The organism is Acinetobacter psychrotolerans (genome assembly GCF_048552595.1).
Lineage (GTDB): Bacteria > Pseudomonadota > Gammaproteobacteria > Pseudomonadales > Moraxellaceae > Acinetobacter.
Window position 1 is genome coordinate 1 of sequence record NZ_JBIMDK010000006.1, and the last position, 57,671, is coordinate 57,671.

Annotated in this window: 65 protein-coding genes, 1 tRNA gene and 1 pseudogene (1 of these 67 running past the window's edge); 39 read left to right on the plus strand and 28 right to left on the minus strand. The window is 36.1% G+C overall.

Annotation, left to right across the window (positions count from 1 at the left end):
- The first annotated feature begins 1,107 nt into the window (after positions 1–1,107).
- Positions 1,108–1,509: an Imm44 family immunity protein gene (locus tag ACG94X_RS07045; protein WP_419383035.1), complete on the plus strand. Its 402-nt coding sequence runs from the start codon at positions 1,108–1,110 to the stop codon at positions 1,507–1,509.
- Between the two features lie 309 nt (positions 1,510–1,818).
- Positions 1,819–2,016 carry a hypothetical protein gene (locus tag ACG94X_RS07050; RefSeq protein ID WP_419383036.1) on the plus strand — a complete coding sequence of 66 codons (198 nt, stop codon included), beginning with the start codon at positions 1,819–1,821 and terminating at the stop codon, positions 2,014–2,016.
- 202 nt (positions 2,017–2,218) lie between these two features.
- On the opposite strand, the gene arsH is transcribed toward ACG94X_RS07050, so the two are convergent.
- The 3 genes from arsH to ACG94X_RS07065 all read right to left on the minus strand — a co-directional run bounded on the left by arsH (position 2,219) and on the right by ACG94X_RS07065 (position 4,357).
- Positions 2,219–2,923: an arsenical resistance protein ArsH gene (arsH, locus tag ACG94X_RS07055; protein ID WP_419383037.1), complete on the minus strand. Its 705-nt coding sequence runs from the start codon at positions 2,921–2,923 to the stop codon at positions 2,219–2,221.
- A 3-nt stretch (positions 2,924–2,926) separates the two neighbouring features.
- Positions 2,927–3,967: an ACR3 family arsenite efflux transporter gene (arsB, locus tag ACG94X_RS07060; RefSeq protein ID WP_419383038.1), complete on the minus strand. Its 1,041-nt coding sequence runs from the start codon at positions 3,965–3,967 to the stop codon at positions 2,927–2,929.
- Between the two features lie 66 nt (positions 3,968–4,033).
- Entirely contained in the window at positions 4,034–4,357 is a 324-nt protein-coding gene (locus ACG94X_RS07065; protein ID WP_419383039.1) for a metalloregulator ArsR/SmtB family transcription factor, read from the minus strand.
- An 85-nt stretch (positions 4,358–4,442) separates the two neighbouring features.
- Here ACG94X_RS07065 and arsC point away from each other — a divergent pair, with 85 nt between their 5' ends.
- Positions 4,443–4,871 carry an arsenate reductase (glutaredoxin) gene (gene arsC / locus ACG94X_RS07070; protein WP_419383040.1) on the plus strand — a complete coding sequence of 143 codons (429 nt, stop codon included), beginning with the start codon at positions 4,443–4,445 and terminating at the stop codon, positions 4,869–4,871.
- A gap of 56 nt (positions 4,872–4,927) precedes the next feature.
- On the opposite strand, the pseudogene ACG94X_RS07075 reads toward arsC, so the two are convergent.
- The 5 genes and pseudogenes from ACG94X_RS07075 to ACG94X_RS07095 form a co-directional block, all read right to left on the minus strand.
- Positions 4,928–5,277, minus strand: a pseudogene (locus ACG94X_RS07075) (lysozyme); the annotation flags it as partial.
- A gap of 306 nt (positions 5,278–5,583) precedes the next feature.
- On the minus strand, positions 5,584–5,994 hold the full coding sequence (locus tag ACG94X_RS07080) for a hypothetical protein (protein WP_419383041.1): 411 nt from the start codon (positions 5,992–5,994) through the stop codon (positions 5,584–5,586).
- Between the two features lie 963 nt (positions 5,995–6,957).
- A complete protein-coding gene (locus ACG94X_RS07085) occupies positions 6,958–7,179 on the minus strand; it encodes a hypothetical protein (protein WP_419383042.1) in 222 nt (73 codons plus the stop codon).
- Positions 7,176–7,991 (minus strand): Rha family transcriptional regulator, encoded by an 816-nt coding sequence (locus ACG94X_RS07090; protein WP_419383043.1) that lies wholly within the window; start codon positions 7,989–7,991, stop codon positions 7,176–7,178. The genes ACG94X_RS07085 and ACG94X_RS07090 overlap by 4 nt, the downstream gene beginning before the upstream one ends.
- A complete protein-coding gene (locus ACG94X_RS07095) occupies positions 7,988–8,119 on the minus strand; it encodes a hypothetical protein (RefSeq protein WP_419383044.1) in 132 nt (43 codons plus the stop codon). Before ACG94X_RS07095 ends, ACG94X_RS07090 begins: the two co-directional genes overlap by 4 nt.
- 284 nt (positions 8,120–8,403) lie before the next feature.
- Between ACG94X_RS07095 and ACG94X_RS07100 the strand changes: the two genes are divergently transcribed.
- Complete coding sequence (locus ACG94X_RS07100; protein ID WP_419383045.1) at positions 8,404–9,300, plus strand: hypothetical protein; 897 nt, start codon at positions 8,404–8,406, stop codon at positions 9,298–9,300.
- A 145-nt stretch (positions 9,301–9,445) separates the two neighbouring features.
- Positions 9,446–10,837 carry a KAP family P-loop NTPase fold protein gene (locus tag ACG94X_RS07105; RefSeq protein ID WP_419383046.1) on the plus strand — a complete coding sequence of 464 codons (1,392 nt, stop codon included), beginning with the start codon at positions 9,446–9,448 and terminating at the stop codon, positions 10,835–10,837.
- 31 nt (positions 10,838–10,868) lie between these two features.
- Here ACG94X_RS07105 and ACG94X_RS07110 read toward each other — a convergent pair whose 3' ends face one another.
- From ACG94X_RS07110 to ACG94X_RS07120, 3 genes are all read right to left on the minus strand, one after another.
- On the minus strand, positions 10,869–12,416 hold the full coding sequence (locus ACG94X_RS07110; RefSeq protein ID WP_419383047.1) for a putative phage abortive infection protein: 1,548 nt from the start codon (positions 12,414–12,416) through the stop codon (positions 10,869–10,871).
- A 116-nt stretch (positions 12,417–12,532) separates the two neighbouring features.
- Positions 12,533–13,519, minus strand: a complete 987-nt coding sequence (locus tag ACG94X_RS07115) for a phage portal protein (RefSeq protein ID WP_419383048.1) — start codon at positions 13,517–13,519, stop codon at positions 12,533–12,535.
- The gene (locus ACG94X_RS07120) at positions 13,520–15,304 is read right to left on the minus strand and encodes a terminase large subunit domain-containing protein (protein WP_419383049.1); all 1,785 of its coding nucleotides are present in this window, start codon (positions 15,302–15,304) and stop codon (positions 13,520–13,522) included.
- Positions 15,305–15,457: 153 nt separating this feature from the next.
- On the opposite strand from ACG94X_RS07120, the gene ACG94X_RS07125 reads away from it, so the two are divergent.
- The 25 genes from ACG94X_RS07125 (at position 15,458) to ACG94X_RS07245 (ending at position 34,858) form a co-directional block, all read left to right on the plus strand.
- Complete coding sequence (locus ACG94X_RS07125) at positions 15,458–16,279, plus strand: GPO family capsid scaffolding protein (protein ID WP_419383050.1); 822 nt, start codon at positions 15,458–15,460, stop codon at positions 16,277–16,279.
- Between the two features lie 4 nt (positions 16,280–16,283).
- Entirely contained in the window at positions 16,284–17,297 is a 1,014-nt protein-coding gene (locus ACG94X_RS07130; protein ID WP_419383051.1) for a phage major capsid protein, P2 family, read from the plus strand.
- An 8-nt stretch (positions 17,298–17,305) separates the two neighbouring features.
- Positions 17,306–18,067, plus strand: coding sequence for a phage terminase small subunit (gene gpM, locus ACG94X_RS07135; RefSeq protein WP_419383052.1), 762 nt, complete (start codon positions 17,306–17,308; stop codon positions 18,065–18,067).
- A 99-nt stretch (positions 18,068–18,166) separates the two neighbouring features.
- Positions 18,167–18,631, plus strand: coding sequence for a head completion/stabilization protein (locus ACG94X_RS07140; protein WP_419383053.1), 465 nt, complete (start codon positions 18,167–18,169; stop codon positions 18,629–18,631).
- Complete coding sequence (locus ACG94X_RS07145; RefSeq protein WP_419383054.1) at positions 18,632–18,841, plus strand: tail protein X; 210 nt, start codon at positions 18,632–18,634, stop codon at positions 18,839–18,841.
- 5 nt (positions 18,842–18,846) lie between these two features.
- A complete protein-coding gene (locus ACG94X_RS07150) occupies positions 18,847–19,206 on the plus strand; it encodes a putative holin (RefSeq protein WP_419383055.1) in 360 nt (119 codons plus the stop codon).
- On the plus strand, positions 19,203–19,475 hold the full coding sequence (locus tag ACG94X_RS07155; RefSeq protein WP_419383056.1) for a phage holin family protein: 273 nt from the start codon (positions 19,203–19,205) through the stop codon (positions 19,473–19,475). The genes ACG94X_RS07150 and ACG94X_RS07155 overlap by 4 nt, the downstream gene beginning before the upstream one ends.
- Positions 19,472–20,323 (plus strand): N-acetylmuramidase domain-containing protein, encoded by an 852-nt coding sequence (locus tag ACG94X_RS07160; RefSeq protein ID WP_419383057.1) that lies wholly within the window; start codon positions 19,472–19,474, stop codon positions 20,321–20,323. Before ACG94X_RS07155 ends, ACG94X_RS07160 begins: the two co-directional genes overlap by 4 nt.
- Positions 20,320–20,844, plus strand: a complete 525-nt coding sequence (locus ACG94X_RS07165; protein WP_419383058.1) for a phage tail protein — start codon at positions 20,320–20,322, stop codon at positions 20,842–20,844. The genes ACG94X_RS07160 and ACG94X_RS07165 overlap by 4 nt, the downstream gene beginning before the upstream one ends.
- Entirely contained in the window at positions 20,841–21,290 is a 450-nt protein-coding gene (locus tag ACG94X_RS07170; protein WP_419383059.1) for a phage virion morphogenesis protein, read from the plus strand. Before ACG94X_RS07165 ends, ACG94X_RS07170 begins: the two co-directional genes overlap by 4 nt.
- Before the next feature lie 93 nt (positions 21,291–21,383).
- On the plus strand, positions 21,384–22,016 hold the full coding sequence (locus tag ACG94X_RS07175) for a phage baseplate assembly protein V (RefSeq protein ID WP_419383060.1): 633 nt from the start codon (positions 21,384–21,386) through the stop codon (positions 22,014–22,016).
- Positions 22,013–22,363, plus strand: coding sequence for a GPW/gp25 family protein (locus ACG94X_RS07180; RefSeq protein WP_419383061.1), 351 nt, complete (start codon positions 22,013–22,015; stop codon positions 22,361–22,363). Before ACG94X_RS07175 ends, ACG94X_RS07180 begins: the two co-directional genes overlap by 4 nt.
- The gene (locus tag ACG94X_RS07185; RefSeq protein ID WP_419383062.1) at positions 22,360–23,265 is read left to right on the plus strand and encodes a baseplate J/gp47 family protein; all 906 of its coding nucleotides are present in this window, start codon (positions 22,360–22,362) and stop codon (positions 23,263–23,265) included. The genes ACG94X_RS07180 and ACG94X_RS07185 overlap by 4 nt, the downstream gene beginning before the upstream one ends.
- On the plus strand, positions 23,262–23,792 hold the full coding sequence (locus ACG94X_RS07190) for a phage tail protein I (RefSeq protein ID WP_419383063.1): 531 nt from the start codon (positions 23,262–23,264) through the stop codon (positions 23,790–23,792). The genes ACG94X_RS07185 and ACG94X_RS07190 overlap by 4 nt, the downstream gene beginning before the upstream one ends.
- A gap of 5 nt (positions 23,793–23,797) precedes the next feature.
- A complete protein-coding gene (locus ACG94X_RS07195; protein WP_419383064.1) occupies positions 23,798–26,962 on the plus strand; it encodes a phage tail-collar fiber domain-containing protein in 3,165 nt (1,054 codons plus the stop codon).
- Positions 26,962–27,366, plus strand: coding sequence for a hypothetical protein (locus ACG94X_RS07200; RefSeq protein ID WP_419383065.1), 405 nt, complete (start codon positions 26,962–26,964; stop codon positions 27,364–27,366). The genes ACG94X_RS07195 and ACG94X_RS07200 overlap by 1 nt, the downstream gene beginning before the upstream one ends.
- Positions 27,367–27,474: 108 nt before the next feature.
- Positions 27,475–28,647, plus strand: a complete 1,173-nt coding sequence (locus ACG94X_RS07205) for a phage tail sheath protein (RefSeq protein ID WP_419383066.1) — start codon at positions 27,475–27,477, stop codon at positions 28,645–28,647.
- 11 nt (positions 28,648–28,658) lie between these two features.
- Positions 28,659–29,174, plus strand: coding sequence for a phage major tail tube protein (locus ACG94X_RS07210; RefSeq protein ID WP_419383067.1), 516 nt, complete (start codon positions 28,659–28,661; stop codon positions 29,172–29,174).
- Between the two features lie 73 nt (positions 29,175–29,247).
- Entirely contained in the window at positions 29,248–29,583 is a 336-nt protein-coding gene (locus tag ACG94X_RS07215) for a phage tail assembly protein (protein ID WP_419383068.1), read from the plus strand.
- Positions 29,584–29,591: 8 nt separating this feature from the next.
- Positions 29,592–29,699 (plus strand): GpE family phage tail protein, encoded by a 108-nt coding sequence (locus ACG94X_RS07220; RefSeq protein WP_419383069.1) that lies wholly within the window; start codon positions 29,592–29,594, stop codon positions 29,697–29,699.
- Positions 29,700–29,702: 3 nt separating this feature from the next.
- Positions 29,703–32,510, plus strand: a complete 2,808-nt coding sequence (locus ACG94X_RS07225) for a phage tail tape measure protein (RefSeq protein ID WP_419383070.1) — start codon at positions 29,703–29,705, stop codon at positions 32,508–32,510.
- A gap of 6 nt (positions 32,511–32,516) precedes the next feature.
- Positions 32,517–32,957, plus strand: a complete 441-nt coding sequence (locus ACG94X_RS07230; RefSeq protein ID WP_419383071.1) for a phage tail protein — start codon at positions 32,517–32,519, stop codon at positions 32,955–32,957.
- The gene (locus ACG94X_RS07235; protein ID WP_419383072.1) at positions 32,957–34,315 is read left to right on the plus strand and encodes a contractile injection system protein, VgrG/Pvc8 family; all 1,359 of its coding nucleotides are present in this window, start codon (positions 32,957–32,959) and stop codon (positions 34,313–34,315) included. Before ACG94X_RS07230 ends, ACG94X_RS07235 begins: the two co-directional genes overlap by 1 nt.
- A 116-nt stretch (positions 34,316–34,431) precedes the next feature.
- Complete coding sequence (locus tag ACG94X_RS07240; RefSeq protein WP_419383073.1) at positions 34,432–34,665, plus strand: ogr/Delta-like zinc finger family protein; 234 nt, start codon at positions 34,432–34,434, stop codon at positions 34,663–34,665.
- Entirely contained in the window at positions 34,658–34,858 is a 201-nt protein-coding gene (locus ACG94X_RS07245; RefSeq protein WP_419383074.1) for a TraR/DksA C4-type zinc finger protein, read from the plus strand. The genes ACG94X_RS07240 and ACG94X_RS07245 overlap by 8 nt, the downstream gene beginning before the upstream one ends.
- A 277-nt stretch (positions 34,859–35,135) precedes the next feature.
- On the opposite strand, the gene ACG94X_RS07250 is transcribed toward ACG94X_RS07245, so the two are convergent.
- The 4 genes from ACG94X_RS07250 to ACG94X_RS07265 form a co-directional block, all read right to left on the minus strand.
- Positions 35,136–35,360, minus strand: a complete 225-nt coding sequence (locus ACG94X_RS07250; protein WP_419383075.1) for a hypothetical protein — start codon at positions 35,358–35,360, stop codon at positions 35,136–35,138.
- The gene (locus tag ACG94X_RS07255) at positions 35,360–36,238 is read right to left on the minus strand and encodes a BRCT domain-containing protein (protein ID WP_419383076.1); all 879 of its coding nucleotides are present in this window, start codon (positions 36,236–36,238) and stop codon (positions 35,360–35,362) included. Before ACG94X_RS07255 ends, ACG94X_RS07250 begins: the two co-directional genes overlap by 1 nt.
- A 94-nt stretch (positions 36,239–36,332) precedes the next feature.
- Positions 36,333–37,040 carry a hypothetical protein gene (locus tag ACG94X_RS07260; protein WP_419383077.1) on the minus strand — a complete coding sequence of 236 codons (708 nt, stop codon included), beginning with the start codon at positions 37,038–37,040 and terminating at the stop codon, positions 36,333–36,335.
- A 3-nt stretch (positions 37,041–37,043) separates the two neighbouring features.
- A complete protein-coding gene (locus ACG94X_RS07265; RefSeq protein ID WP_419383078.1) occupies positions 37,044–37,964 on the minus strand; it encodes a hypothetical protein in 921 nt (306 codons plus the stop codon).
- 314 nt (positions 37,965–38,278) lie between these two features.
- On the opposite strand from ACG94X_RS07265, the gene ACG94X_RS07270 reads away from it, so the two are divergent.
- From ACG94X_RS07270 to ACG94X_RS07280, 3 genes are all read left to right on the plus strand, one after another.
- Positions 38,279–38,485, plus strand: a complete 207-nt coding sequence (locus ACG94X_RS07270; protein WP_419383079.1) for a hypothetical protein — start codon at positions 38,279–38,281, stop codon at positions 38,483–38,485.
- Positions 38,482–39,309 carry a Rha family transcriptional regulator gene (locus tag ACG94X_RS07275; protein ID WP_419383080.1) on the plus strand — a complete coding sequence of 276 codons (828 nt, stop codon included), beginning with the start codon at positions 38,482–38,484 and terminating at the stop codon, positions 39,307–39,309. Before ACG94X_RS07270 ends, ACG94X_RS07275 begins: the two co-directional genes overlap by 4 nt.
- A gap of 146 nt (positions 39,310–39,455) precedes the next feature.
- Entirely contained in the window at positions 39,456–39,665 is a 210-nt protein-coding gene (locus ACG94X_RS07280) for a hypothetical protein (RefSeq protein ID WP_419383081.1), read from the plus strand.
- An 18-nt stretch (positions 39,666–39,683) separates the two neighbouring features.
- Here ACG94X_RS07280 and ACG94X_RS07285 read toward each other — a convergent pair whose 3' ends face one another.
- Both ACG94X_RS07285 and ACG94X_RS07290 read right to left on the minus strand, forming a co-directional pair.
- Positions 39,684–40,553 (minus strand): hypothetical protein, encoded by an 870-nt coding sequence (locus ACG94X_RS07285; protein ID WP_419383082.1) that lies wholly within the window; start codon positions 40,551–40,553, stop codon positions 39,684–39,686.
- A gap of 24 nt (positions 40,554–40,577) precedes the next feature.
- Complete coding sequence (locus ACG94X_RS07290; RefSeq protein WP_419383083.1) at positions 40,578–40,919, minus strand: helix-turn-helix domain-containing protein; 342 nt, start codon at positions 40,917–40,919, stop codon at positions 40,578–40,580.
- Between the two features lie 92 nt (positions 40,920–41,011).
- On the opposite strand from ACG94X_RS07290, the gene ACG94X_RS07295 reads away from it, so the two are divergent.
- The 3 genes from ACG94X_RS07295 to ACG94X_RS07305 all read left to right on the plus strand — a co-directional run bounded on the left by ACG94X_RS07295 (position 41,012) and on the right by ACG94X_RS07305 (position 44,387).
- On the plus strand, positions 41,012–41,203 hold the full coding sequence (locus ACG94X_RS07295; RefSeq protein ID WP_086203247.1) for a hypothetical protein: 192 nt from the start codon (positions 41,012–41,014) through the stop codon (positions 41,201–41,203).
- A gap of 79 nt (positions 41,204–41,282) precedes the next feature.
- Positions 41,283–44,042, plus strand: a complete 2,760-nt coding sequence (locus tag ACG94X_RS07300; RefSeq protein ID WP_419383084.1) for a toprim domain-containing protein — start codon at positions 41,283–41,285, stop codon at positions 44,040–44,042.
- A 63-nt stretch (positions 44,043–44,105) separates the two neighbouring features.
- The gene (locus tag ACG94X_RS07305) at positions 44,106–44,387 is read left to right on the plus strand and encodes a DNA-binding protein (protein WP_419383085.1); all 282 of its coding nucleotides are present in this window, start codon (positions 44,106–44,108) and stop codon (positions 44,385–44,387) included.
- A gap of 28 nt (positions 44,388–44,415) precedes the next feature.
- On the opposite strand, the gene ACG94X_RS07310 is transcribed toward ACG94X_RS07305, so the two are convergent.
- Positions 44,416–45,435: a tyrosine-type recombinase/integrase gene (locus tag ACG94X_RS07310; protein ID WP_419383086.1), complete on the minus strand. Its 1,020-nt coding sequence runs from the start codon at positions 45,433–45,435 to the stop codon at positions 44,416–44,418.
- Positions 45,436–45,911: 476 nt separating this feature from the next.
- Between ACG94X_RS07310 and ACG94X_RS07315 the strand changes: the two genes are divergently transcribed.
- Positions 45,912–46,505 (plus strand): hypothetical protein, encoded by a 594-nt coding sequence (locus ACG94X_RS07315; protein WP_419383087.1) that lies wholly within the window; start codon positions 45,912–45,914, stop codon positions 46,503–46,505.
- 109 nt (positions 46,506–46,614) lie between these two features.
- Here the strand turns inward: ACG94X_RS07315 and ACG94X_RS07320 are convergent, their stop codons facing one another.
- From ACG94X_RS07320 to efp, 10 genes are all read right to left on the minus strand, one after another.
- On the minus strand, positions 46,615–46,809 hold the full coding sequence (locus tag ACG94X_RS07320) for a hypothetical protein (RefSeq protein ID WP_419383088.1): 195 nt from the start codon (positions 46,807–46,809) through the stop codon (positions 46,615–46,617).
- Between the two features lie 298 nt (positions 46,810–47,107).
- Positions 47,108–47,347 carry a hypothetical protein gene (locus tag ACG94X_RS07325; protein WP_419383089.1) on the minus strand — a complete coding sequence of 80 codons (240 nt, stop codon included), beginning with the start codon at positions 47,345–47,347 and terminating at the stop codon, positions 47,108–47,110.
- 192 nt (positions 47,348–47,539) lie between these two features.
- Positions 47,540–48,178: a site-specific integrase gene (locus ACG94X_RS07330; RefSeq protein ID WP_419383090.1), complete on the minus strand. Its 639-nt coding sequence runs from the start codon at positions 48,176–48,178 to the stop codon at positions 47,540–47,542.
- Positions 48,179–48,279: 101 nt separating this feature from the next.
- A tRNA-Val gene (locus ACG94X_RS07335) sits at positions 48,280–48,356 on the minus strand.
- A gap of 53 nt (positions 48,357–48,409) precedes the next feature.
- The gene (locus ACG94X_RS07340) at positions 48,410–50,404 is read right to left on the minus strand and encodes a transglutaminase TgpA family protein (protein WP_419383091.1); all 1,995 of its coding nucleotides are present in this window, start codon (positions 50,402–50,404) and stop codon (positions 48,410–48,412) included.
- A 9-nt stretch (positions 50,405–50,413) separates the two neighbouring features.
- Positions 50,414–51,397, minus strand: coding sequence for a DUF58 domain-containing protein (locus tag ACG94X_RS07345; RefSeq protein ID WP_419383092.1), 984 nt, complete (start codon positions 51,395–51,397; stop codon positions 50,414–50,416).
- A 28-nt stretch (positions 51,398–51,425) separates the two neighbouring features.
- Entirely contained in the window at positions 51,426–52,385 is a 960-nt protein-coding gene (locus ACG94X_RS07350; RefSeq protein WP_419383093.1) for an AAA family ATPase, read from the minus strand.
- Between the two features lie 343 nt (positions 52,386–52,728).
- Positions 52,729–53,031 carry a YbdD/YjiX family protein gene (locus tag ACG94X_RS07355; RefSeq protein ID WP_419383094.1) on the minus strand — a complete coding sequence of 101 codons (303 nt, stop codon included), beginning with the start codon at positions 53,029–53,031 and terminating at the stop codon, positions 52,729–52,731.
- 26 nt (positions 53,032–53,057) lie between these two features.
- Positions 53,058–55,160: a carbon starvation CstA family protein gene (locus ACG94X_RS07360; RefSeq protein ID WP_419383095.1), complete on the minus strand. Its 2,103-nt coding sequence runs from the start codon at positions 55,158–55,160 to the stop codon at positions 53,058–53,060.
- A gap of 369 nt (positions 55,161–55,529) precedes the next feature.
- A complete protein-coding gene (efp, locus tag ACG94X_RS07365; protein WP_419383096.1) occupies positions 55,530–56,099 on the minus strand; it encodes an elongation factor P in 570 nt (189 codons plus the stop codon).
- 362 nt (positions 56,100–56,461) lie between these two features.
- Between efp and epmB the strand changes: the two genes are divergently transcribed.
- Complete coding sequence (epmB, locus tag ACG94X_RS07370) at positions 56,462–57,475, plus strand: EF-P beta-lysylation protein EpmB (RefSeq protein WP_419383205.1); 1,014 nt, start codon at positions 56,462–56,464, stop codon at positions 57,473–57,475.
- Between the two features lie 14 nt (positions 57,476–57,489).
- A protein-coding gene (locus ACG94X_RS07375; protein ID WP_419383097.1) for a cyclic-di-GMP receptor FimW-related protein crosses the window boundary here: on the plus strand, positions 57,490–57,671 show its start. It continues 1,573 nt past the right edge of the window; 182 of the gene's 1,755 nt are visible here — the first part of the coding sequence; it begins with the start codon at positions 57,490–57,492; its stop codon lies beyond the right edge, outside the window.

A 57,671-nucleotide genomic window follows, 5' to 3' on the forward strand; every position in this document is an offset into this window, starting at 1 on the left:
AAGCGTTAGATTGGCTTACACCATTAGAGAAATTTGCTCAGCTTGTTGATTATCATAAGACTTTTCAAACTGTCGCACCTCATGTTTGAATTCGCCTTAAAAAAATTCCATACATTATATTCTATAGAACTAAAATAAGTGTAAGTAAAGCTCCCTAAATGATGGCTTTGCTTTTTAATTCCCACTACTTATTTCCTTTCATAGAGTATTTATAAATTATTGAATGCCATTAAGTATTCTGTAGGACCATAAAATTCTTACAATACTCTTTTCTAACATTATCAGTATTCATAAGACGATAACTAAACTTTTCATATTTAATTCGATGTAGATAATCATTATTGTTTTGCTGCACATTGCGTAACAATAATAAGCTATAAAATTCTTGATTTCTTAATTGTGCAAATATACTTTCAATCATGATTATCTCCTAAGAATAAATTTAGCTTCAGTCTAAATGATGTCTATACATCAGATCTTCTTCAACAAAAAAGACATCATCCGTTCCAATAAGTGCCCATTGATATGTTCCAACGATTCGGCTTAGCTTTTGATTGAACGAATTATATACATTAACTAGGTTATATAACTCATCATATTCCCCTTTATATTGAATCATAGGAAATAGATGAAATTCTTCATACATTTTATGTACTGTTACTTTCCTCATGCTCATTTTATACCTCCTAAAGATATTAAAGGTTTTATGCCCATTTAATTGAAACTAGTGTCTTCCGTCTTATCTAAGCCTTATTAATTTATACAAATCCACATAATCATTATCCTTTATGCAATTAGCATTAACAATATGATTAGCATGTGCCTTTATTAAAACTATAGATATAATTAATATGTATCAACATATATTTAAGATATTAAACATATGTTGATTAACATAAAAGTTATAAAATAGTTAACCCGCATAGCCATTTTAACGTCTATTCGGATTAATAGATGGAAATCCCCCCATAAAGGGCTTTCTTGATGTTTCCTATTAGGTGTGTTCTCTTAACTCTACAAAAACTAAATAAGTGAAATAGCTAAAATTAGCTTTAAAATAGGGTTAAACTCAAAATCATTACACTCCAATAAATTAGTTCAATAATTATGTTTAAATTTCATTTAATATCAGATACGTTTTTTAGTTCTGGCATATTAGAAGCAAAACAAAGAATTACTAATAATCAATTACATAAGATAATTGAGTCCGAAAATTATGGAGATGATTTAAATGGGATCGTAATTTGTCTAATGTGCTGTGATTCAGATATTATTTTTAAGCGGAGATTACGTTTTTCAAAGAAAGAAAAAGTTTTATATATGGATATTATCTTAAATCATGATCAATTTAGTGTGATGTCACATGAACAACGAATTTCAGAGATTTGTAAAATTCTTTTAGAAAAAATCCCCCTTATTTTTAAAAAATATAAATTTAATAACTTTAATTCATCTAAGCTTATGAAAAATTTAGAAGACTGGTTTTTAAATAATAATTTTATAAAATAATAAAAATTATATTTTTAAGACATAGATGCCGCACAGTATTAGATTAATGCACTTCATAAGTTATCACACCTTTAACATAATAGGCGTTATGCCCCTAAGGTGGTTTTAATTTCTTGAATTCTTGTGCAATAAAGCCCATGATCGTTGTCTTGATTTGATGATGTCTATTTCGTAAATGGGGAATAGATAATTGTGAAATTTTGAGTGTAATCGAAATTATTTATTGAATTTTAAATAGATCAAAAAATATTTAAATCCCCTCTATTCTTTCGGAAGCTCTTGTTCTTTATTTTTCTATGGAGTTATATAATGAACTATATGGATTTAAACATAAAAGCTGGCGACTTAAGACTCCAATTGAATCTAATTAGAGCTAAAATCAAAGGACTTGAAGAACAACCCGGAACACACGAACTTCTAATGAATATTGCTATTCTAGAAAATGAAAAAAATAGTATGATCAGGGATTTGATGTTGATTTCAAGTGACCTTGAAAAGTCTAAATAACCGCTTTCTTTGACAGAATGAAAATTTGATACAAGCTGTAAAGAATATTTAGACGAAGCTTGGCATAGCCGCAAAATGTGAATACCCACAAAGAAACCATGATAGTGCGCTGAATCTTATCATGCTTTCATATAAAATATTGATGATTAAGAGGAGATATCAAGTATTTCGCATAAGCTGTATCATGTTAATTTTAGAGAAACTAAATAGTATTTTGATTTACACGTTTCAACAGCTCTTCTGCACTTTCAACTCGCTCAGAATAACGATCAGTTAAATAACCAGACTGGCCTCTGGTTAAGAGTGTAAATTTATAGAGTTCCTCCATTACATCCACAATTCTCGTGTAATAAGAAGATGGTTTCATACGTCCATCTTCTTCAAATTCTAGAAATGCTTTGGGAATAGAAGATTGGTTTGGAATGGTGATCATGCGCATCCAACGACCTAAAATACGCATCTGGTTTAAGCTATTAAATGACTGCGAGCCACCACTGACCTGCATCAAAGCCAAAGTCTTTCCCTGTGTTGTGCGAATCGCACCACCTGCCAATGGAATCCAGTCAATTTGCGATTTAAAAATAGAACTCATCGAACCATGACGTTCAGGTGAACACCACACCATGCCTTCCGACCAAGCTAATAAGTCATGCAACTCTTTAACTTTAGGATGTTCAGTATCTGCATCTTCAGGCAAAGGTAGTCCCTTTGGATGGAAGATTTTTACTTCAGCACCAAAATATTCCAAAATACGTCCTGCTTCCATCACTGCAAGTCTGCTGTATGAGCGTTCTCGGTTTGAACCATAAAGCAGTAAAATACGCGGTGCATGATCAAGCCCTTTGGCTTGAACTTTGTCTAAAGTCGGTTGTTCAAGAAGCTTCAAATCTACATTTGGGAGAGTCATAGTTTATACCTCTTTAAAAACTTTTTTCCTAAGCCAGAGTGAAACACTCACTAGGGCAATTAACACAGGCACTTCAACCAATGGTCCAATCACTGTCGTAAAAGCCACAGGCGATGCCAATCCAAAGGTTGCAATGGCAACTGCTAAAGCCAATTCAAAATTGTTACCTGCCGCAGTAAAAGAGATTGCAGCAGTTTTTGGATAATCATTCCCCATCCACTTACTCATAAAGAAGCTAATGAAGAACATCACTACAAAGTAAATAGTCAAAGGAATGGCGATTCTAAGCACATCTAAAGGTAGGCTGATGACTTCACCACCTTTAAGGCTAAACATGGCAACAATGGTAAATAACAGCGCAAGAAGGCTCAGCGGACTAATTTTAGAAATAAATTTAGTTTGATACCAAAGCAATCCCTTTTGTTTGACTAGAATCAATCGGGTCAAAAAGCCCAGTAAAAATGGGATGCCCAAATAAACCAGAACCGCATGAGTAATTGTCCAGAAGCTCACATGAATGACTTGTGCTTCTACACCAAAATAGGGCGGTAAAAAGGTCAAAAATAGCCAAGCATAGGTACTAAAGAATAGGATTTGGAAAATACTATTAAATGCAACCAATCCTGCAACATACTGATTATCACCACATGCCAAACCATTCCAAACTAAGACCATGGCAATACAACGAGCCAAGCCAATCAAAATGACACCTGTCATATATTCAGGATAAGAGTGTAGAAAAATGAGTGCTAAGGCAAACATTAAACAAGGTGCAATCACCCAATTCTGGACTAAGGATAAAGTGAGCGTTCGTTTATCTTTAAAGACTTGTGGCAACGTTGCATAGTCCACCTTAGCAAGTGGAGGATACATCATCAAAATCAAACCAATGGCAATTGGGATATTGACTGAATCAATGCTCATCTTGTCCAAGGCAACCGATGCTTGGGGAAAGAACACCCCAATCCCCACACCTAATGACATCGCAATGAAAATCCATAGCGTTAAATTACGATCTAAAAATGAAAGTCTTGAAGCGGACATAATCTCACCCAATATTCGAAATTTTATAACTGTTTCCAGTACATAAGAATAAAATCTTCAAGGGTATTACTCGCAATGAATTGAAATGGATGAATCAATATGAGGACTATTCAGCATGTTATTACTTTGTTTTGAGAGGATATTCAATACCTCATTTGCCCATTCAGGAAGATTTGGGTTTAAACGGTAATACACCCATTGCCCTTGTCTTTTATCAAGTAAAATGGAAAGATTTCGAAGTAAAGCCAAATGGCGAGAAATCTTAGGTTGGCTGAGTTCCAACTGTTCCGTCAGTTCACACACACAAACATTTTGTTTAGCCATAACTAACTTCAAGATGTCCAAACGAGTAGCATCAGAAAGACATTTAAAGAAATCTATTTGATTCATGTTCTCACCACACAATATATTTACTATTGCGAATATACGCATAACCATATATAAAAGCAATATTGTTTTTTTACTGAGAAATGCTATGTCACAAAAGATTAAGATTTATCACAATCCAGCTTGCGGAACTTCCAGAAATACGCTACAACTTATCCGAAATACTGGGCAAGAACCTGAAATTATTGAGTATTTGAAAAAACCACCTAATAAAAAAGAGTTAATTCATTTAATTGAAAAATCAGGGCTTTCTGTGCATGAAGTAATTCGTAAAAATGTTGAACCTTATGAGAGTTTAAAATTAGATCAACAGCATTGGACTGATAATCAGTTGATTAATTTTATGCTTGAATATCCAATTTTAATCAATCGCCCATTTGTAGTGACGGATCTTGGTATTAAATTATGCAGACCATCTGAGTTAGTACTGGATATATTATCGGTTCCTCAACTCAATGCATTTAGCAAAGAAGATGGTGAAATGATCATTGATCAAGGTGGCAACAGAATTAAGTAAATTCCACAGATTCAACATACCCATTTACCATAATGGCACTTATACGAAACAGCCCCCTAAAGGGCTTTTTCAAACAACTTCCGTTCTTTTGCACGACGATTCACTAAACCTTGCACAACCTTGCCCTTCGCTTTATTCCAACGATCAACCTGAGCAGCTGCACCTTTTTAATCTTGAGCATTCAGCTTTTAAGCAATGTGGAATTTGCAAAAGCACTCACCTCAATGTTGTAGGTTAATGAATCGAGCGTATCATACTGGTTCTGATTAAGTGGTACTTTGACTTTATTTACAGCAGCTTCAAAGCTTTTCAGATCAGATGCCATGTATACTTTGGCTTGCTCAATGGTGCAAGTATCGACTTTTTTAACTCGTACACCATTAGGATAATTAATGGTACCGTAGCCATAATATATTTCTGAACGCTTCATGCTTAGGATCTCACCTTTACGCATAGCTGTTTCAATTGCAAATAGAAAATCCCATGCGACATAGTGTTGTGGCATTGTTGGTACTTGTCCAATTTTGTATTCAAGTAACTCAAGCATCATATCTATTTCTTGTTGTGTGATATGACGTGAACATGCTTTAGGCTTTTTGGGCTTTGTAATTAGCATCCAAGTATTTTCATTTAAGATGAAAAGTTCTTTCTGGGCATAAGTAAACCTTGCGCTGTAATGAGAAATTTCTTTTAGAACCGTATTTTCACCCACTTATTGAAGTCTTTTATTACGCCAATTTGTTAAATCTTTCGGAGTAATGTCATAAATAGATTTTTGTGCTAATGCGCCAAATTTAGTCTCAAAACTACGGTATTGACCTTTGATCCAAGCACGAGAAGACTTCGACTCTTTCCTTTGGCCAACGCTCTCATAATATTTATTGTTTAAATCTCTAAAAGAAAATTTAGGCTTAATCTCCCCATTTTCAATTCTAGTTTGTGTATGTAATTCTAATAACTTAAGTGCAGCCCATTGTTCACATTCTTTGGCGGTATCACGGGTGCAGTAATATCTTTTACTTTCATATGAAACAGTAATGTTATATGTCTCACCCCTTTTTCTTGGTTTTGGTATTTTCATTTTGTCGCAAACTTGTCGCAGATGGCTAATAAATACTGCCATTTTTCACCAATTTAGCCAAGTCTGACACAATAATAAATGCTAAAAATAGACAAAAAAAAGACTCATAAGCATTTGATTAGCTTATAAGTCTTTGATAAATATATGGTAGGTATAAGCAGACTCGAACTGCTGACCTCTACGATGTCAAAGACAAGTAAAAATAATATAATACATATACTTAGATAAACTGTGACGCATTCTCGACACGAATGTAAATTTTACAATCATTCATTTAGATATTTTTAATGAGCAGGACGACCCCTACGTTTTAATGCAGAAAAATGTCCTAATAATGACTTTTTTATATCCTTCTTTGTACATATCAAGCGAAATTCTAAACAGTAACGGTTACAGTCTAAAAATGGCCATTTAAGCTATTTTTAATGATATTTGAAAATTTCAGGTGAGAATTGAAAGTGGTTAGAATTGTTGAGTTTTTATAATTTAATATATAAGTATCTAATATATATAAGTTAATAGATAAAATAAAATTGTTAGATTTTAGCTAGATTGAAGTACAATTCAACCTCTAAAAAAGGTTAGGTCACTCAACCAAATATCTATTTGTTTTATAACATTATTTTATGTTTTTTTAATTTCACTCAACCGCTTTGTACCGCAACATTGTTAGATTTATTTTTAATATATATCATATACTTAAGTACACAAAAACCATGATTTATTGGTTTTGTACCTCAATCCGAAGTTTTATTTTCATTTGAAATTATTCTTTAAAAACCTGCGTTGTAGCAATCTGTAGAACTGCTGTGGAATATTGTAGAAAGGTTCTTTACAGGGTTTTATGTGTCCAACACCTGCACTGGTATAGCCTTGATGCTCAAAGATTACTTTCACAAATCTGTAGAGTATCCGACACATTTACTGTGCAGGTGAGGTGGGGGGATAACTGCCCGCTCTCACCAAGAATCTTGTCTTGCCGTGCATTCTTGGTAAGACGTTAAATTACTCATGAAACGTTTTAATTTCACTGGTGATTTCGTAGATCTGTAGATGTAGACCACACATGATGGCATTGAACTGGTCACTGGGTAGTCCGTCATCAAAGCTCATGCGCGTCATGGCTGCGATATGTTGTTCAAGTCTTTGCAGTGAGTCCGAAATATTTTCAAGTAGGTCTTCAGATGTACGTGGTTTGTTGGTTGAAGCTTTCAATAATGGAATCATAGAGATGCTCCCGATCTCGAAAGCAAAGGTTGGCTATTGTTTTCAAACACCCAACATTTAACGTTTTTGGTTTCAAGTCCACTCCACACCTGCCCGCACTTTATAAACTTTGGATATGGTGCTGCACTATTCTTCAAAAGATTTGTTAACTCATGGTTCTTTTCAAAGTTTGGAATAACTTTACTGATATGCACCAAATTGATTGCAATTAAGTGACTGTATTTACTGTGATTTATCTTTTCCAAACCATATTTATAAATGGATTGCCAAAACTGTTGTAGTTCATCATTTTGCAGTACTGGTGCTGAAACTACTGTATGAATTGAGAGTATGGATTTATGCAATCGATTGCTAAACCATGTCACCTCTATACTTTCAAGTACTCCTTCCGAATTTGAAATAAGTCGGTTTACCGTGAGTTCTGGACTGCCTGAATTTAAGCGTACTTTTGAACCTACGGCAATGCCCTGCAGTTGTGTGATTTGTTGATTTTGCAGCAGTGTCGCCATTGCGTTAAATGCATTGATGAATGCAATTTTGATTTGTGCTGCTTTCTCTCCAGTGAAGCCCATGACCAAAAACATCCAACCGTCTTTGGTCATTTCATACATAGGGCGAGGTTTACCCTGTTCATCTATGTAATTCGCCAGCTCAAAATTGAGTTCGCTAAACTCCTTTGGACAATCTAAGGATTCGATCGCACGTAAAACATTGGTATGTCGTTTACCAAATGCTCCCGCTACTTTGAGGCTATCCGTTTTGATTTGTTGGTTTTGAATAAACACAGCTTGAGATAGGTCGAGTGCATTCATTTTGCACCGCCTTTCATCCAACGAATGATACGAGATTTAAGATTTGGTTTTTGAGCAAAGTCTGGCGAAGTTAGACGCTGAAAACATAAAGTGTCCAGGCAAAATTGTGCTTGAATAGATTTATTCATTATTTTTTCCTTTTGTACTTCGCCACCTTCAAGCGACCAAACTTGAGGGTGGCAGACCGAATAGGGTTGGTCGACCGCTACAAAAGGAAAACGGCAGGCTTACGCCTCCCCATCCGATCTACCATAACGTAGATTAGAGGAGTTTTCAGATATAAAAATACCGCTAAAGCAGCGGTTTATATCTGCCTTAAGTAACCGAGCGACCAAACTCGTCCACCAATGTAGGGTGGTGAAATTAGAGTAACTTAGATACTATGTGCGGGTCAAGTAGGGGAATATTTAAAATGACAGCTCAAGCTTTAGAAAATACAGAAAAATCTGAGAAAATTGATAGTAAACCACAAACAAGAATAACCTGCGGTATTATTATGCCAATTGCAACAATGGGGTCTGAATATACCGCTGAACATTGGGAGGATGTACGGGCAATCATTGATACCGCAGTTAAACGCGCAGGCTTTGAACCTAGAATTGTAAGTGATTCTGAAGATAGTACAATCATTCATAAATCTATTATCAATAATATTTATAATGATGAAATTATCATCTGTGATGTTAGCAATAAAAATGCAAATGTCATGTTTGAATTGGGTATGCGTTTAGCATTTAATAAACCCGTTGTTATTATTAAAGACGATAAAACTGGGTATTCTTTCGATACTTCAAATATTGAACACATTGGGTATAGAAAAGACCTAAGACATAATACTGTAGAAAAGTTTATAAATGATCTTTCTCGAAAAATAAAAGCAACTTATGAAGCTCCGAAAAAGGAAGGTTATCAACCTTTTCTTAGTCATTTTGGTAAGTTTGAAGTAGCAAAAATAGAAAATAAATCTATTGAAGGTGGTGAGGCATTAGAAAAACTATTAAATAAAATGGGAGAAATGGAAACTCAGTTAGGAAATTTAAATATTACTGAAAACAACTTTAATAACAAAAATACAGACATGAGTAAATCGGTGATATACGTCGAACCTCCTGTAATATCACGAAGTAGCAACCAAGAGATAATTCAAGAAATACTTAAAAAAATCCGCGGTATTCATTTCGTAAATTCAATTGAAGGAGGTAAAGCTTTAGAAATAACATTTAACAGACGTTTGACACTTACAGAGCAAATAAAAATTGAAGAGCACATTAAAGAAATTATGGATGCGCATGATGACCTTCCGTTTTGAGACATATATCAATTATGCCTAGTGACTTAGATACTCAAAATAAGTCAATCATGTTATATAGTTAACATGAATTTAATTTTAATAATTATAGTTTGGGGTTAGTTGTGGCTGATAAAAAAGTAGAAGTCATTATAGGAATAATTAAATGACATCTTTAGCGGGTAACGATCTAAATTGGATTAAAGACACAGATAATATTGAAACTCCTTTTGATGGAGATTTATGGAACCGTACAAGAGTAGCAGATCAACTTGAAAATTACATTTCCCGCTTAAAAGTAGGTGCGACTGTCGCTATAGATGCTGAATGGGGTGCTGGGAAATCATGGTTTGTAAAAAACTGGAAAGCCCGACTTGAGCAAAATGACTTTAAAGTGATTTCTCTAAATGCATTTACTCAAGATTATATTGAAGACCCTTTTCTAACTATTGCAATGGAAATAGCGAATGTTCTAGAAGATGATGCTAATGCTGTTGATAGAATAAAGTCGTCAATCGGAGATGCTTATCGCGCTATCTTGCCTAGTCTTCCAATGCTAATTTTTCAAGTTGCCATGACGTTTATGGGGGCAGGGAAAATGGCTAAGGAATTTACTGATGCTTTTAAGGGACTTCAAGATGATACTGGAGCATTTGGAGAAGCAGCAGCAGAATTTTTAAATGAAAAACTTAAAGAGCACTTATCTGCACAAGTTGATAATTATCAAAATGAAAAGAACTCATTAGAATACTTTAAGTCTCAACTTGCTGCCATAACATCAGAACTAGATAAACCTTTAGTTTTTATTGTAGATGAGTTAGATCGTTGTAAGCCTGAATTTGCTATACGCTTAATTGAGCGTATTAAGCATTTTTTTGATATACCAAAAGTCGTCTTTGTTTTAGCAGTGAATAAAACACAATTAGAAGAATCAATAAATAGCTTTTATGGTTTTACCAGTTCTTCGAATTATCTGGAGAAGTTTATTGATATTACTGTTTTGCTTAAAGCAAGCGCATCTAAAGAATTAAATTATAAGAATATAATTGAAACTTATATTCAAAAGTTAGGTATAGATGGAATTACAGAAAATGACTGCACTCAACTAGAGACTCTTTGTAATGTGTATCAACCAAATTCTAGGCAACTAATTCGGATCTTTAATAAATTTGCATTACTTAACAATAATTTTCAAAGTCATGGATTCGTATTCCTTTTCCTAATGCTTATTTACGCTGAATTAAAATTGATTCATAACTTTAATGAAAAAGAATTGTCTACTCATTTTTTGACTACACATGAGAATTACTTTAAAGAAGGATTTGAAAATTTTAGAGCTAGAAATGCACCAAGTCCAATGAATACGATAGCTACATTTCTATCAACTTTTATTTATGCAAATTATGGTCTTAATGAATTTATGGGCTATCTAAATTTTAGCTTCTATCCTACTTCTAAAGTTGGTCGTGAAAGTTCAAGAAATCATTACTATCCTTCCACACCCATTCCAAAAGATCTAGTTACCATATGGCATGATTACATTCATTTAGTCGAATAAAAAAAGAGGACTTAACGTCCTCTTTTCAATTTTACTTCAATTTAAAATATTGAAAAAACTCTTCTGGTCTAATTCCATAGTCTAAAAATAAGAATATAATATCTAAATTAATTATTTGTTTTAACTCATTAATTTTTGCTTTTGAGATTACTATTCTTTCTTCATAATAAGAAATTTCTTTATTTATTCTTTCTTCATGTTCTTCTTCTGTATGACTTTCAATCTTTTCCTTTAGTTTATATTCTTCAATCTTTAATTTATCAGAGCTTATAGAACTCTCTTCACTATTTATATTTTTTTCTATTTTATCTTTTAGATTATCCTTATTGTAATTTTCTGATAGCACTATATATTCATTTAAAAAAGTATCCCAATGTAAGGATTTAAATTTTTCATCATAAAAATTATAAGAATTCCCTTCTATTGCATAATTTATAAATTTATATTTCAGTAGTATAAAAAAATAATTTCTCATCTGCTCAGGATCTATTTTTTTTAAAATATCTATATCTTTAAAATACTCTTTCCATAATTCATTTTTTTCAAATATTGAACTATTATACATATAAGCATATCTGGTTAAAGCGTGAAATCTTTCATTCGATCTATCTGTATCTATTAATAAAGGCTCAAACATTCCATATTTTTCTAACAGTTCTTTGAACGGACCATTTCCATATTTACTTAAACAATTAAAAAAGAAAGCTTCTAATTCATACTGTGTAAATGTTGCTCTAAAAATATCAAAATATTCTTTTTGCTTTCTAGAGTATTCTTTATTTTCGATCTTTTCAAAAACTTTTAGAACTTGATTGTTATCGATTAATTTTACTGTTTGATAACTTACTCTAAAATAACTTCCTGCATAATCTAGAAATGCTTTAGTATAAAATTCTTCCCAAGATTTTACTACATTAGACTTAAATATAATGATATGGTCTTTGATAGACTCTTTGCCTTGCACTCTATCCTTTATCATATTATCTATTTTTTCAATAGAAACTGTAGGTACGGGACCTTTTGTTTTTTCAACAAACTTACAAAAATTAATTAAAGTTCCTTTTGCACCTACTAAAATATCATTAGTCGCATCTGTTTTTGTTTTTAATAGCTGAAAAAAAAGACTTTCAAAATTTTGTAAAGCTATTTGCTCTTGTTGTGCTATCGCTGTCTGCTGCTGACCTTCAAATGTATTTCTCTGTAAATCTAAAATCTCTTTTTGTGTATTTACATTTTCCTTATCAAGAAGCGCTATTTCTTTCTGATATTTAGCTGACTCTTCTTGAGCTGTAGCTGCTTTACTTAATTCTAGTCTAGTTTCCTTTAATTCTTTAATTTGTAAACGTACCGAATAAGTTAACCAATAAAATGCAAATAAACCAAAGATTGGATTTAAAATACCTCCAAAAAAATCACCAACTGTTCCCCAATGCTGGGCCTTTTCTGAAACATTAACTTCTTTCATTATCAAATAGAAAAATCCTACAGCAATTATTATTAAAAAAACCATCACACGATGAAAACTAATATCTTGATCAATGGCATCAATATCTTTATTCTTTTTTTCTTCTTGACTCATATCAAACTGTTAAGTAAATAAATTCAATTATAAACATCTAAAAAATATAAAGATACTAAGTATCTTTATATTTTTTAGATGTTTATTTTTAATAATTAACTTAAATTACTTATTTATCACATTGGATGGTTCACTTCCCCAAAACTCTTAAACACCACTATTTCATCGCTTGCCCATTCATTCACCGTATGGGCAATCTGATTTTGCTCAGGTACAATTTCACTGTACCAGTAAGACTCTCGTGCTTCTTTAATTGAACCAAAACCACCAGCATTTGACGGAATAATTCCCAAAAGTTGTGGAGGTGTCCGTTGTGAAGCCAATACATCATCACGGGTCACATTTTTAATATTTAAAAATTCATCTTTTGCTGCAAATTCAGAGATTGGAATTAATTTCATTCCATCTTTATCACCCCCTGGTGCATGCAAAAATAAATTTCTAAAGTTGCCTGGTCCACGTGAGTCCTTCATCGCTTTTTTAAGACCTTCAACATCTTCATCATCCAGTTTTGAATCGGTCATATATAAAATGAATCCTGCATGTGATCCATTATTGTAATATTTACGACGGAACAAAGTCGCAGACTCATTCAACCAAGCAGCTTGAAGTGCCGAAATATATTCAGGTGTACCATAAATTTCTTGATCAATATCTGCAGTTTTAATATGACAAACAGATCCTTCTTGAAAATGAAATTCTTTAAATTCTCTGGTTAACATCAAGTATTGATCTGCATTTGCCATACGACGTATATATTTCGCCATCAAGCCTTTTAGCTTCATTCGATCATTCAGTTTATTTTTAATTTCTTGCAAATAAGCATTTCCAAAGACCAATTTATCTAAAACAATACGTTCAAAATCACTTGCCGTTAAATGTTTGTGTGGAATAAATGCCGACAACAGCTGATTCTTTTTATAAATAATGGCAGTAGATAAATAAGGTGTTGCTCGAAAAGATTTGGACAAACCATTCATGCTGATATGTGGTTCATAATACTTTCCATTGAAGCAAGACTCATAATATTGTGAAAGGTCACGCCCATTAATCACAGGTTCAGCATCACCAAAGGTGAACGCCTGAATTTTAGAATCAGACATTTAATAAATCTCCATTGAGGATTTTTTCATTTGTTGGTTATCCAGTGAAAGTGGTTCATTGAAAAAGGCATGAAATAGTGCAAAGGCTAGATCGGCATGACCAATATTTTCAGCACGTGATGCTTCAAAAGTCATTTGCCGTTGAGAAGCCGTTAATGTTTTTTTAATCGCCATTAAGGAATGTGCAATTTCAGTCGAACCCGCATCAAATTCAAGTCGACCTTTATTGATGACATCCATGCCTTTCATGACCAACTGTGTTTTGATATCAATGCTATAGGTGAAAGTAGTTAAATTCGGGAAAAACTCTTGTACCAGTTGAGCTACACCTGTCCCCATACCTGATTTATCAAGTCCGATGTAGGTGACTTTATATTTTGAGCATAGCTTCTTGATGTAGGCTGCTTGACTAGCAAAGTCCATCCCTTTGAATTGGTGATGCTCTAATACTCTGAATTTATTGTAATTGCCATCTGGTGGAGCAACCACCACAAGTCCTGCACTGTCGCCAGTTTCAGCAGGATCATAGCCAATCCATACAGGCTTATTTCCAAAGGGACGTAATGCCAACGGCTTAAAATCATTCGCCCAAACTTCCCATGAATCCACCATACAAGGTTGGATCATGCTCAGAGGAAAAACACTGTGCCCATCATCTACGAATTCACACATGTATAAATTTGCAAATTCTTCAGCGTTGTTTTCTGCAATCAGTTCTTCAATATCGAATAGATCACAACCCTGCCGTTCTGCATCATAAATATTGACAATATGTCGCCAAACATGGTCTTCACACAAAGCACCATTGAACAAGTTTTCATGCTTGGTATTGATTTCAACACGTTTATCTTTCGGACGACCCTTGTTAAATTCTTCTCCTGTCCAAAATTTATAGGCTTCATGTGTTTTGCTGGATGGTGTGGAAAAATAAGTCTTTTTATATTGCTTTTGCGATGCCATTGCCGAAGCCACTTTTTTCAAAGTAGCAAAACCATGTACCCAAAAGAATTCATCAAAATATAGATCACCATGATAAGACTGTGCTGTCTTGGCATTAGTTCCTAAAAATATCAGCTGAACTGTGGAATCATCGGGCAAGGTAATCGAAATAGGATCACCTTGTAGATCCACCCCAATTGACTGCATCACAAAGTTTTTAATATAAGTTTTAAAACCATGTGCTTGCGCTTTTGAAGCAGATAAGAAAATTTGATTACGCCCCGTGGTCACCGCTTTAATCAATGCTTCACGGGCAAAATAAAACGTGGCACCAATCTGACGAGATTTTAATAATGCTCGATTTCGTTGTTCACGTGCGCGGTACCAAACTTTTTGATATTCAAATAATCCATCGTCAAAGTCCTCGAGCAATTGTTCAACTTGCTCTTCAGTCAGTACATTTTTTGGCGATGGCTTACGAGTACCGGTATTTCTTCTTTTTAGATTTTCATTTAGATCAGCTTCATTACCACCATTGTTAAACTTTTTGATTTTTGCCATGCGTTCCAATTGACGCATCAATAAATCAATTTCTTTAAAATCATTTGGTAATTTTTTTTCTTTAATAATCAGTTTGACCAGTTGTGCTTCCAGTGCTTGTGCAACACGACCTTCTGGTGCTTCCTTGTCCCATTCATCACGTGCTTTCCACGCATGAACATTTTTATCGTTTTCTTTTATAAATTCTGCAATCGAACTGATTCGCCACCCCATCCAATACAAGAATTTTGCAAGTAGGCGGTGATCGAAATCAAAATGGTTAGGTGTCGCAATGTCTGGCTTCATTGGCTCATTAAGCCAACGACAGCATTTATATTCATTGAGCGGTCATTGTTTACCGTAACCACAACAAAAAGCAAAGATTGATTGTTTTTGCCGTTATTCCGATTCTGCTTACTACTTTTATTAGATTCCTTCTAACCAAGCAGGATAAGAATCATGTCCAAAAAATCCAAGTTTTACCGAGTAGCTGTAGCAGGTGCGACCACAGATGGTCGTATCATTGAAGCTGCTTGGATTCAACAAATGGCAAAAAACTACAACACTGCAACCTACACAGCTTTAGCAAATATTGAACATATTCGTGGCGTTTCCCCAAATTCAGATTTTGGCAGTTATGCAAAAGTACTTGGTTTGAAAGCACAAGAAGATGATATTGCAGGCCAAAAAAAATGGGCGTTATATGCTCAGCTCGAAGCCTTTGATAATTTAATTGATCTACATGCCAAAAAACAAAAACTGTTTAATTCTATTGAAGTTAATCCAAGCTTTTCAGACAGCAACGAAGCCTACTTGGTCGGTATTGCATTTACTGACAGTCCTGCATCATTAGGGACACAAGTCATGGAATTTGCTTCCAAAAATCCAGAAGCAAATCCATTCATCTCTAAAAAGCTGCATAAAGACAATCTATTTACCGCAGCTACCGAAGTCGGTATTGAGTTTGAAGAATTAGATACACCTGGTCTTTTTTCGCGTTTCATGGATTTGCTCAAGCCAAAATTTGAAGAAAAAGAAAATCTAGATAATGGCAAATTTAATGAAATCTCTGCCTGTCTCGGTGAGGTGGCGAAAACCTTTAACCAATCAGCAACCGATTTAAAAACACTTCAAACCAATTACTCAGACTTGCAAACCAAGCATACCGATTTAGCAAAGGCTTTTAACGACTTAAAAATCCAATTGGGCAATCAAATCCATCAAGACACACCGCCAGCTCCCGAAAATACTGGCAACTTCTCAGAAAAAATCGAGTGCTAATCACATGAAAAATGAAACACGTAAAAAGTTTAATTATGCCGTTAGCAAAGTGGCCGAAGTCAATGGAATTCAAGATGCATCTGTTAAATTCAGTGTAGAGCCTTCTATCGGTCAAAAAATGGTGGATAAAGTTCGAGAATCATCTGCATTTTTGAAACGAATCAATATCATTCCAGTCGATGAAATGGAAGGTGAAGCCATCGCCTTAACCAAAGGCTCAACTATTGCAAGCCGAACCAATACCAAAAGTGGTACGCCCCGCAAACCAATTGATCCAACAGGCTTAGAATCGAATACCTACAAATGCGTACAGACCAATTTTGACGTCGCACTACGTTATGAAAAAATGGATGCCTGGGCAAAATTTTCAAACTTTTATGAAAAATGGCAAAAATTTGTCAATGACACTATTGCCTTAGACATGATCATGATTGGCTTCAATGGTAAATCTACCGCTGTCACCACAGACCGTGCAACCAATCCATTATTGCAAGATGTTAATATTGGTTGGCTTGAAAAAATCCGTACTGTTGCACCTGAACGCTATATGAAAGAAGTGGTTGATGCTTCAGGGAAAGTCAATGTTGGTTTAAACGGTGACTATAAAAACTTAGATGCCTTGGTGACAGATGCAGTCAATAATTTGATTTCTGAATTACATCAAGATGCTACCGATCTGGTCGTGATTTGCGGTCGTTCTTTATTAAATGACAAAAACTTTGCCATCGTTAACAACTCATCTGACAACACCGACACATTGGCTGGTCAAGTGATCTTAAGTCAAAAACAAATTGGTGGGTTACCTGCTGCTCGTGTTCCCTTTTTTCCAGACAATGCATTATTAGTTACTTCGTTAGACAACTTGTCCATTTACTTCCTTGAAGATGCCAAACGTCGTCAAATAATTGATAACTCAAGCATGGATCAAGTCGAAGAATTCCAATCGTCAAATGATGCTTATGTCGTAGAAAACTACGAAAAAGTCGCATTGGTTGAAAATATTACAATTATCGAATAGGTGAATTTATGTTGAGTCCAGCAGCTCGACACCGCCTAAATGCTTTGGCTGCAAAGGAAGCAGCCAAAGCAGATAATGAATATGGCGGTGTAAGACCAGATGCAAGCATCTACCAATTACAACTAAATGAATTAAAAAATGATCATCATATTTTGCGTAGCATTCAGTCTGAAAATGAACGTGCTTTAGCCAAATCTGAAGTTATTCCAAAACATATGCCGTATGTAGATGGTGTCATCACATCAGATGCAAAACTAGAGTCGGATGATGTGGTAACCACCATTATGTTGTGGTGCTTCGACATTGGTAGTTTTAAAGAAGGTTTACGCATTGCAGATTATGCACTCAAACATAACTTAAAAATGCCCGATGCTTTTAGTCGTAGTACGGCTGCGATTGTTGCTGAAGAAATTGGCAATGCTGCACGTATTCAATTTAAAGCAGGTGAAATCTTTGATTTACAGGTGCTATTAAAAGCCAATACCCTCACGACAAGTTTTGATATGCATGATGAAATTCGAGCAAAACTATATCTCGCAATCGGACGAGCATATATGCACCTTGAAAAATACGCATCTGCAGTCGAATTCTTAGCACTAGCCGTTAAAAGAAATGAAAATTGTGGCGGAAAAACAGAGCTACAAAAAGCTGAAAAGTTATTAAAAGGTCAAATAGAAGCTCATCCTGCAACGCCATTATTAAATTTAAATGGCTCTCCGGTTGTCAACGATTTTGGCAGCGATGCTTTGCACAGTGAAACTTCTAACTAGGTGCCCCGCACAAACCGAGGGGCAGAATTGATGATGTAAGGCCATTCATGGCTCGAACAGATTCAATCCTCCACCCCTCACTAAAACAGTGAGAACAAAATGACGGGATTAATTGCAAACGGTAATGCAGCATCAATCGATCAAATCATCAGTAGCGATCCATTCTTTCCAACTGTATCTACAAAAGCAGTGAGACTCTATTTACGATTAGATACAAGCGTGACCAATGACCGATTATCCCCTGCCATTCAAGCTGCTGTCATCGATGTAAATCAACAACTTGAATCACTGATGAGCAAAGCAAACTCACTGGCTGAAATCAGTAGTCAAAAAATCACCGTGGATAATATCGAAAAAAGTATTGCAGAGGTTCTCTATTTTAGAGCCGTTACTTGTGCCACAGGTGCTGAAATAAACGAGCGCTATAGAGCATATGACACTACCAGTACAGGTGATCAAAAAGCCGAGAAACTCACAATTACTATTGATGACTACAGACGTGATCTTCGCTATGCCATCCGTGATTTAAAAAAATTAAGACGCTTGAATGTAGAGCTCGTTTAAATGCAAACGGTATATGCCATTCAAAACGATACAGTCGATGCGATCTGTTGGCGATATTACGGACGTACTTCAGGAGTGGTTGAGAAAGTATTAGAAGCGAATTCGAGTATTGCTGAATTTGGACCATTTCTACCAATGGGAACCGCAGTCCAGTTACCTGTAATTCAAACCCAACAAAATACAACACAAAGCATTCAGCTTTGGGATTAATCAATATGGCAGAACCAACATCTACAGCAACGGCAACAGCATTCACACTCAGCTTAGCATCACTTTTACCCTTTATTAACGGTAATGCTTTGCTAGGTGCAGTTTTTGGTGCAGCACTCTTTGCAACGACGAAAAAAAACTTAAAGCCACTACAACGTCTTGTCACCATGCTTTTAGCAACAGGCATTGGTTATCTTCTTACACCTGAAATTACGCAGCGTTCATTTATCAGCAACGATGCAACTGCAAGCATGGTTGCAGCTATTTTTTCCCTGCCTGTGATTTTAAAAATAATTGTTTGGGTCGATCAATCGAGTCTGAGCGATATCATCAATAAGTTTTTCCGTGGTGGAGGTACATCATGATTGAAATCATTTTCCAATTCATTGCACTACTTGCATACCTGTTTTGTGGTCTTCGTATTATTTGTTTTGACTCTAAAAGCTTACGCCATCGCCAAAGTTATTCTTATCTTGCAACGATTTTGATTGCTTCATTCATGGGCCAAAGCGTGCACATTTTATTTTTTAAAGATCCAGTGACCTTATGGGATGCAATCTTTGCTGTGCTATTAGCGGTACTTATTTATAGAACAAAAGGCAATGTGGCCAAACTGATTTGGAGTGCATCATGAATTTAAAATACGGTTCTAAGGGAACTCAGGTTATCGACCTACAAAAACTCTTAATTCAGCATGGATTGACGGGAAGAAACCACAAAAAATTAATGGCCGATGGTGATTTTGGTGACAATACTGAATATGCCGTTATTCAGTTCCAAAAAATTAAAAATCTGAAAGATGATGGCATTGCAGGCTTAGCAACGTTTAAAGCTTTACAGGGTGAAGATACAAGCAAACTATTAAGTGCATCTGATCTTGAAAATGGTGCAAAACGTTTAAATGTGCCTGTCATTGTAATTAAAGCCATTGCAGAAGTAGAAACTCAAGGTGATGGATTTCTCACCAGTAAAAGACCTAAAATTTTATTCGAACGTCATCGTATGTATTTTTATCTGACTCAAAAGTTCGGTAAAACCAAAGCCAACCAATTTATGAAAGCGCACCCAAATATTATTAACACTGCTACTGGTGGATATCGAGGGGGTGAGTCTGAATATATTCGGCTTAATCAAGCCATTCAAATTGACGAAGAATGCGCTCTACAATCTGCATCATGGGGCCGTTTTCAACTTATGGGTGAAAACTGGAAAGACTTAGCTTATGTTTCCGTGCAGGAATTTGTGCAGCAACATTATCAGAGTGAAACACTTCAGTTTGAAGCATTTCTTCGTTTCTGCGAGTTTAAATCAGGAACTGTCGATGATCAAAAATGGACATTATTGGATGCATTAAAACAAGAAAACTGGCATGTCGTTTTTACCCTATATAACGGCAGTAATTACAAGCGCTTAGGCTACGATACTAAGTTTTTACAAGTGATGAATCGTTTAAATTCCACCTATAAGAGCAAAGCAGCATGAATAAACCCAAGTTACTACGGGAATATATTTTGAATGCACTGCCTGATTTACCTCAAGATCAAGATCGGCTAAGAATCCTTGCCGATCAAGGATCTATGCGAAGTTTATTGAGTGGTAGTTTAAGTTTTGAAATGTCATATAAACTTGAAATACTCATAACTGAATGCACAATAGATCCTGAGATTATTGCCTTAGTCTTGTTTACCTGGATACAACAACACCAATCTGAACTCATGGCCAACCATGAAAAATCTAAACAAGCCATTACGTTTGAAAGTGAAATAATAGACAACACCAAATCTGATATTTACTTTTCAATTCCTTTGACAGAACGTATTGTTGTCAAAAAAAACGATGAGGGAAAATTAGAGCTCAGCTATCCAGATGAACCGCAATATACTGAATTTCTACCTAGTACCAATTTTGAAGTCATTAAAAATGGAGAAGTACTGGCTTCATGGCAAAGTATAGAAAAACAAGGTTGGTCTTTAGACATGCCCTTTCCTGGTAAAAACCTATGAATATGCAAGAGCTTCCAAAACATATCAAACCTATTTTGGAGAGCCTTTCAGCAGATGAGCGTGCTAAGTTATCCAAAAATATTGGTCGTGATCTACGTTCAAAACAAAGTAAACGTATATCAACACAAAAAAATACTGATGGATCTACCTATCAAGCACGTAAAACAAAATTACGTGACCGCATTAAAGGTAAGGTTCGTTCAAAAATGTTCAATAAATTAAAAAACCTGCAATATCTCAAAGTAATGAGTTCTGCAAACTCAATCGAGATCGGATTTATAGGACGTATAGCGAGAATTGCACGTGTTCATCAATTTGGTTTACGTGATCGTGTAGCACGTAACGCTTCGCAAGTTAAATATGCAAAACGTGAGCTGATTGGTTTGTCTACAAATGATAAGCAAGATATTGAAAAATTATTGATCAAGCATATTGACTTAAAATAATCGAATTTCTAAGGCACAGTTTTAATTTGTTTTATTAACGCTAAACAAATCAAAGTAGCTGAAAACAAAAAACTCATCAGACAAAGTGTCTGCATGAATGCTGACAATAATCGTCGTCTTGAAAATATTATCCGTTTCGGAACAATCAAGACCATTAATCCATCCTTACCCATACCGAAAGTCATTGTAAACCTTGACGATATAGACACACCTGAAATTCGATGTTTAAACATTCGATCAGGGACAGATGCGACGTGGGATATGCCATCCAAAAATGAAGAATGCGTCGTGATTTCACCTTGCGGTGAAATTGGATCAACAAGCTTTGTCATGTACGGTTTTTATAATGATGAGCACCCTGCTCCATCTGATAATTTAAATCAAAAAATTCGTATGTTTGGTGATGGTTGTGTCATTGCTTATGACGTTTTAGCACACCATTTATCAGCAATTTTACCAGGAGGAGGAACTGCTGTTTTAACTGCTAATGGTGGTGTAACAGTGAATGGAAATACAACCATTAATGGCAACTTACAAATAAATGGCAGTACGGCCATGACGGGGAATAATACGGTCCAAGGCAGTCAACTTGTTCAGGGAAGTAGTCACTCTACTGGTAACTTTAGTACAGAAGCGGATGTTAAAGCAGGAAGTATCAGCCTGAAAAATCATAAAACGTCAGGTGTGAAATCTGGTGGTGATGTTTCAGGAGATCCTATCGCATGATATCAAGTAAAAATGGGCAAGTATTACCATCAGAGTTAGATCAAATTCGTCAATCCATTCAGGACATATTAACAACACCGATTGGAACACGAGTCATGCGTCGTGAATATGGTTCCTTATTACACAAACTCACCGATGCACCATTCAATGAAATCACGTTACTACAACTATATGCTGCGACTGCCCATGCCCTATTGCAATGGGAAAACAGAATCCAGTTGGTTTCAATCAACATGACTACAGTGAATGCCGATTCATTTGTAATAGATCTAAAAGTACAGCGTGTAAATCAGAATGAAATCGAATCTTTAAATATTCCACTCAACTTATACGGTGCATCATTATGAGTGTTGATTTTTTACAACTAGCCAAACCCAACATTATTGAAGTAGTTGATTTTGAGGTTATATTTTCAGAAAGAAAAACAGAACTGATCAATAAATTTAATGATGATGAAAAAGCAGCAATTACAGCGGTACTTTCAAGAGAAAGCGAACCTCTAACCAAATATCTACAAGAAAATTGCTATAGAGAATTAGTGCTTCGTAATCGAATTAACATATCAGCGCAAGCCTTACTTTTAGCTTACGCAGAAAAAGAAGATTTAGACCAACTCGCTGCAAATTTTAATGTTAAACGTCTTGTAATCACTCAAGCAGATAACAGTAAAGTACCACCTGTAGCTGCTGTTATGGAGTCAGACAATGCACTTCGTGAACGTACGCAACTTGCTTTTGACACCTTGTCTGTTGCAGGACCCGAATCAGCCTACAAAAAATTTGCTAGAGACGCAGACGGCCGTGTCGGTGATGTATCTGTTGTATCTCCAAACCCTGCTTATATCACCCTGACTATCTTACAAGCCGACTCAGAAAATGGAGCTGCGTCACCTGAATTGCTGCAAATTGTAGAAAAAGCAGTGACAGCAGAAGATGTACGTCCTATTGGTGACCGTGTCACCGTGCAATCAGCACAAATTATTCCCTACAACATTCAAGCAAAATTATTCATTGCTAAAGATCCAGAAGCAGCAACGGTGTTACAACAAGCCATTAATAATGCCAATGCATATACCAACAATAATAAACGCTTGGGCAGATCTATACGCTTGTCAGCTATTTATGCTGCTTTGCATGTCAGTGGTGTGAGTCGAGTCGAACTGATTGGTCCGATATCGGACGTTGTGCTTACGCCTTACCAAGCCTCTTTCTGTACCAATATCAATGTCAGCATTGGAGGGATTGAATGAGTCAATTACTCCCTCCAAACAGTACAAAATTTGACAGAAATATAACCACTGTTGCTGCAAAAAATACTGAATTGGCAGTCGCTATCAAAACATTATCTTCAATCGATCAAGCACCAGATCAGTTTCTATCTTTTCTAGCTTGGCAATATAGCGTTGATTCTTGGGACACGGATTGGCAACCTTCATTACAACGAGCATTAATTAAAAAGTCATTTAGACAGCATCAAATCAAAGGAACACGCACTGCAGTCCGTGAAGTACTTGCTCAATTTGGTTACGAATGCACATTTCAAGAATGGTTTGAAGTATCACCCAATTTAATACCAGGCACATTTACTTTAGAGCTAGAACTGAATGGTCGCGAACTCACAGAAGAAATCTATTTAGAAGTCAATCGTCTAATCAAAGATGCAAAACCTGCAAGCCGTCATTTGACCAATTTAACGATTAACGTTCTTCCCATTTGTATTCCACGCATCGCAATTGGTTGTCACGGTGCTGAAACAGTCACAATTTATGTCGAGTAGAAAAAATGGCAACGTATAAAGGTATATTAACCAATAATGGTAAAGCACTCATTGCAAGTGCAACGGTCAATAATAAAATTAACTACTCACATATAGCCGTTGGTGATGGTAACGGTTCAGTACCTGAACCATCTGAAACACGTACAGCACTGGTAAATGAAAAAGCAAGAATTGCGCTGAATATCGTAGAAATTAATCCGAATAATACTAATCAGATTATGTGTGAAGCCATTATTCCTTCGAATATTGGTGGGTTTTACATTCGTGAATTAGGCTTATTTGCAGGGCCGACCATGGTCGTGAATGCGAATTATCCCCCGACTTTAAAACCATTGCCAGATGATGGTGGTGCGCGAGAAATTAATATCAAAATGGTCATCAATATACAAAATGCCGAAGTTATTGCATTGTATTTAGATGATTCACTTATTTACGCAACACGAGAATGGGTCAACACGAACTATATTCGACGTAATGAATTAGTGGATAACCTAACGACGAATGATGCTACAAAGCCACTTTCAGCAAAACAGGGAAAAAATCTGCAGGATAACAAATTAAATCTTCCTATTGAAATTTCCACAGGTGATTTAAATCAATATATCACTGCGGGTTTTTATTATTGTCCTTTAGATATTTATGCAGCTCAAATTATAAATAATCCTACACTAGGAAGTGCTTTTTCTTTACTTGTTGAAAAACATGCTGGCATCAAACAAACACTGACTCGTTATACAGATAACAAAACATGGGTCAGAAGCTTTTATCAGGGATGGGGAGCCTGGGGAGAAATTGCACTTACATCTAGCAATGTAGCCTCAGCATCAAAATGGGCAACAGCACGTACAATTCAATTTTCAGGTGCTGCGACTGGTTCATTTTCAATAGATGGATCTGCAAATTCATCATGTCTTTTAACATTAACAAATTCAGGTGTGATTGCAGGAAGTTACGCATCAACAATTCAAATTCCACAAATTTCAGTGAATGAAAAAGGACAAATCACAGCAGTTTCACAACAAAATATTCGCTCAGCTTCACTCACACAAAACGGTGTAGTGCAATTAGCAGATGACTTAACAACCGATGACGCAGCAAAAGCATTAACTGCAAAACAAGGTAAAGCCTTAAATGACAAAAAACTCGATAAGGCTACTGCACAATCTGCACTTACTACAGACAAAGAGTTTTTAGATAAATATGCTTCTTCAAATACACCTTCATTCTTTTTTGATAGTGGATCTGGAAAATTCTTCAGTCAATTTACCGCAGGTGTTTCATCTAGTCTTAATTTAGGATCTTACTTTGTAGTTGGTGCATCTCCTCTCGACAACAAAGTCAAAGCGATGACTGGGGTAAAACGAGAAAATGGCACGTATTACTTACAGAAAAATCTAACCTTACTCGATAGTGAATCCAACAATATCGTGAATGGTGATTTTATTTGGGATCAACATAAATCGGGAGGATGGGCAAGAGGTTTAGCTTTTAAAGCAAAAGCAGAAAGTAATATTTATTCAGGCTTTGGGGCTTTTGGTAATACTGATACCGTTGAAAAAATATACATGGGGATTGGTGGGAATAATCTTTGGGTTGAAGGAAACGGAAAAGGGATCTGGATTGACCAAAATAAAGCATTTAGTAACTGTAATTGGGAGTTTAGCGGCACAGTTTTAGGTTCTTTCTTTGGGGATTTTAATGGCTCAATTCACGCAAAAGACAATCGGAATGTTTCACCAGTCCAAATTCAAGGCGGGACAATGGGCTACTATTTCGCTGAATATTCAGGTCTAAGATATGGCACAGCATCAAGTGCAACTTATGGTGATTTTCTTGCGTTAAATGGCTATAACGATGCATCTGGTGGAAAGGTAAATGGCTTGTTTTTTGATAAAACCAATCATCAAATGTACCATTTCCAAAATACAGTTGGGGCAAACAATTGGGGGACACCTCGTCAAATTGCATATACAGACAACCAAATATTTATAGGTACTAATAAATTCAATGGTGATGTGCAAATATCAGGGGGAATTTCTGTCCAAAAGCTTAAGGGCGAAGGCGACTTCAAACTTCTATCTAATGATGAGGGCGAAGCTAAAAGATTGCTTACAGGTGGATTACTCGCCTCGGATAGTTATGCAGATGCAGATAAAATTCCAGCTCTAGGAATCTATTCAAAAGGTATTATTAAAACTGCTGGCGCATTTAGCACCACAAGTACCGAAGCGATGTTTCACCATGAAATCTCTGGTCGCTATTTATTCATAAACCCTAATAATTGGGGATGTTATTCACAACAAGGTGCCGTTGCTTTAAATATAGGTTTTGGCGGTACAGGTTCAACCACACTACTTGGTGCTAAATATAATCTACGACTGGACAAATTTGTTCAAGATCCATCCGTCACATCTATGTATGCTCCAACGACTGATTCAAGAATAGTCATTACTGATAATTCTTGGGGCATTTGGAGTGTTAACCCTGCATTTAACCAAGCATTGTCAGCAGCATATGGTGGAACTGGAAATACTCAAGGTATCGCCCCTTCAGCAACCAAGTTACAAGCACCTAGAAAAATTAATAATGTGAATTTTGATGGTACGGGCGATATTAACATTTCAGCACCATTGCGATTTTTAGGCACTGTGAATGAATCTACAATTAACACCGCTGTTGACGATGGCTATTATTTAGTTGCTAGTAGTGGAATTGCAAGTCTGTATGGCTATGGTGTTTTAGAGGTAAGAGTTTCAGGGTTAACAATTAACCAATCCTACTCTGCACATCAAAAAACTAATAATGGTTCAGTTGCTGTTCGACAAAGTTGGGGCGGAGCGAATGATTTTACACCTTGGAGAGTATTAGACAAGCCAAGTCTGGGTGTTGATCAAAATTGGCAGAATGTTACAGCGAGTCGAGCAATCAATACAACCTATTATAATGGTACAGGCAGTCCGATCATGATTAATGTTGGTTTTGATGATACAGATACCAGAAATCCAACAATAACAATCGTGGTTAATGGGGTAGTTATAATTGATCAAAAATACGATGGCGGTACTAATTTTGGAACTGGTCAGTACTGTTTTGTTGTGCCAAATGCAAGTTATTACTCAGTAAACAATACAACGGTAAATTCACACAAGATTTGGTCGGAGCTACGTTAATGAGATACTTCAAAAAAGATGGTCAGGTTTTTGCTTTCGACGATACTCAAGAAGATTTAATTACAGAAGATTTCATTGAAATGACAGACGATGAAATTGATCGACATCTCTATCCAAAAAATTATTTAACCGAACAAGAAAAACGAGATGAGTTTTTAGGCACACTTAAACCTTTAACTCGACGTCAATTCAAACTCGCACTACTTGAACATAATTTGCTTGAAACCATTGAACAAGCGATAGATGAAGTACCTGATAAAACACTAAAAATGCGTATACAAATTGAATATTCAGAATCAGAACGTTTTGAGCGTAGTAATGAATCAGTACAATACATGCTGAATATTCTGAACCTAACAGAAACTCAAGTTGATGAAATGTGGCTGTATGCGCTGACGGTATAAACGTAAATATTGTTTAAAGCATTCACCACAACGAAAACAACTTAAATATATTCAAAACTCATGCAAGCCTGTTGATTGAAATTAAAAACTCAAACAATAGGCTTTTTTATGGCAGACACATATCATCATGGCATACGAATAGTCGAGATCAATGAAGGCTCTCGACCAATTCGTACCATCGCAACGGCAATCATTGGATTAATTGCCACTGCAGAAGATGCAGATCCACTCATGTTCCCTCTCAATACGCCCGTGCTTATCACCAATTTACAAACTGCTATCGCAAAAGCAGGAATTTCGGGGACACTTAAAACAGCACTTCAAGCAATGGCAAATCAAGCAAATGCAATGGCAGTTATTGTTCGTGTAGCTACAGCAGAAACTGAAGCAGCTCAAACAGCCAATGTTGTTGGTACGGTTACAACAGAAGGAAAATACACAGGTCTAAAAGCCTTACTCACTGCTAAAACTAAACTTGGTGTTCAACCACGAATTATTGGTGCACCTGGTTTGGATACCCAAGTTGTAACAACTGAGTTAGTGACCATCGCTCAAAAATTACGTGCTTTTGCTTACGCTTATGCGTGGGGCTGTAAAACCAAAGATGAAGTCGTTACATATCGTGATGCATTTGCAGCACGAGAACTTATGCTCATCTGGCCGAATTTCGTCGCGTTCGATACAGATACAGCAAAAATAGAAGTGGTTCCTGCTGTGGCAGTGGCAATGGGATTACGCGCAAAAATCGATAATGAAATTGGTTGGCATAAAACCTTATCGAACGTAGCAGTCAATGGCGTGACAGGTATCGATGCGGATGTGACTTGGGATTTGCAAGATCCTTCGACAGATGCTGGTTATCTCAACTCAAATGAAGTGACTACGCTCATTCAACATGATGGTTTTCGCTTCTGGGGTTCACGTACATGTTCAGATGATCCTCTCTTTGCATTTGAAAACTATAGCCGTACAGCACAGGTCATGGCAGATACCATCGCTGAAGCGAACTTTTGGGCATCAGACAAACCGATGCATGGTTCATTAGTCACAGACATGTTGGAAAGCATTAAAGCCAAACAACGCGAATGGACTCGTTTAGGTTATCTCATGGGTGGTGATGCTTGGTATGACCCAGAACTTAATAGCAAAGACACGCTCAAAGCTGGCAAGTTATATATCGACTATGACTACACCCCTGTTCCACCGCTTGAAGACCTAACTTTCCGCCAGCGTATTACAGACAGCTATTTAGCTGACTTCGCTTCAACCATTACAGCATAAGGAACAAGCGCATGGCACTTCCAAACAAACTCAAAAACATGAATCAATTTAACGAAGGTTCAAGTTTATTGGGTGAAATCAAAACCATCACATTGCCTAAATTAACTCGAAAAATGGAAGATTATCGCGGTGGTGGTATGAATGGTCCATTAAAAATAGACATGGGTTTAGGTGATGATGGACTCGTATTAGAGTCAACTTATGGTGGTTTGGAGCTTTTAACCTTACGCCAGTTTGGTTTAGAAAAAGTTGATGGTGTGTATTTACGTTTTGCAGGCGCATATCAGCGTGATGACACTGGTGCAATCGATGCTGTAGAAGTCGTCGTTCGTGGTCGTCATGAAGAAATTGACATGGGTGATCAAGAACCAGGTGAAGACACTGAACACAAAGTGGTTACCAACTGTGCTTATTACAAACTGACCATTAACGGAAAAGTCGAAATGGAGATTGATGTACTCGGCTTTAAAGAAATTGTGAATGGTGTAGATCGTTTAGCAGCACAGCGTAGTGCCATTGGCTTATAAGTTCCCTTCCCCTACATGATCAAATCTCATGTAGGTTTTTTTATTTAATTTTATTAGTTTCAGGAATATTCAAATGACAAGCGAAGCTCAAAAAGTAAATCAAGACGCTATTAAACCAACTTCAAAATTAGTCAGCTTAGAAACTGGCATTCAGTTGGGTGATAACCTCATCAAAGAAATTACCGTTATTAAACCGAATACTGGGCATTTCCGTGGTGTCAGTATTCGTCGTCTTCAAGATTTATATCCAGAAGAGTTGGCTGTATTTTTACCTCGTGTTACTAAACCTGCAATTCCAAGCGAAATATTAATGCAAATGGAATTTGAAGATTTCATGGAGCTTGCAGGTAAAGCATTGAGCTTTTTAGGCGAGGGAAAGGACAAATTCCAGAACGAGTCGAGCCAGTAATTGCAAATTTGGCAGTCGTCTTTCATTGGACGCCTGCCGACTGTGCAGATTTTGACATAGACGAACTCATGTATTGGCAAGAGTTAGCAATAAAAAGAAATCAATCTGAGAAATAGGACATGAGTAATTTAGATCTAAGCATCATTATTAAATTTGTAGATAGAGCGACACAACCAATTCGCCAATTTCAGCAAAATATTCAAAATACCAATGGTGCGATAGATCGACTTACTCAATCTGTTGATCGACTGGATAGACGCTTAAATGGCGGTCGTTCATTTAAGCAATATTCAAATAATTTGCAAACTGGTGCTTCAAACATCAACCTAAATAGTCATGCTTTGGGAACAATGCATGATGGGTATGACAAAGTTGCCAATGTACTCGACACGGTCAGAAGCAAAACTCAAGCATGGTCAGATACTTTAAAATCCAATCGTGCAGAAATGCGTAATGAATTTAAAAGTTTAGCCATGAACTCCATCGTAGCAGGCACAGGTTTATACCAATTTTTTAAACCTGCTGTTGATTTTGAAAAACAAATGAGCGGAGTACAGTCGGTACTCGATTTAGAAAAACAAAGTGCTGCTATGAAACAACTCACAGCAGATGCTCGAAAATGGGGGGCAGCATCGTCATTTAGTCCTGGCGAAGCAGCACAAGCACAGTTTGCACTTGGATCAGGTGGGTTCAATGCAGATCAAATTAATAAATCACTAGGCGGTACCTTACAACTTGCCGAAGCCGGTAAAGTAGAACTAGAACGTGCTGCACAAATTGCAGTCGGTACTCTGAACGGTTTTGGTTTAGCAGCCGGTGAAATTGGTCGAGTCAACGATGTATTTTTAAAAGGTACAAATTTAACAGCAACCAGTGTGGATGGCTTGGGTGAAACCATGAAATACGTTGCACCTATTGCCAAGGCGTATGGTGCAAGTATTGAACAAGCGACTGCAATGACAGGCTTATTGGGTAATAACAATATTCTAGATACCCAAGCAGGTACATCATTACGTTCAATTATGACTCGTTTTGCAGGTCCACCCAAAGAGGCACTTAAAGCATTAACCAAACTGAATGTTGAAACAGCAGATGCAAAAGGCAATCTAAGAGATATGTCCGACATATTTGCAGATGTCAACAAAGCTACAGCTAAAATGGGTTCACAAGAGCGTCTGGATATTTTCAAAGATATTGCAGGGCAAGAAGCTATTTCAGCATTTGCCGTATTAGTGGATCAGTCTGCCCTATTCGATGAAAAAACAGGACAAACAGTCAATAAAATAAAAGAGATGACCAAAGAGCTAGAACGCTCAGAAGGCGCAGCTGCACGTGCCGCAGCAATTCTAAAAGATAACCTAGCCAGTGATATTGAACAATTGGGTGGTAGTGTTCAAGACTTAAGTATTTCATTACTCAATGCGGTAGGAACAGACATGCGCGGCTTTGTACAAGGCTTAGGCGCATTTATTGACAGAGTAAAAGTATGGGTAGATGCAAATCCAGAATTAGTCAAAACCATCTCAAATTTAGTCATTAAATTACTCATGTTCAAAGTTGCGATGCTCAGTATTCGATATACAGGAAACTTACTCTTTGGCACTATTTTTAGTTTGATTGCAGGCATTACTAAACTTGCACTTATTATGTGGATTTTCCGTAAAGCTGCAGATAAATTTGGTGTTCGCCTACCGACTCGTTTAAATCTGATTACTAAAGCCGTTCGATATTTAGGACAAGCACTCATATTCTTAACTCGACAAGCACTTCCTTTACTCATTACTGGTTTACGTGCTTTGGCAATAGCGATGTTAACCAATCCAATCACATGGATTATTGCAGGAATTGCAGCCTTGGCTTTTGTGATATGGAAGTACTGGGGACCCATAAAAGCATTTTTTCAAGGCTTTTGGGATGGACTGAAAATTGGATTATCACCGCTCATCGATGGCATATCTTCAGCATTCTCAGGTTTAAAATCTACACTGAGTCCACTATTGCCTATTTGGAATGCATTAGTAGCAGTTTTCAATTGGGTAAAAGAAGCCATTTCTAAACTATTTACGCCCTTTCAAGCAACAAATCAGCAGCTACAGGCAGCAACCAATAACGGTAAATCGTTCGGAATGTGGCTCGGCGTTTTTATTGGTCTGATTGGTACCGTTATTTTAAAGCTTATTGAATTTGGATCAGCCATTTTTATTGGATTAGGCACAGCTATTGGTAATACTGTTGGGATCATTGTGGTTAATTTTGGCAAATTACTCAGTTTTTTCTCCAACATTTGGCAGCAAATCAAAACTGCATTTAGTGGAGGGATAAAAGGTATATCTGCTTTAATTTTAAACTGGTCACCACTTGGATTATTTTATGCAGCTTTTGCCAAGGTGCTCAGTTGGTTTGGTATAGAGCTTCCTGCCAAATTTACAGGTTTTGGTGCCATGATTTTAGAAGGACTCAAAAACGGTATTCTGTCAAAGGTCAACGCTGTTAAAGATGCTCTCTCCAGTGCTGTTTCAGGTGTGATTGATAAAGCCAAAAGTATTCTAGATATTCATTCACCCTCACGAGTTTTCGCACAGATTGGTGACTACACCATGCAAGGTATGGCTCTTGGCATTACCAACAATCAAATGTTGCCAAATACAGCCATCAGTACTGCAACCAAAAATATTATTCCATCAAACAGTTTTACTTCGACCATTCAAAAAGTACCTGCAGCAAAACCAACAAAAGCAATACGACCTATAACATCTGCAAATGGTCGTCAAACAGGTTTTATTAGCCAGGATAATATTCAAATTCACATTCACGTTAAAGATGGCTCAGTTGTGAAAGGCACAAGTGAAGCACTCCGTCATGAACTTCGTCGTGTAGTACAAGAAGAACAGGCAGCTAAACGCAAATTTTTAACGGACACGGAGTAATTCAGCATGATGATGGCACTCGGACTATTCGTCTTTTCATTACGTACAACCTCTTATGAAGAACTTCAACGCAGTACTGCATGGCGACACCCAAGTAACAGTCGTATTGGTAATACCCCTGCCTACCAGTTTATTGGGAAAGGCGAAGATACCATTGTCCTCAAAGGTACGACATACCATGAACTGACTATCATACGTAGCCAACTTGAAATACTTCGCATGATGGCAGATACAGGCAAAGCATTCACCCTCATAGAAGGTACAGGAAAGATTTACGGTTTAGTCATCATCGAAAACTTAGAAGAAACTAAAACTTTCTTTTTTAAAGATGGTGCAGCACGAAAAACAGAATTTACCCTCACCTTAAAAATTGTCCGTCATTTCACCTCAGAAATTTTCGGCACACTCATTGGCATGGGTGTTGGTGCAATTAAGAGTATTTTCTAATGTTGGAACAAATCGCATCTTCATTGAGCACTGCCGTAGATAACTACAATCAATTAACCGAATATCCCTACCCTATTTTTAAAATAGAAGTTGAGGGTATCGATATTTCTGCCAAAATTTCTGCACGATTAATCTCACTGAATATTCAGGATAATCGTGGTCTTACCATAGATACAGTCGATATAGAATTAGATGACAGTGATGGAAAACTCAATATTCCACCTACAGGAGCAACCATTCAAGTCTGGCTCGGATGGTCAAATACAGGTTTAGTCGATAAAGGTATTTATAAAGTTGAATCAACATCACATCGTGGCGCACCAGATGTCTTGTCTATTTCAGCTTTTGCCAATGATGTATCTGAAGGACTCAAACAAAAACGTGAACGTGCCTGGACTGAACTCACAATTCCTCAAATATTTAAAACTATTGGTGATATATATGCTCTTAAAGTGATGATTCATGAAAGTTTTCAAACAAAAATCATAAAATACATTGCCCAAAATGAATCAGATGCCAATCTCATTACTCGTATTGCAGATGAATATGATGCTATTGCGACGGTTAAAAATGGACATTTAATTTTATTACCTCGTGGAGCTAGTCAGACTGCTTCAGGTTTATCATTACCTCGTGTAAAAATTACGAGAGACCAAGGCGATCAGCATAATTACACCAATGGTACAGGTACCGATAATATCAGCGGTGTCAAAGCCTATTACTATGTAGAAAATAAAGCCAAGAAACTGCATGTCGTGGTTGGTGACAATGAAGATAATATTAAAGAGATCCGCTATATTCATAGAGATAAGACTACAGCAGAACTCGCAGCCAATGCCGAATATAATCGCTGTAAACGTACAGCTCAAAAACTCACTTATACACTCGCATTAGGAAATCCATCGCTCATTCCAGAACAAGAGTATGAGTTTAATGGACTAAAACCTGAAATTGATGAGATCGTTTGGTTAGGAACCAACATCACCCATACTTTAAACGACAGCGGTTTTACCACATCAGTTGAACTTGAACTGCAACTTCCAAATGCAGATGATGTATCCACACTGTTTGAAGGCAAAGAAGATCTGAGCGAAGAAGAAAAACAAAAAAGACGCAATAAAAAAAGGACTGGGAGAAACTATGCAGATTACACCGGTGTAATTGTCTATTACAAAGGAAAAACCAATGACATTCAGTTAACCTCAGGTGATCAATCCAAACCTTTGAAATTTACGGCAATCTATACAAGCAAATCCACTGCTGTTAGAGCTATTAAACTTGCACAAGCTCGTATCGATAAAGCAAAAAAAACCACACCGCAAAATGACAAACAAAAAATACTTACTCTGGGGAATTAAGTATTGAAGGAGTAATCTTAATTAAAACACCATAAATAGTGATATTTATTTAAATAATTATCAAATATAGTAATATTATTGTATATTTGTAATTATTTATTGAGTATCTACTCATCATGGCAAAACAGTATTGTTTCAAATGTCCACACTGCGGATCTTCATTACCCGTCCGTTCTAGTGAAATGGAAAGTCCAATTTTAAAACGTTTGTATTTACAGTGTTCAAATTTTGACTGTAGTTTTTCTGCACAAGCCTTTCTAGAAATCAAATATCAGCTTTCCCCTTCTGGTACACCCAATCCTGAAATACATATCCCTGTTTCCATTAAAAAAGAGGCACCACGTGTCTGATCCGATTGACCAAGCTCAACTCAACCAACTGAATCAGGTACAAAGAACGCCAAAAGATTACAGCGTTGTATCTTTAAAAGTATGTGATGAATGTGAAAATGAAATTCCATTAGAACGTCAACGATATGGAGCGATAACGCTCTGTATTGAATGTAAAAATAAACAAGAACAGCAAGCAAAAAGGTATTTTTAAATGATCATTTTTTTAACTTTTTTTATTATTCTGTTGGTATTATCGCTGATTATTTTATGGATGATATTAGATTATCAATTCACGCGTTTAAGGCTTCTTCCATCGCAGACGCTAAATAGACTGGCAGCTGAAATAGTCGAACTTAAATTTAAACGGTGATTGCATGTGGATCTACCCAATACTGGTGGGCATACTACTCGGAATAATAGTTTGTATGTCATTATTCCTTTATATCTTCGTATAAAAAGCCTTCTATGTAAGAAGGCTTAAATCTATATTAATAATAATAGTTTTGTGTTTGCCAATTATAAAATGGAGTGGTTCTATCACAAGTTAAACATGTCATTGATTGTTCCATTCCTAATTCCCAATCTTTGGCAAGAGTTTTTTGTTTAAAATTATCAGTATCATCAAATGTTTTAAACTGATCTTCTGTACCACATAGGGTGCATTTAACAATAGTTAAACCATCTTCAAAAATCATTGTAATTTTAGGTTTCATTATTTACCTTCCAAAAATTTTAAAAAATCATCTTCAGTTAAGATGAGAATATTCGCCCCATCTTTCTGCCACTTCAAAGCCTGCTCAAATTTACGTCCATAGCTCATATGTGCCCAACTCGAATTTCCCTTATTACAAATAACTAAGTAATGCGCTGTTTTAGTTAAATCATCCTTAAAAATACCACCTTGCTCTTCAATGACTTCTTTCCATCCAGCTTTGGTATAACGATCAGAAGCCCCAGTCAGACAAATTGTTTTCCCAAGAATTTCTACATTTCCATGATAAAAGTCAGGATTTTGACTTTCTTTAGAACTGCTGACTGCTATTTGTGGTAATCCAAAATTATTGAGTTGAACATATTTTGATAAGGTCAAACGTAAAACTTCTTTGGTATCAACACTTACACGGTTTAAAACACGCACATGATTCAATGCAATAAGAAGTTCTTTATAAATTGGGTCAGCCTTTAAATAATCATGTCGTTCAAGCCATGCATTCAAACCTAATACTTCATCATCAGTATAGTCACTATCACAAGCTAATCCTGCCAATACTCCATGCAAACGCTGGACATCACTGGTATGTTCTTTAAAATATTTGGAGTTCTTGAATATATTAAGATGTGCTTGTACTTCTTGATGTTGAGCTAGTAGAAATTCAGGATCTTCAACAGCTTTAAGTAAAACATCATATAGAGATTCAAAATGAGGAACTGCCACAGCTTCTGGATATTGTTCTACCCATTTAATTAAAGCTTCGATTTCTTGTAACCGTACACGACCGTCTAAAAATAGACCTTCAAAAAATCCCAAGAAAAGATTACCTAATTTGCTTTGATTTGCTTTGTAATTAATACGATCAAGATCTAATTCCACAATACACCCACAATTTCTTTTAACTTATTGATTTTCTAATAGTAGCTAAGATACTTTCTATCCGCTATAAAATTAACCAACAAATTGGCTTTCTTTAGTCTGATGTCTCTGTAATTTTTTCCATTTCCAAAAAACTTTGTGCTGCTCGTGGATTCAACAGAAAAGTAACAATAACGAGTGAAAGAATTAAAAATACGATATAAATTAAAACTTGATCAGTTAAACTAAACCATTGAATATATTTAATTTTATAAATTGTAATAATAACTTGAACCAAAAAAGGTAAACCACCGATAAAGTTCAGTAAAAAATAGATGATGAACGCAATTTTTTCTCTACGTTTAATTTTTTCCAATGTCATACTATCTTTGAACTTAAAATCTTTAGTAATGGGGTCTTTTTCTAAATATTCTTTACCCCGTTCATATAGTTTTAAGGTACGGTTACTATCCATGCGGAATAGTGCATATTTCAGTACGTCAAGGTCTTTGTTTCTATACTTTAAAAAGTTTTCGAGTTTAGATACCTTTACATGATGCTCCATCGCACCTTTAAATTCAGTAAGTGAAACATCACTTATAAGCGCTTCTTTATACTCAATTTGTTTATAAATCTTTTTATTTGTACGCTCTGCGTATATTGCAAAAGTCGAGAAAACACCTGACTTTGAGAGTAAGTAAATGAAGCCACCTATTGAGAACAAAACTAAAATAAAACTGACAATTACTATTCCATAAGTACTCTCAACAATTTTCAGTGCAAGTTGCGTTAAATCAAACGTTCCATTCAAATTTGCAGCCATATTCTATGTACTACCTTTACCATTTAAATTCTTAATCGCTTCAGTCGTTGCTTTAACCATATCTGTAGTGCTTTTCATTTGATCAGAAACCAAATTACCCATATCTTTATGGGCTGCACTATCAATCTCACGACCAAAATACTTCAATGCAAGCTCTTTTCGCACAGAGGCAGCTTCATTACTTGGGATACTTTCCATAAAACTTGGATATGCTTGCAATTCAACCTGCGTTTGATAATTTTGATCTGCAAGTATTTGATAATGTGAAGACTGCTTTATAAAATAACTAATTAAAGTCACACCAACTGCAAGAATAGAAATTTTTAAAATCCAAAATTCTAAATTATTAAGTAAATTTGGTACAAAGACCGACTTACACAAGAATATAGCTACAGAAACAAACAAAGTAATAGCCATAGCAATATAAAATTTTAATCTATAACCATCTTCAAGCTTCTTATATTTACTAACAGCATTGTTATAAATATTTTCAGTTTTTGCATTATCTGCAATATTTCTCAATCGATTGAAACGACCTAGCTCTTCGTTAACATTTATTATAGCGTCTGATAAAATATTTGTAGTATAGGATTGAAAACTTTCCTTTACTACAATAAATCTATCAATAAAATTTGACATTTCGATCAAGTAATATTTGACTTCTATTTTTTTTACAGCATCTAGTGGCTCAGTAAAACCATTAATCAACATAATAGATTCATCAAAATAATTTAATATTAATATCTCCTCATAATGATGAATACCTTTCAATTTATTAATAATATTTATTAACATCGAACTATTATCTTGGCTACTAATAAATTGTTTATTTTTTAGTAAATCCAATTGAGTTAAAACTTTTTCTTTTTTATCTTTAAAGGATTTTACTTTCTGATTAATTATTTCTCTCTCTTGTTCATTCACAACTCAGGTGCTCCCCACTACATAATTTTTATAAAGTATTGACGTCCCCATAGTAACTAAGATACTCTAATTTCACCATAGCAAAATCTATGGTCAGGCGTGGAAACCTGAAAAAGACAAAAGGCGCAAAAGTCCGTCATGGACTATTTTTTTGTGTAAAATTCGGCTATGCCTTTTATGGCAGGCTGTATAGGGTGTCCTTCGGGACAGCCGTTTCCTTTTGTCACGGTAAATTTCCACCCCTGTACAGTCTGTCACCAATCTTTGTGGAAATTGGTTGGTGTCAGTTATCAAACAGACAAAAGGAAAAGCCAATGAAACCATTTGCTTCTATGCATTCGCGCACTCAAAAAAATATTCAAGTAATAGAACACACTCCGATCTATGATTTAGCAGCCTACGAAAAACGACAAAAACAACGTAAGCACACGCAAATCCGCTTTCAAACACTAAAAGCCCTTTCTACCCTGTGCATATTTTGCATGACTTTCTCTATATTATTTTTAGGGGAACAATCATGACGATACTTTCACATATCAACGATGCTGTATTTATTCAAAATCAACAAGTCAAAACCGACAGCTTAAAAGTTGCTGATCTATTTGGTAGACAGCATAAAAATGTCATTCAAAAAATTGAAAGTTTAGATTGCTCGCCTGAATTTACATCAGCTAACTTTTCAGCTCATGTTCAAACTATTGAAATAGGAAATGGCGCAGCACGTGAATCTAAATATTATGAAATGACCAAAGACGGTTTTATATTTTTAGTCATGGGCTTTACTGGTGCAACATCAGCCAAAATCAAAGAGTTATACATCAACACTTTCAACCAAATGGCAGACATGCTCTACAACGCAGAAGGCAACCATCAACACATCCATCTAGGCGCAACAGTACAACTCAAATCTAGTGGGCCAATCTATACCGTTTCTAAAATCATCTACGACCAAAAAGGCTATATGCAAGATGCTGAAGTGATGTGGCACGACAAATCTAAATTAAATCGTGACATTATTCCCATTGCCTGCCTATCCATAGAAACTAAAAGTATCCTCAACCATAAAGGTTTATATGACTTTTGGTTAAGTGTACAAAACTATGGCTTAGAAAAACTGAACCACAGCCGTAGAGCAGACATCATCGCCCTCAACATGACGCAGATCTACAATGCCATTCAAGGACTACCACCAAAACCCCTGCTCTTTGCCAATCTCATGCAAAGCCAAAGCCCACACCCTGTATTTATGCAAAATAACGTACAAGTTTACAGCCTGCTATATGCCAAAAATGTGAAGTGTTGGCTATTTAAAAGTATAGCCGTACGCAATATTGAACTTTCATAACTGAGTGCTGACAAGCCAAATCGTTAAACTAAGTTTCGGATAAATCATGTTTTTTAAATAAGTGGAACGACATCGAATGTCGTTCTCGACTATATTTTTTAGCAGATATTCAGCAAAATATACCCACGAATAATACAGGGGGAACAATGTACTCAACACTCGAAATAAACAGCCATAAGCAGATGACTGCAGAACAAATACTGGAAGAAATTCGCTTTCCAATTGAAAATTTAGAACTGACTCTTTCAGCACTAACAAAAATGCATTTAGATCATCCGCTCACAGGTGACGAACTAACCGCTTTACTCAATACAATTCATTACCAAGTCATGCATATCACTAAAGCAATACATTGAACATAATAAAAACCCAGCTTAGGCTGGGTTTTGTTGTTCTTCAAAACGATTCCAATTTTTCAAAATTGTCGGATGAGAAAAGCTTGATTTATCGTGAAATTTAATTGCAAACGGCATCATTTTATCACTGTAAAATTGAGAAAAAAGCTGACTGTCTTTTAAGAATAATTTATATTTAGGACTATAAGCACCCATCCAAAATAGAGTTAATTGTTCAGCCCCACTCATTGAGTTCCGAACTGCTGCTTTAAAATATTCTTTCTCTTTATCATCTAAATCTGATTCATAAATTAGATTTAATAAATTTTCATATAAGAGAAAAAAAGAGCCTAGATCATAAAATTTTTGATCACTATTCAAACCCTTAAGAATTCGAAAGAAATGGTTTTTTACTTCATTTTCACTTAACAAGTACACCTCATTAAATTTGCTCTCAAAGGAGTTAGAAAACGAGTCTGCCAAAAAATTAAATATTTCAAAGCCAATATATTCACGCTCTCTATTTTTTATTTTAAGACTCTCTAACTTTGTTTGCTTTAAAGACATCAAACCATTAAACATACTTGCAAAAACAGCATATCTCGACTCTCTGATCTGGGCATCATGAGCTTCTTGTGCTAACTTTATTTGCCTTTCATTAGCTTCTCTAGTCTCTTTTAATGAGGTTACTTGCAACAAAGTTGAAAAAGCTACTGCACATAATGCTATTGAAGAAATCAGCGTATTTAAACTTCCATATATATCGCCCAATGAACCCAAATCACCAAGTTTTCCAATTTCAGCGCTTGGTACATTCCAAATATTTAATGCCCACCAATTAAAAATTGTTGGAAAAAATAACCAAATACAAATTAACCCCAAGGCCAAAGAAAGCCATAAAATTCTCATACTTTCTCTTCTTAAATTATGGACTTATTTAAATTGATTCGCATAAGTTTCAACAAGTGAAACTAACCCCTGACGCATTTCTTCACGTGTCTGACGGTAAAGCTGTATCAGCTTTACTTCATCATCTGAAAGCTCACTATTCTTCACTTCCTTAGTTCCCCAAAGAATATAGGCAATATTAAAACCATGATCTTCCAAACGATCAAGATAGTCTGTATTCAGTGGCTCATTATGCTTTTCAAAACGACCTATAGAGTTCTTCGCGACCCCCATAATTTCAGCCAATTCATCTTGTGTTTTTATACCCAAGCGTCGACGTTCTTCCTTTAAACGCTCACCACGATTCGATAAATCATCATTTTTCATACTTTTCCCGAATAAAACACTTGATTAACACCATAAATAGTACTAAATTACGGTTACTCAGATACTAAATACCTATTTATGGTGATTTTCGCATGAACAAGTTAAATGATCAAACTAAACAACACCACACCGAACTCACACCTGTACGTTGGACTAAACAACAGTCAGAAGCCTTAAGAAAAATTGCCTTCAATCATAAGAAAAAACCTGCTGTTTTTATTCGTGAATTCATGCTTGAAAACCTTCCCGAACTATCTGCCCAACCAACAGATGAGCGATTGTAATCAAAGACTTTTTTACATGCATGAAAAGCTACAAATTTCTCACAATCTCAAACAGTTATAATTTATCGTGTGGTTCTAAATGTCAGAGTTAAAACACCGCATCACCCAACGCCTTGAACAAATGTTCCAGTTCAAAGTCCGTGGTGAATGGTTCCGTGAAGGCGTATGCCCACAGTGCAGTAAAAAAGAACTTTATACCCATGCCACCAATCCACGAATCGTGAAATGTGGCCGTTTAACCAAATGTGGCTATGAAGAACACGTCAAAGACATTTGTGAAGACTTATTCAAAGACTGGTCTGAATACCACCCACAAACCAATGAAAACCCAAATGCAGCTGCGGATGCCTATTTATCTGAAGGTCGTGGTTTCAACCTTTCCAATCTCATTGGTCAGTACACACAACAAACCTATACAGATAAAACCACTGGTGCATCTAGTGCTACTGTTCGTTTCAAATTAGACAACGAAAATTTTTGGGAACGTTTAATAGACCGCCCAGATCGCTTTGGTAATAAAAAAGCACGCTTCAATTTTGGTTTTAAAAATGCAGGACAAGCATGGTCTATTCATGACTTAGATGAACTCTGCAAACTCGGTGAGAAAGGTCTTTCTATTTGGATCACAGAAGGAATATTCGATGCTATTGCACTAACAGAATCGGGTCAAAAAGCCATGTCATGTTTGTCATGCGTCAACTACCCTGCACAAATGCTCAAAGCTATTGCAGATCGTTGCCATGAACTCAAAATAGACAAACCACGGTTACGTTGGGCTTTTGACAATGACTCAGCAGGCAAAGGGTATACCGTTAAATGGCATGAACGCTCACGTGCCGAAGGTTGGTTATCTACCGCAGCTCAACCACCTGCAAATGGTGGTAAAAAACTCGATTGGAACGACCTATTTCAGTGGGACAAACTTAATCCTGACCAATTCCCCAAATATAAACATTATGGTGAGCTACTTATTGCTGAAACGGCAGAAGAAGCAGGTTTACTCATCTACAACTTTTATGAAAGTCGTCGTCATACCTTCTATTACAACCACAAGTTCCGTTTGTACTGGTGGGAATTAGACTACGACAAATTTAACAAGGCAGTTCAACACCTTGAAGACCGTAATAATGAAACCTCTGAAAATGGTGGAACGATACTGACCGATAGAGAAATTAGGGAAAGTGCTCTTAAAAACTGCTCAGCAGCCAAAGAAATCTGTAATGCACAAATTGAACCGCTGTATTTCCAACGAAATGAAATTACCGATGAATCTTGGTACTACTTCAAACTACAAAGTCCGTGGTCAGAAGCAAAAACTACATTTACAGCAGAACAAATGTCGAGTCGTTCCAAATTTAAACCACGTGTTATGGGCGTCATGTCTGGTGCTATGTGGACAGGTACAGACAACCAACTTGAAACATTTATAAAAAGATCTACAGAGAGATTACGTGAAGTGAAAACCATCGACTTTATAGGCTATAGCCGTGAATACGAGACTTATATCTTTGAAAAATATGCTGTACATAAAGGACAAATTATCTCTATCAATGAACATGACTTTTTTAAAGTAAAACGTAAAGAGATCAAAACATTAGCAAATTCCCCTGCAATTAGCATAAATCCAAAGCAAGAGTTCAACCCAAATTGGTGGAATGACTTTTACAGAGTACGTGGTTCAAAAGGTGTAATAGCATTGGCATGGTGGATGGGTTCATATTTCGCCGAACAAATCCGTGCAATGCACAGTTCATATCCTTTTATGGAAATTGTTGGTGAAGCCGGTGCAGGTAAATCACGCTTGATTGAACTCATGTGGAAACTTTCAGGTCGTAAAGACTATGAAGGCTTTGATGCAAATAAATCTACAAATGTTGCCGTGTATCGTAACTTTGCACAAATTGCCAATTTACCTGTCGTTCTTATCGAAGGTGACCGTAACGATGTGAACGGTAATACAGTTCAAAAATCTAAATTCTCTTGGGACGAACTCAAGGATGCTTTTAACGGTCGTGCTATTCGCTCAAAAGGTCTAAAAACTGCGGGAAATGAAACATATGAACCACCTTTTCGTGGTGCCATTCTAATTTCTCAGAACACTGCTATTCAGGCATCAGAAGCTATTTTAACCCGTACATTGCATCTGTATTTCGACCGTAAAGGACAAACCTTAGAAACAAAACGTATTGTCGATGACCTCGATCGTATGGAATTAGAAGATGCTTGTACCTTCATGACGCATTGCCTACGTCATGAAAAAGAAATTTTGGAAACCTACAACCAAAACTTACAAACCATAGAAGCTGAATATCATCATATTGGCATCACTCATACCCGTATTGCACTTTGTCACGCACAAGTTGCTTCGTTGGTACATGCACTGGCAAAGCATGTATTACCTATCGACTTAGAAGATGTATGCGAAGCAGAAAAAATACTTCATATCATGGCGCGTGACCGAGTCGACCAACTCAATGGCGACCATCCTGACGTAGAAAAATTTTGGGACGTCTACGAATATCTTCAAGGCAACCGTTCACAAGACTTTGGACTAAATCACCACAATGAAGATGCACAAACTGTGGCGATTAACTTAAATGAAGTCTATAAAGTTGCCGCGCGTAACTACCAACAATTACCAGAAATTAATGACATGAAAAAGTTACTGCGTACCAGTCGAAAGTACAAATTCATCGAAAGTAATAAACAAGTCTATTCAGATCGCTTCCCTGCAGATGAAGTAGCAACCATCAGTAAAGTACGTGAAGTGACAGGTAAACCAAGTCGAAATGTAAAGTGCTGGCTTTTTACCAATCCAAATTTAGGGGCAAAAAAATAATGAAAATATTAAACAGCAAAGTACCAATGACTGAATGTCTTTCAAAATTAGAGGTAAAAGCATATGCCTGAATTTATTGTGACCATTGAAGCAGACTCTGCTCCACAAATAGTATTAGGGCAAATTGTCTTTGGCGGTACAGTGACAGCACTAAAACTAGAAAAGCGTAAATTAGTATCCGTTTCTGAATTAGTCGCAAAATATAGTTTGTCAGACGAAACCATCAGAACTAGATGTATCTCTATCAACCAAGGTAGCAATGGCAAGCATCTTTATGATCCTGATGCTGCAGATGCATTACTCAGAAATTCAAAAGTCCGACGAGGTCCAAAACGTAAAAACTAATAAACGCCCGCATATTGCGGGCATATTTTTAGCTATTAAAAGCTTCAACCAAATCATCTGCATTCGGATTGTAATAAGTATTGATAAGGACATCTATTTTCTTATGTCCTGTAATTTTAGCCAGGACTTCTACTGGCAATTTACGTACTCGTACCATTCTTGTAATTGCTTCATGCCGAGTATCATGAAAATGTAAATTGAGTAGACCAACTGATGCTTTACGTTTTTCCCACATCAAGCGAAAAGCATTCTCAGATTGCGGTATGACTTTACGACCATCATGTTTTATAAGTTTTAATAGCTCTTTGGCTTCTAAAGAAAGTGGGACATTCCTCGTATCTCCATTTTTCGTTTTGGGCAAATGCACATAACCATCAAATATGTCTTTCTTTTCCATTGCTAATATTTCACCACGCCTCATCGCAGTTTCAATAGCAAATAAAAATCCCCAAGCAACATAATGCTGAGAAAGTACAGGTTCATTTCCAATTTCATAATCAAGGATCTTAAGCATTAATTCTATTTCAGATTCATGAATACGACGCGCACGTGCTTTAGGCTTTTTCGGCTTAGTCATTTGCATCCATGAGTTTTCATCTAAAAGAAATAATTCTTTTTGAGCATAAGAAAACATCGCACTGTAATGAGAAATTTCTTTAAGAACTGTATTCTCTCCCACTTCCTTAAGTCGCTTATTTCGCCAGTTTGTTAAATCTTTGGGACTTATGTCATAAATAGATTTTTGAGCTAATGCACCGAACTTATTTTCAAAATTATTATATTGCCCCTTAATCCAGGCACGTGATGATTTTGATTTGTTTAGCTGGCCAACATCTGTGTAGTACTTATTATTTAAATCTCTAAACATGAATTTAGGTTTCAATTCACCAGATTCAATTCTTGTTTGAGTTTTCAATTCTAATAATTTGAGTGCAGCCCATTGTTCGCATTCTTTTTCAGTGTCACGTGTGCAGTAATAACGTTTATTATTATATGAAAGAGATGTTGTATAAGTATTTCCCCTTTTTCGCACAACTGGTAGCTTCATTCTTGACACATTCCTGACACATATTGGTCTTAAATATTGCCATTTTTCGCCAGTTTATCCAATACTACCAACATTAAAATGTGACACACAAACAAAAAAAAGACTTATAAGCATTTGATTAGCTTATAAGTCTTTAATAAATATCTGGTAGGTATAAGCAGACTCGAACTGCTGACCTCTACGATGTCAAGGTAAGGAAAAATTATAAATATTAATAACTTAATTTTGATTGGCGTATATTTGGTGTAAAAAGAAAGTTATCCACATGTTTTATGTCTTTATTTTAGTCATTATATCATTTATTTTTAATAAAAAATTATGGGTGAAAATGAAAACATGGCTCAACTTCTACATGAACACACTGTGAAAAATGGAAAGACTTTTTATAAAGAATGCGGATGAGCAATTGGACTGAAAAATAGTTATGTTATTTTGAATAATATGAGAAATCAATAAATATACGGAAGGTACATCTAATGATAAAAAAACTTCAATATTTTTTATGTGGAGCCATGATGGTTACCACCATTAATGTATTTGCAATGGATTGTGACGATTGCAAATCTAAAGATATTTCTAAAGCCTATATACAGAAGAATCCCGGTGTTGACATCTCTGCGCATGATCGGCTTTTCATGATTCAAGGTTATTGCATGAAATTTTCTTTTATTGAGCAACAGATGGTAGGATCGACAATTAAAGAAATGGAAGGAACCCCTATTTCACCCGAGGAATTTTTAACTACGCCTGTCTGTCAACCTAGTGGCTACTCTGATGCGGTAAAGAGCCCAATGATTCATATTGTTGCCGATGACATTACAAAGCGTGAAGAGTTTCTACAAAATATCTGGCTCTATTATTCTAAAAAACGAAAACAGCCCGAAATTTTTGATCATGCCATCAATACAAAAAATACAAAGGGAGAAACACTGTTAGATTATCTAGAAACAATGAAACAACGAGGATACTATTCTATAGATACGCAACAAATAGCATTAAAGAAAGTCATCGCAATGCTTTGCTCTCATGGTGGTGTATATGCAGTTAGAAAAGATATGCAGTGCCCATAATTTTAGACTTTTAAATAGCTTCTATTCCAAAATTATTCTTAGAAACGGAGTATCTATTTTTTAATCAAGATAGTTATAAAAGTTTAAAAATAATTCTGTTGATCAGCCCTCACTTGAGGGCCTCTACAATCGCACCATGACGTGCCTTACAATCATTATATTTCGCAACAGTATCAACAGACCACAACATTACCGACTTACCCGGCCCTGATTCTATTTTTTGAAGATCAAGGCAAGGTTCAAAGAGGCTCGGTGGAATCACTGGTGATAAGTGAGTTGATTGCTGACACCCCGTCAGAATCAAAAAGAACTGCTAATACACAGTAAAATAAGAAATATCTCATTGATTTTATAAAATTATATTTTAGTTATTTTTAATTATACCTTCAAAAATAAATGTGAGAATGACTCTATTCCTTGATATAGTTATTTAAACACAACTAACAATTAGAACAAATGAAGAACGACTGGCTCTACTTCTATATAAAAATATCGTCAAAATGAAAGAACGGCAAAAGAAAATGGAAAAGCCCCAACCTAAGCAAGATCGGGGTATGGATTTTGGATTGTAGTTTTATTAAAAGTTAGCCCATTGAGATAATCTACAGGCTCGCAGTATCTTTATTTATTAAATGTATTTCTTCTGAAATATAAGGATAGTGAATTAATCCTGCTTGATCTGATAAAACTAATATCCCATGCTCTAAGTAATCCCATTCTTCTTTGGGGTACGATTTAGAGTATTTATTGTCTTCAATAATTGCAACAATAATTCCAGTCATATCACTATTTAGTTCAATATAGTCACCAAGCTCTACCAATTCTCCAGTATTATAATTCATTCTTAAATCCTCTATATAAATGGTTCTATTGGAATAGAATTAGGTGGTGGTATCTGACCATTAGAGGCATCAGCAGCCCCACTTTCCACCCAAAAGCATTTACCATTGTTAGGATTTTGATTTGCTTTGTATAGGTTATAATGATCACCTGTAAAAGGATAATGTGGTTTTGATGGTGGTACTTTGTCATGCCTATAACCATAAGTACCTACAGGGCACTTGTCCAATTTCATATTCAAGTAACCCAAGCATAATATCTATTTCTTGTTGTGTGATACGGCGATAACGTGACTCAGGCTTGCTTGGCTTTGTAATCTGCATCCAAACATTGGATTCAAGTAAAAACATTTCTTTTTGGGCGTATGTGAACATTGCTGAATAAAGAGATATTTCTTTGAGCACTGTATTCTCTTTTACTTCTGTACTTCTTTTATTACGCCATGCTGTTAAATCTTGTGGTGTTATATCATGAATACTTAGGTTGGCCACATCACCAAGCTTTCTATCAAATGTCTTGTACTGTGTGAATATCCAATCTTTTGATTTAGAAATTTTACCCACTTTTTCATAATAGACAGTGAATAATTCTTTAAATGTAAAAATGGGTTTTACATTCGGATCTAAAACTTCTTTTACGCCTGCCTTTAATTCAAGCAGCTTCATAGCTGCCCACTGCTCACATTCTTTTTCTGTATCTCGCGTTGCAGAATGCCGCTTTCCATCAAACATTAATTCAATGCGGAATGCATTACCACGTTTTCTAGCCTTTGGTATTTTCATAGTAGAGGTCTTGGCGTAATCTTGGCGTAAATTATGCGTTATTTTCGCCAAAATGCACAGCAAATGCGGTATTTGCATTATTTTAGGCAATAAAAAAAGACCTAAAGTTAAGATTAGTAACTTGTAAGTCTTTGATTTTAATACTTAAATCTTGGTAGGTATAAGCAGACTCGAACTGCTGACCTCTACGATGTCAACGTAGCGCTCTAACCAACTGAGCTATACACCTAAAGTGCTGAGAATATTATTCACTTTCTTACAATATGACAAGTGTTATTTACTCTATCTTAATGCATTCGAACACTCTTTAAGCAAAATTCTCATATTTTGAATATCCTGTTGATTTTGATCACCTAAATAAACAATTTTTTGGAAAGTTTGATTACTCCGTTCAAAAAGTTCTTTTTGCTCAGAATGAGCAGACAAGCGTTGCATCCATTGTTGAAAAGTTTCTGATTCAGCTCTTCGAAATTCATCTTTAAGTTGATGATTAAACTTTAAAATTATTCTTTCAAGTGCTGATATCTGCCGTGTAAACCATAATTTTGTCATTCCCCAGTAAATGAATAAAAGCCCAATCATTCCCAAAATCAAAACTAAGCCATAACTATAAGATGATGTTAATCCGATTTTTTTCATCCAACTATTTTGTTTATCCGCATTATAACCAACAATCTTACTTTGCCACTGGAAACCTGCGTAATCACTCCATACCCGAAGTGTTCGCAACATAGATGAATTTTGAAAACGTAGATTTGAATAATCGGCATCACCAAAAATCGTAGCATTACTCTCCATGACATTCTGCATCCCACGGTCAATTCGAGTAGGTGCAATAATTGCTGTTGGATCAACCCTTTGCCACTTTCCTTGTTGGTAAACTTCTGCCCAAGCATGTGCATCAAGCTGTCTCACCTCCCAACTCCTCCCATCAGGAGCAAGTTCACCGCCCTGGTAACCAGTTACAATACGAGCAGGAATTCCGACATAGCGCATCAGCAATACAAAACTAGAAGCATAATGTTCACAAAAGCCTTGTTTAGATTGAAATAAAAACTCATCCACTCGGTTATTACCTAATTTTCCAGGTGCGAGCGTATAGACAAAATTCTCAGTTTTGTACCAATTGAGAATATTTTGAATATAAGCTTCAGGATTCGATTGGCTATGTTGATACATATTTAAAGCAAATTTCTGAGCTTGCAGATCGGTTTTTTTAGGATAATTAAGATTATTTTTCAACAATAATTGGTCTAAATGATCATTTTGAATATCGGCTACATTATTCCCAATCCATTGGATTGGAATAGGTTGAGTACGTTGCACCATTCGCTTCGGTGTAATTGACCAATCTTGATGCAGTTCAAAACGTGGCTCAATTGGAATCGATTTTTCTAGCCCTGTAATCCACTGCTGACTCGGATCACTGGGTAAATATTGATAGTGAAAACCATCAATATTTCCTATGATTTGTGAATATGGCTTGATCTGCTTGTTAGAAAAATCACTGCTCCATGTTGTGCCATCATAACGATCCAACACCAATGCTCTCCAATATAAATCATAACGATTCGGCAGCTGTTTCATATCACCAATAATACGAAATGCCAAGGCATTCGACTGTGAGAGTTCAGCAATATCACCAGGCGACATTGTATCACTCAACCCTGTTACTGCTTTATTATTGGGAATAGGAATTTGCCACAATGGCGGCAAGCGTGGAAAAAACATGAATAGTAGAATAAAGAATGGGAATGCCAAACCTATAAATTTGAGAATGTGTAATGAATCTGATTTTAATGACTGAATAACCGGTTGCTTGGTTTCAAAACTGGCTGTTTGTACTCGATATAAACCAATTAAACAACTGATTAAACAACATAAAACCAATAATGCCATCCAAAAAGCTTGGCTATGCAAAAATAAACTCGCACTGACGAATAATGCAAAATTAAACAGGATAATAAAATCACGTTTGGTTTTTGTTTCTAAAGCCTTGGCAAATAAAAACGTAGATAAAACTGCCGTTCCCGCTTCCACGCCCAAAAAAGTTCTTGAATCAAAATAAATAATGACCAGTGCCAACAAGGCAAAAATTAATTTAGGATATCGAGGGAAATCAAAAATTTCGTATTTATTACGTTTCCGATAATAGAGTCCTAAGCCAACAATATTAATCAAAAATAAAAGAGATAATACAACGGGTATGTAAGCAACTTGTGCAAGCCAAATTAAACCCAGTGCAAGTAAAATTGAGATTTGTATAGACTTATTCACTCTCAATCCTCACGCTTGCGCCAATAGTGTTTTGATATGGGTATAGTGTACTGCACCCACCCCATTTTCAGTTTGTGCATGCGGTAAGATAACACTATATGGCGTTTGTGCTTGCTCACATTGATCAACCAACTCCATCATAAAACTGAGTTTTTCTTCATGATCACTACTTGGCATTTTGGCATATTCGATTTGCATCGCATGAGCATCGACTAGATCTTCAAACTGTTTGACAAATAAACCTTGCCCACGTGCAGCCTGTTTCCAAGATACACTCTGTAATGAATCACCTATTTTAAAATTTCGCAGCTCTTTAAACTCGTCTAAATCTGGTTCACCATTATTAGATGAAGTTTGAAAATTGAGTGTTAAAGCTTTGGCTTCTGGTGCAATCCAATACGTTTCGGGCAAATAAATATACGTCCAAGCCCGTACCAATCCGAGTGGATAGGTTGAATAAATTTGTATACGTGGAATTTCAAATTGACCACGCTGTTTGGGAATAAAATTCAGCTCAAAGCTCTGTTGTTTTTCATCGAATAAAAAAGACTGAACATCATCAATGCTTTGCGTATTTTTACTGGTTGAGTCAGTTTTTTTACCAATGCTACTTTTATGATCGTGAGCAATTGAGTCTTTGATTTTAAAATTTAAAAATTTAGGATTTGCTAGTTGTTGCTGCAAAATAATTTTGACTTGAAAAGCCTCATTCACTTTACCTACATCATCCACAACAACTTGTAAGGTAACACCATGGAGTTGCTTGAAACTCAGATAAAAACTAATACACAAAATCGCACTAATTAAAAAGCAAAATCCTAAAATAAGATTATTTGCATAATTAATACCTGCTATAAAAGTGATTAAAATCAAAACCAAATATAAAAAACCTTGTTGATAAATAAATACCAAGACTTCATTTTGTTTAAGTGTGCGGATTCCCGTATAGCGAAAACGCAAATGTAACCATTTTATAAACCGTTGACGTAGCATGAAAAATCCTATTATTTTTTGATTTAAATCAACCTTTCACAGGAACTTTCTGCATCAGCGCTAAGGTTTCAGATTCACCTAATCCAATACGGTGCGATGCGACGGCAACAAATACAGCTTGTACGTCATCTGCAATGACAAATTGACGTTTTTCAATCAGTGCATAGGCTTGCGCTGCTTTCTTTAATGCTAATAATCCACGTGTTGACAAACCATGGCGTCCTTTACGTGTTTCTTCTGCTAAATCAAGCATATATTCAAAAACAAGATTATTAATTGAAATTCCATTGGCCATACATTGTAATTGCAATATTTCATTATTTTTAAAGATAGATTGCAGTTGAGCAATCAATTCATAACGAGAGTTTTGTTGTAATAATAACTTTTCAGCAGCACGTGACGGATAGCCTAAAGAGAGTCGCATTAAGAATCGATCGAGTTGAGACTCAGGCAAACTATACGTTCCACTTTGGAATAGTGGATTTTGTGTAGCAATGACCCAAAATGGTTTGGGTAATTCATAACGTGTTCCATCAACGGTGACATTCCCCTCTTCCATTGCTTCAAGTAAGGCACTTTGCGTTTTTGGGCTACAACGGTTAATTTCATCGGCTAGTAAAATTTTTGTGAAAATTGGACCATATTTAAACTCAAATTGATGCTCTTTTTGATTAAACATATTGATGCCAATCACATCACTTGCAAGCATATCATTGGTGAATTGAATGCGCTGAAAATCTAATCCTGCGAGACGAGACAAGCTGCTTGCCAATGTAGTTTTACCCAACCCAGGCAAATCTTCAAACAGTAGATGACCACCGGCCAAGAGACTGCATAAAGCAAGTTTAGTTTGTTGATTTTTATCTAAAATAATTTGGTTAATTTGATGTAAAAATTGATCAATTTTCGGGTAATAGTTTGTTAATTCTGAATTTGCTGCGGATTGATTTTCTGCTAATACTTTTACCTGTGTTGTTCCCCAAATCACCGTCTATTCCCCAATAAAAACATTGATATCCCTTAACATACACGGTTTTTAAAGATACTCAATGATTTTAAATCGCTCTGATTTATTCTTTATTTAGGCTTTAGATATTGCAAAATACATTTTTAACTTACTTATCTCATGTAAGTTTTGAGTCTGAATATGAAAAAATTATATCAAGACTATGTAAGGTGAATCAAAACACCTCTCAAGAGTATTCACTGGAGTCTCAACAAAATTACTTTTGATGATTACTCCAATCACTTACACATTTATCACTTCATATATTGGTAAATAAATTAAACAAAAAAACGGTACCTAAGTACCGTTTTTTCAACCTTTTAAATTAACAAGGACACTTTTTCAAACCGCCTTTTGCAGATGGATATCGTGCATCCACACAATAACGATGGAAGGTTTTCTCGTCCATTGGCTCTAAATCGGGATGGTTTTTCCGCATATGCTCAACATAATTCGCATAATCAGGAACGCCAACCATCAAACGAAAACTCTGCTGTAAACGTGTCCATAATATTGCAATTCTCGCCCAATTTTTAGGATTAAAAATCAAGTCTTTTTGCGACATAATGGTCATCTTGATAATTTTATAAATCACCGTTTTACCGCCTTTGGCGAATTTAAGATTCATCTCACTCACCTCTCTTTGTTATGCTTTTAGTGCTTTGCCGAAGTTACAATCGTTTCTTCAGGATCTGCATAAATTGCAGGTGCTTCATTCACTGTAGGCGTTGGGCTAGCCAATGCACGACGAATCACACCAATTGCTGCAATAACCATTACAATTGCCACAATCATAAAGAATGCGCAAAGTACTGCATTAATTTGATTCGACAATACAATCGTTTGCATTTCTTCAAGTGTTTTCGCAGGTTTTAAAATCTCACCTTTGGCAATCGCAGCTGAAAATTTATCAGCCTGAGCCAAGAAACCAATCTTTGGATTTGAATGAAAGATTTTTTGCCAACCTGCAGTCATACAAGTAACGAGTAAGAAAACTGTAGGAACAATCGTCACCCATACATACTTTTCTTTCTTCATCTTGAATAGAATAACTGTACCCAGTGTTAGTGCCATCGCTGCAAGCATTTGGTTACCAATACCAAATAACGGCCATAAGCTGTTAATACCACCTAATGGATCAACTACACCTTGGTAAACGAAGAAGCCCCAACCCGCAACTGCAACGCCAGTACCGATCATATTCCCCACAAAATTATGAGAATTTTTAAGCGCAGGAACAACAATACCGACAGTATCTTGCACCATGAAACGACATGCACGTGTACCTGCATCTACTGCCGTTAAAATAAACAATGCTTCGAATAAAATTGCAAAATGATACCAAAACGCCATCATGGAACGGTTATTGAAAATTTCCGTAATGATATGTGCCATACCAATTGCAAAGGTTGGTGCGCCACCCGTACGTGAAAGAATAGTTGTTTCGCCTACTTCCTTCGCTAGCAAGCTTAATGCTTCTGGTGTAACCACAAAACCTAATGTACGAACAGCTTCCGCAGCAGACTCTACTGTTGTACCCAGTACCGCAGCTGGCGAGTTAATTGCAAAATAAATACCTGGCTCAAGTACGGTTGCACAAATCATTGCCATAATTGCGACAAATGATTCCATCAACATACCACCATATCCGATCACACGAATATTGGATTCATTATCTACCAATTTTGGTGTTGTCCCAGAAGCAACTAAAGCATGGAACCCTGAAATCGCACCACAGGCAATGGTAATGAATAAGAATGGGAACATTGAACCTGAAAATACAGGACCTGTGCCATCAACGAAATGCGTCACTGCTGGCATTTTCAACATTGGCATTGCAACCATGATTCCGATTGCAAGTCCTGCAATTACACCAATTTTCAAGAATGTTGATAAATAATCTCGTGGTGCCAACAATAGCCAAACAGGCAAAACTGAAGCAATAAATCCATAAATGATCAGTGCCCAAGTCAATTGAGTGCCTGTTAAGGTAAAGAATGGACCCCAATATGGATGTGCGGCTATATCACCACCATAGACAATTGCAGCCATCATTAATACAAAACCAATGATCGACACTTCGGCAATTTTACCCGGACGGATATAACGCATATATACGCCCATAAACAAGGCGATTGGTATCGTCGCTGCAATACTAAATACACCCCATGGACTATGTGCAAGTGCTTTAACCACCACCAATGCCAATACAGCAAGGATAATGATCATTACCCCCAGTGCGCCAAGCATGACAATAACACCAGCAAATGTGCCAAGTTCTTGCTTCGCCATTTCACCCAACGAACGGCCATCGCGGCGGGTTGAAATAAATAACACCAGAAAATCTTGCACAGCACCCGCAATTACGACACCGACTAAAAGCCAAATCGTTCCTGGCAAATAACCCATTTGCGCAGCAAGAATAGGACCAACTAAAGGGCCTGCTCCTGCAATTGCAGCAAAGTGATGTCCAAATAGTACATACTTATTGGTAGGCACATAATCCAGTCCATCTGCTAGGCGATGAGCCGGCGTTAAGCGACGAGGATTAATTTCAAACACTTTTTCGGCAATGAATAAACTATAAAAACGATAAGCAATGCTATACACACATATCGCAGCAAGTACGAGCCAAACAGCATTAACATGCTCACCCTTGCTTACCGCCAATATTCCAAATGATACTGCGCCTATAATGGCGACAATCACCCATATCATTTTCGATAAGGTTGATGTTTTTTTCTGAACTCGTTCCATTAATACCTCACATCGTGATTACAAAAGCAGTTCCCTTGTTCTTATTTACCATCATGCATTTCCATGCAACTATTTCCCTGGTGACTTTACTCCTCGTGTTTTTATTTTCATCTAAGACTTTATATTTAATTTTGCTTCGAATATGTACGATTAACATTACAGAGCAATGATCGAGTGACTATATTTTTATTTTTGCTGTAAATTCATACAAACCGACCATTTCACTCTACTATTTATTATTGTGTCACGATCTAATACTTTGGTCGAAATTACTCTTCAATTCAATCACATTTTAAGTTCAAAAAGTTCACTACAAGCACAAAAAAAGGGATGATTTAATCATCCCTCTGCATATCGTTTTATCAACAATTATGCACGTTCTAAGTAATCACCAGTACGAGTGTCTACACGAACGCTTTCTTCTTGCTGTACGAATAATGGAACACGTACTACAGCACCTGTTTCTAGTTTCGCAGGTTTACCACCACCACCAGAAGTATCACCACGAACACCTGGATCAGTTTCAATAATTTTCAAAACAACGAAGTTTGGCGGATTCACGTTTAATGGAATACCATTAAAGAGCATGATTGTGCATTTTTCGTTTGAATCGTCTTTCAACCATTTCACAGCATCGCCCATTGCAGCTTTATCAGCAGCAATTTGCTCGAAAGAAACAGGATCCATGAAGTTCCACAATTCGCCGTCGTTGTATAGATAATCCATTTCAACTTCAACGATATCAGCCGCTTCTAATGACTCACCTGATTTAAACGTTTTTTCTAATACTTTGCCAGATCTAAGGTTACGTAGTTTTACACGGTTAAACGCTTGACCTTTACCTGGTTTTACATATTCGTTTTCCATGATTGAACATGGGTTACCATCCAGCATAACCTTCAGGCCAGCTTTAAAATCATTTGTAGAATAATAGGCCATGAAAGGCACACTCCGAACTCAATCTTTTATCTATTCATGTGCAAACAAGCAACACCGAATAAAATACTATTTGCGAATTTTCCTAGCGCATTTGCTAGTCATATTTTTTCAATCGTCACTATTCTAAATGACCAATACACCTTGAAGCAATGTAAAATTTTTCGGCACTGTTCAGATATTGGCTAAACACAACACTTATGTACGGTTTATTTCATGCTTCTTCATAGACAAAGTGCTAAAATTGGTCAGTATATTTGGATAGCTTTCTATTCTTAATTATGACGACCCCACTCCCTTAATCTTTTTAAATGCCTATTTACAAAGCGAATGGGTTTTAAATGACGCAGATATTTTTATTTTCCATGACTTATTTATATAAAGCACAAAATTGGCAATCTCAGATGAGTGATTTAATCACGTCACCTGAAGAATTACTGAAGGAACTACAACTTTCACCAGAAGATTTACTATCGGGTGCGATTTTGGCTTCTCAACAATTTAAATTACGTGTTCCGCGTGCTTTTGTCGGGAAAATGAAACTTGGAGATGCACTCGATCCGTTATTATTACAAGTGCTGCCTCATCATCTAGAATTAGAAGAGCATGCTGGTTTTGTTACAGACCCGTTAGGAGAAGAACAAGCTAATCAATTACCAGGCGTGCTCCATAAATATAAAACTCGATTTTTACTTACGCTGACGGGTGCATGCGCGATTCACTGTCGTTATTGTTTCCGACGCCATTTCCCTTATCAAGAAAATTTACCTAAAAATGAAGATTGGCTAAACATCAAAACATATTTAGAGAGCCAATTAGACATCAACGAAGTCATTTTAAGTGGTGGCGATCCTTTAACTTTATCTAATAGAAAATTAGCATTATGGATAGAACGTCTAGAATCTCTCAAACAGATCAAAATTTTGAGAATTCACTCACGTGTTCCAATTGTCATCCCAGAAAGAATCGATGTAGAGCTGATTTCTTTATTGAAAAACAGTAGGCTACGCATAATTCTAGTGATACACTCAAATCATCCAGCTGAATTAGATAATTTGACTTGTTCAAAGCTAGCGCATTTGGCAAAGCATAATATTCTTGTGTTGAATCAGGCAGTTTTACTTAAAGGTGTGAATGATTCTGCACAAACTTTAGTTGATTTAAGTTATCGGCTATTTGAAGCGCAAGTTTTACCTTACTATCTTCATGTGTTAGATAAAGTCAAAGGTGCGCATCACTTTGATTTAGGGGCGGAAAAAATTGATCAAATTTATAAGGATGTATTAGCCAGTTTACCTGGTTATCTTGTGCCTAAATTGGTTCGAGAGGTAGCGGGCGAAAAAAATAAAACACCGCTTTTTGGAGTTACAACCTTCTAAGAGTTGAACACAATATGATAAATAAAGAAATTTCAGAAATTTTTCACTCATCCACAGTGCTGCAACGTGAGAATTTAAGTTTTGCAGCAGCGAGTGTTGAATCTGTGAGTGCTTGGGCTGCAACATTGTCCATTATGCAACTTGGAGATACTTCTGAATCGATTTTAAAAGCAATTTATGAAATCGGTGAACTTAA

Excerpts from the sequence above, each read along its gene's own strand:
- ACG94X_RS07160 (WP_419383057.1), top strand. The coding sequence starts at position 19,472 with ATGAATTTAAAATACGGTTCTAAGGGAACTCAGGTTATCGACCTACAA.
- epmB (WP_419383205.1), top strand. The coding sequence starts at position 56,462 with ATGACTTATTTATATAAAGCACAAAATTGGCAATCTCAGATGAGTGAT.
- arsH (WP_419383037.1), bottom strand. The coding sequence starts at position 2,923 with ATGACTCTCCCAAATGTAGATTTGAAGCTTCTTGAACAACCGACTTTA.
- arsB (WP_419383038.1), bottom strand. The coding sequence starts at position 3,967 with ATGTCCGCTTCAAGACTTTCATTTTTAGATCGTAATTTAACGCTATGG.
- ACG94X_RS07080 (WP_419383041.1), bottom strand. The coding sequence starts at position 5,994 with ATGGCAGTATTTATTAGCCATCTGCGACAAGTTTGCGACAAAATGAAA.
- arsC (WP_419383040.1), top strand. The coding sequence starts at position 4,443 with ATGTCACAAAAGATTAAGATTTATCACAATCCAGCTTGCGGAACTTCC.
- ACG94X_RS07175 (WP_419383060.1), top strand. The coding sequence starts at position 21,384 with ATGAATGCTGACAATAATCGTCGTCTTGAAAATATTATCCGTTTCGGA.
- ACG94X_RS07280 (WP_419383081.1), top strand. The coding sequence starts at position 39,456 with ATGTACTCAACACTCGAAATAAACAGCCATAAGCAGATGACTGCAGAA.
- ACG94X_RS07195 (WP_419383064.1), top strand. The coding sequence starts at position 23,798 with ATGGCAACGTATAAAGGTATATTAACCAATAATGGTAAAGCACTCATT.
- ACG94X_RS07090 (WP_419383043.1), bottom strand. The coding sequence starts at position 7,991 with ATGAATGCACTCGACCTATCTCAAGCTGTGTTTATTCAAAACCAACAA.
- ACG94X_RS07295 (WP_086203247.1), top strand. The coding sequence starts at position 41,012 with ATGAACAAGTTAAATGATCAAACTAAACAACACCACACCGAACTCACA.
- efp (WP_419383096.1), bottom strand. The coding sequence starts at position 56,099 with ATGGCCTATTATTCTACAAATGATTTTAAAGCTGGCCTGAAGGTTATG.
- ACG94X_RS07345 (WP_419383092.1), bottom strand. The coding sequence starts at position 51,397 with ATGCTACGTCAACGGTTTATAAAATGGTTACATTTGCGTTTTCGCTAT.
- ACG94X_RS07230 (WP_419383071.1), top strand. The coding sequence starts at position 32,517 with ATGATGATGGCACTCGGACTATTCGTCTTTTCATTACGTACAACCTCT.
- ACG94X_RS07150 (WP_419383055.1), top strand. The coding sequence starts at position 18,847 with ATGGCAGAACCAACATCTACAGCAACGGCAACAGCATTCACACTCAGC.
- ACG94X_RS07210 (WP_419383067.1), top strand. The coding sequence starts at position 28,659 with ATGGCACTTCCAAACAAACTCAAAAACATGAATCAATTTAACGAAGGT.
- ACG94X_RS07125 (WP_419383050.1), top strand. The coding sequence starts at position 15,458 with ATGTCCAAAAAATCCAAGTTTTACCGAGTAGCTGTAGCAGGTGCGACC.
- ACG94X_RS07130 (WP_419383051.1), top strand. The coding sequence starts at position 16,284 with ATGAAAAATGAAACACGTAAAAAGTTTAATTATGCCGTTAGCAAAGTG.
- ACG94X_RS07050 (WP_419383036.1), top strand. The coding sequence starts at position 1,819 with ATGAACTATATGGATTTAAACATAAAAGCTGGCGACTTAAGACTCCAA.
- ACG94X_RS07360 (WP_419383095.1), bottom strand. The coding sequence starts at position 55,160 with ATGGAACGAGTTCAGAAAAAAACATCAACCTTATCGAAAATGATATGG.
- ACG94X_RS07270 (WP_419383079.1), top strand. The coding sequence starts at position 38,279 with ATGAAACCATTTGCTTCTATGCATTCGCGCACTCAAAAAAATATTCAA.
- ACG94X_RS07100 (WP_419383045.1), top strand. The coding sequence starts at position 8,404 with ATGACAGCTCAAGCTTTAGAAAATACAGAAAAATCTGAGAAAATTGAT.
- ACG94X_RS07170 (WP_419383059.1), top strand. The coding sequence starts at position 20,841 with ATGAATATGCAAGAGCTTCCAAAACATATCAAACCTATTTTGGAGAGC.
- ACG94X_RS07155 (WP_419383056.1), top strand. The coding sequence starts at position 19,203 with ATGATTGAAATCATTTTCCAATTCATTGCACTACTTGCATACCTGTTT.
- ACG94X_RS07275 (WP_419383080.1), top strand. The coding sequence starts at position 38,482 with ATGACGATACTTTCACATATCAACGATGCTGTATTTATTCAAAATCAA.
- ACG94X_RS07165 (WP_419383058.1), top strand. The coding sequence starts at position 20,320 with ATGAATAAACCCAAGTTACTACGGGAATATATTTTGAATGCACTGCCT.
- ACG94X_RS07140 (WP_419383053.1), top strand. The coding sequence starts at position 18,167 with ATGACGGGATTAATTGCAAACGGTAATGCAGCATCAATCGATCAAATC.
- ACG94X_RS07105 (WP_419383046.1), top strand. The coding sequence starts at position 9,446 with ATGACATCTTTAGCGGGTAACGATCTAAATTGGATTAAAGACACAGAT.
- ACG94X_RS07315 (WP_419383087.1), top strand. The coding sequence starts at position 45,912 with ATGATAAAAAAACTTCAATATTTTTTATGTGGAGCCATGATGGTTACC.
- ACG94X_RS07185 (WP_419383062.1), top strand. The coding sequence starts at position 22,360 with ATGAGTGTTGATTTTTTACAACTAGCCAAACCCAACATTATTGAAGTA.
- ACG94X_RS07045 (WP_419383035.1), top strand. The coding sequence starts at position 1,108 with ATGTTTAAATTTCATTTAATATCAGATACGTTTTTTAGTTCTGGCATA.
- ACG94X_RS07205 (WP_419383066.1), top strand. The coding sequence starts at position 27,475 with ATGGCAGACACATATCATCATGGCATACGAATAGTCGAGATCAATGAA.
- ACG94X_RS07250 (WP_419383075.1), bottom strand. The coding sequence starts at position 35,360 with ATGAAACCTAAAATTACAATGATTTTTGAAGATGGTTTAACTATTGTT.
- ACG94X_RS07325 (WP_419383089.1), bottom strand. The coding sequence starts at position 47,347 with ATGAATTATAATACTGGAGAATTGGTAGAGCTTGGTGACTATATTGAA.
- ACG94X_RS07235 (WP_419383072.1), top strand. The coding sequence starts at position 32,957 with ATGTTGGAACAAATCGCATCTTCATTGAGCACTGCCGTAGATAACTAC.
- ACG94X_RS07285 (WP_419383082.1), bottom strand. The coding sequence starts at position 40,553 with ATGAGAATTTTATGGCTTTCTTTGGCCTTGGGGTTAATTTGTATTTGG.
- ACG94X_RS07115 (WP_419383048.1), bottom strand. The coding sequence starts at position 13,519 with ATGTCTGATTCTAAAATTCAGGCGTTCACCTTTGGTGATGCTGAACCT.
- ACG94X_RS07215 (WP_419383068.1), top strand. The coding sequence starts at position 29,248 with ATGACAAGCGAAGCTCAAAAAGTAAATCAAGACGCTATTAAACCAACT.
- ACG94X_RS07120 (WP_419383049.1), bottom strand. The coding sequence starts at position 15,304 with ATGAAGCCAGACATTGCGACACCTAACCATTTTGATTTCGATCACCGC.
- ACG94X_RS07180 (WP_419383061.1), top strand. The coding sequence starts at position 22,013 with ATGATATCAAGTAAAAATGGGCAAGTATTACCATCAGAGTTAGATCAA.
- ACG94X_RS07260 (WP_419383077.1), bottom strand. The coding sequence starts at position 37,040 with ATGGCTGCAAATTTGAATGGAACGTTTGATTTAACGCAACTTGCACTG.
- ACG94X_RS07190 (WP_419383063.1), top strand. The coding sequence starts at position 23,262 with ATGAGTCAATTACTCCCTCCAAACAGTACAAAATTTGACAGAAATATA.
- gpM (WP_419383052.1), top strand. The coding sequence starts at position 17,306 with ATGTTGAGTCCAGCAGCTCGACACCGCCTAAATGCTTTGGCTGCAAAG.
- ACG94X_RS07355 (WP_419383094.1), bottom strand. The coding sequence starts at position 53,031 with ATGAATCTTAAATTCGCCAAAGGCGGTAAAACGGTGATTTATAAAATT.
- ACG94X_RS07240 (WP_419383073.1), top strand. The coding sequence starts at position 34,432 with ATGGCAAAACAGTATTGTTTCAAATGTCCACACTGCGGATCTTCATTA.
- ACG94X_RS07085 (WP_419383042.1), bottom strand. The coding sequence starts at position 7,179 with ATGATTCCATTATTGAAAGCTTCAACCAACAAACCACGTACATCTGAA.
- ACG94X_RS07310 (WP_419383086.1), bottom strand. The coding sequence starts at position 45,435 with ATGAAGCTACCAGTTGTGCGAAAAAGGGGAAATACTTATACAACATCT.
- ACG94X_RS07300 (WP_419383084.1), top strand. The coding sequence starts at position 41,283 with ATGTCAGAGTTAAAACACCGCATCACCCAACGCCTTGAACAAATGTTC.
- ACG94X_RS07065 (WP_419383039.1), bottom strand. The coding sequence starts at position 4,357 with ATGAATCAAATAGATTTCTTTAAATGTCTTTCTGATGCTACTCGTTTG.
- ACG94X_RS07110 (WP_419383047.1), bottom strand. The coding sequence starts at position 12,416 with ATGAGTCAAGAAGAAAAAAAGAATAAAGATATTGATGCCATTGATCAA.
- ACG94X_RS07225 (WP_419383070.1), top strand. The coding sequence starts at position 29,703 with ATGAGTAATTTAGATCTAAGCATCATTATTAAATTTGTAGATAGAGCG.
- ACG94X_RS07200 (WP_419383065.1), top strand. The coding sequence starts at position 26,962 with ATGAGATACTTCAAAAAAGATGGTCAGGTTTTTGCTTTCGACGATACT.
- ACG94X_RS07305 (WP_419383085.1), top strand. The coding sequence starts at position 44,106 with ATGCCTGAATTTATTGTGACCATTGAAGCAGACTCTGCTCCACAAATA.
- ACG94X_RS07145 (WP_419383054.1), top strand. The coding sequence starts at position 18,632 with ATGCAAACGGTATATGCCATTCAAAACGATACAGTCGATGCGATCTGT.
- ACG94X_RS07095 (WP_419383044.1), bottom strand. The coding sequence starts at position 8,119 with ATGAATAAATCTATTCAAGCACAATTTTGCCTGGACACTTTATGTTTT.
- ACG94X_RS07290 (WP_419383083.1), bottom strand. The coding sequence starts at position 40,919 with ATGAAAAATGATGATTTATCGAATCGTGGTGAGCGTTTAAAGGAAGAA.